51 protein-coding genes, 1 tRNA gene and 1 pseudogene are annotated in these 56,516 nt (G+C 62.2%); 23 read left to right on the top strand and 30 right to left on the bottom strand.

Going from position 1 to position 56,516, the window contains the following annotated elements:
* Positions 1 to 17: 17 nt before the first annotated feature.
* From AC3WWH_RS03825 to AC3WWH_RS03805, 5 genes are all read right to left on the bottom strand, one after another.
* Complete coding sequence (locus tag AC3WWH_RS03825) at positions 18 to 497, bottom strand: GNAT family N-acetyltransferase (protein ID WP_058320441.1); 480 nt, start codon at positions 495 to 497, stop codon at positions 18 to 20.
* A gap of 14 nt (positions 498 to 511) precedes the next feature.
* On the bottom strand, positions 512 to 1,132 hold the full coding sequence (locus tag AC3WWH_RS03820; protein WP_058320442.1) for a hypothetical protein: 621 nt from the start codon (positions 1,130 to 1,132) through the stop codon (positions 512 to 514).
* A gap of 127 nt (positions 1,133 to 1,259) precedes the next feature.
* Positions 1,260 to 4,169, bottom strand: coding sequence for an isoleucine--tRNA ligase (gene ileS / locus AC3WWH_RS03815; RefSeq protein ID WP_058320537.1), 2,910 nt, complete (start codon positions 4,167 to 4,169; stop codon positions 1,260 to 1,262).
* Positions 4,170 to 4,413: 244 nt separating this feature from the next.
* Complete coding sequence (locus AC3WWH_RS03810; protein WP_058325440.1) at positions 4,414 to 5,400, bottom strand: bifunctional riboflavin kinase/FAD synthetase; 987 nt, start codon at positions 5,398 to 5,400, stop codon at positions 4,414 to 4,416.
* 13 nt (positions 5,401 to 5,413) lie between these two features.
* A complete protein-coding gene (locus AC3WWH_RS03805; RefSeq protein WP_057250874.1) occupies positions 5,414 to 6,262 on the bottom strand; it encodes a TIGR01459 family HAD-type hydrolase in 849 nt (282 codons plus the stop codon).
* 434 nt (positions 6,263 to 6,696) lie between these two features.
* Between AC3WWH_RS03805 and groES the strand changes: the two genes are divergently transcribed.
* The 3 genes from groES (at position 6,697) to AC3WWH_RS03790 (ending at position 9,674) form a co-directional block, all read left to right on the top strand.
* A complete protein-coding gene (groES, locus tag AC3WWH_RS03800) occupies positions 6,697 to 6,993 on the top strand; it encodes a co-chaperone GroES (RefSeq protein WP_004675403.1) in 297 nt (98 codons plus the stop codon).
* A gap of 62 nt (positions 6,994 to 7,055) precedes the next feature.
* The gene (groL, locus tag AC3WWH_RS03795; protein WP_057250876.1) at positions 7,056 to 8,696 is read left to right on the top strand and encodes a chaperonin GroEL; all 1,641 of its coding nucleotides are present in this window, start codon (positions 7,056 to 7,058) and stop codon (positions 8,694 to 8,696) included.
* A 528-nt stretch (positions 8,697 to 9,224) separates the two neighbouring features.
* Positions 9,225 to 9,674, top strand: a complete 450-nt coding sequence (locus AC3WWH_RS03790; protein ID WP_057250878.1) for a hypothetical protein — start codon at positions 9,225 to 9,227, stop codon at positions 9,672 to 9,674.
* Positions 9,675 to 9,755: 81 nt separating this feature from the next.
* On the opposite strand, the gene AC3WWH_RS03785 is transcribed toward AC3WWH_RS03790, so the two are convergent.
* From AC3WWH_RS03785 to hisS, 6 genes are all read right to left on the bottom strand, one after another.
* A complete protein-coding gene (locus tag AC3WWH_RS03785; RefSeq protein ID WP_058320443.1) occupies positions 9,756 to 12,554 on the bottom strand; it encodes a bifunctional diguanylate cyclase/phosphodiesterase in 2,799 nt (932 codons plus the stop codon).
* A gap of 212 nt (positions 12,555 to 12,766) precedes the next feature.
* Complete coding sequence (locus tag AC3WWH_RS03780; protein ID WP_058320444.1) at positions 12,767 to 13,990, bottom strand: NAD(P)/FAD-dependent oxidoreductase; 1,224 nt, start codon at positions 13,988 to 13,990, stop codon at positions 12,767 to 12,769.
* A gap of 89 nt (positions 13,991 to 14,079) precedes the next feature.
* Positions 14,080 to 14,787 carry a glutathione binding-like protein gene (locus AC3WWH_RS03775; protein ID WP_057250883.1) on the bottom strand — a complete coding sequence of 236 codons (708 nt, stop codon included), beginning with the start codon at positions 14,785 to 14,787 and terminating at the stop codon, positions 14,080 to 14,082.
* Positions 14,788 to 14,937: 150 nt separating this feature from the next.
* The gene (gene hisG, locus AC3WWH_RS03770) at positions 14,938 to 15,633 is read right to left on the bottom strand and encodes an ATP phosphoribosyltransferase (protein WP_057250885.1); all 696 of its coding nucleotides are present in this window, start codon (positions 15,631 to 15,633) and stop codon (positions 14,938 to 14,940) included.
* Positions 15,630 to 16,772 (bottom strand): ATP phosphoribosyltransferase regulatory subunit, encoded by a 1,143-nt coding sequence (locus AC3WWH_RS03765; RefSeq protein WP_492376893.1) that lies wholly within the window; start codon positions 16,770 to 16,772, stop codon positions 15,630 to 15,632. Before AC3WWH_RS03765 ends, hisG begins: the two co-directional genes overlap by 4 nt.
* Before the next feature lie 5 nt (positions 16,773 to 16,777).
* Positions 16,778 to 18,289, bottom strand: a complete 1,512-nt coding sequence (hisS, locus tag AC3WWH_RS03760; protein ID WP_058320446.1) for a histidine--tRNA ligase — start codon at positions 18,287 to 18,289, stop codon at positions 16,778 to 16,780.
* Positions 18,290 to 18,543: 254 nt separating this feature from the next.
* On the opposite strand from hisS, the gene AC3WWH_RS03755 reads away from it, so the two are divergent.
* Positions 18,544 to 19,146 carry a hypothetical protein gene (locus tag AC3WWH_RS03755; RefSeq protein WP_245299028.1) on the top strand — a complete coding sequence of 201 codons (603 nt, stop codon included), beginning with the start codon at positions 18,544 to 18,546 and terminating at the stop codon, positions 19,144 to 19,146.
* 118 nt (positions 19,147 to 19,264) lie between these two features.
* Here the strand turns inward: AC3WWH_RS03755 and AC3WWH_RS03750 are convergent, their stop codons facing one another.
* Positions 19,265 to 19,909 (bottom strand): DNA-3-methyladenine glycosylase I, encoded by a 645-nt coding sequence (locus tag AC3WWH_RS03750; protein ID WP_057250891.1) that lies wholly within the window; start codon positions 19,907 to 19,909, stop codon positions 19,265 to 19,267.
* 253 nt (positions 19,910 to 20,162) lie between these two features.
* On the opposite strand from AC3WWH_RS03750, the gene AC3WWH_RS03745 reads away from it, so the two are divergent.
* Together AC3WWH_RS03745 and AC3WWH_RS03740 are read left to right on the top strand one after the other, a co-directional pair.
* Positions 20,163 to 20,933 carry a L,D-transpeptidase gene (locus AC3WWH_RS03745; RefSeq protein ID WP_058320447.1) on the top strand — a complete coding sequence of 257 codons (771 nt, stop codon included), beginning with the start codon at positions 20,163 to 20,165 and terminating at the stop codon, positions 20,931 to 20,933.
* Between the two features lie 180 nt (positions 20,934 to 21,113).
* Positions 21,114 to 21,809: a L,D-transpeptidase gene (locus AC3WWH_RS03740; protein ID WP_057250895.1), complete on the top strand. Its 696-nt coding sequence runs from the start codon at positions 21,114 to 21,116 to the stop codon at positions 21,807 to 21,809.
* 63 nt (positions 21,810 to 21,872) lie between these two features.
* Here the strand turns inward: AC3WWH_RS03740 and glcF are convergent, their stop codons facing one another.
* The 4 genes from glcF to AC3WWH_RS03720 form a co-directional block, all read right to left on the bottom strand.
* Positions 21,873 to 23,168, bottom strand: coding sequence for a glycolate oxidase subunit GlcF (glcF, locus tag AC3WWH_RS03735; RefSeq protein WP_058320448.1), 1,296 nt, complete (start codon positions 23,166 to 23,168; stop codon positions 21,873 to 21,875).
* Between the two features lie 118 nt (positions 23,169 to 23,286).
* Positions 23,287 to 23,667 (bottom strand): DUF4870 family protein, encoded by a 381-nt coding sequence (locus AC3WWH_RS03730; protein ID WP_058320449.1) that lies wholly within the window; start codon positions 23,665 to 23,667, stop codon positions 23,287 to 23,289.
* 30 nt (positions 23,668 to 23,697) lie between these two features.
* Positions 23,698 to 24,909 (bottom strand): glycolate oxidase subunit GlcE, encoded by a 1,212-nt coding sequence (glcE, locus tag AC3WWH_RS03725; protein ID WP_058320450.1) that lies wholly within the window; start codon positions 24,907 to 24,909, stop codon positions 23,698 to 23,700.
* On the bottom strand, positions 24,906 to 26,345 hold the full coding sequence (locus tag AC3WWH_RS03720; protein WP_058320451.1) for an FAD-linked oxidase C-terminal domain-containing protein: 1,440 nt from the start codon (positions 26,343 to 26,345) through the stop codon (positions 24,906 to 24,908). Before AC3WWH_RS03720 ends, glcE begins: the two co-directional genes overlap by 4 nt.
* A 106-nt stretch (positions 26,346 to 26,451) precedes the next feature.
* Between AC3WWH_RS03720 and AC3WWH_RS03715 the strand changes: the two genes are divergently transcribed.
* The gene (locus AC3WWH_RS03715) at positions 26,452 to 27,348 is read left to right on the top strand and encodes a LysR family transcriptional regulator (protein WP_058320452.1); all 897 of its coding nucleotides are present in this window, start codon (positions 26,452 to 26,454) and stop codon (positions 27,346 to 27,348) included.
* Positions 27,349 to 27,471: 123 nt separating this feature from the next.
* On the opposite strand, the gene AC3WWH_RS03710 is transcribed toward AC3WWH_RS03715, so the two are convergent.
* Positions 27,472 to 28,746: a DUF3422 family protein gene (locus AC3WWH_RS03710; protein WP_057250905.1), complete on the bottom strand. Its 1,275-nt coding sequence runs from the start codon at positions 28,744 to 28,746 to the stop codon at positions 27,472 to 27,474.
* Positions 28,747 to 29,019: 273 nt separating this feature from the next.
* Here AC3WWH_RS03710 and AC3WWH_RS03705 point away from each other — a divergent pair, with 273 nt between their 5' ends.
* The 6 genes from AC3WWH_RS03705 to AC3WWH_RS03680 all read left to right on the top strand — a co-directional run bounded on the left by AC3WWH_RS03705 (position 29,020) and on the right by AC3WWH_RS03680 (position 35,485).
* On the top strand, positions 29,020 to 29,808 hold the full coding sequence (locus AC3WWH_RS03705; protein WP_082615829.1) for a FadR/GntR family transcriptional regulator: 789 nt from the start codon (positions 29,020 to 29,022) through the stop codon (positions 29,806 to 29,808).
* A 206-nt stretch (positions 29,809 to 30,014) separates the two neighbouring features.
* Positions 30,015 to 30,521, top strand: a complete 507-nt coding sequence (locus tag AC3WWH_RS03700) for an NUDIX hydrolase (RefSeq protein ID WP_057251102.1) — start codon at positions 30,015 to 30,017, stop codon at positions 30,519 to 30,521.
* A gap of 137 nt (positions 30,522 to 30,658) precedes the next feature.
* Positions 30,659 to 32,164 (top strand): inorganic phosphate transporter, encoded by a 1,506-nt coding sequence (locus tag AC3WWH_RS03695; RefSeq protein ID WP_057251103.1) that lies wholly within the window; start codon positions 30,659 to 30,661, stop codon positions 32,162 to 32,164.
* A gap of 10 nt (positions 32,165 to 32,174) precedes the next feature.
* Positions 32,175 to 32,912, top strand: a complete 738-nt coding sequence (locus AC3WWH_RS03690) for a 16S rRNA (uracil(1498)-N(3))-methyltransferase (RefSeq protein ID WP_057250909.1) — start codon at positions 32,175 to 32,177, stop codon at positions 32,910 to 32,912.
* Positions 32,913 to 33,170: 258 nt separating this feature from the next.
* Positions 33,171 to 34,544, top strand: a complete 1,374-nt coding sequence (locus AC3WWH_RS03685; RefSeq protein ID WP_058320453.1) for a glutamate--cysteine ligase — start codon at positions 33,171 to 33,173, stop codon at positions 34,542 to 34,544.
* Between the two features lie 113 nt (positions 34,545 to 34,657).
* Positions 34,658 to 35,485, top strand: a complete 828-nt coding sequence (locus tag AC3WWH_RS03680) for a DUF937 domain-containing protein (protein ID WP_058320454.1) — start codon at positions 34,658 to 34,660, stop codon at positions 35,483 to 35,485.
* 343 nt (positions 35,486 to 35,828) lie between these two features.
* Here the strand turns inward: AC3WWH_RS03680 and AC3WWH_RS03675 are convergent, their stop codons facing one another.
* Positions 35,829 to 36,116 carry a YjiS-like domain-containing protein gene (locus AC3WWH_RS03675; protein ID WP_057250915.1) on the bottom strand — a complete coding sequence of 96 codons (288 nt, stop codon included), beginning with the start codon at positions 36,114 to 36,116 and terminating at the stop codon, positions 35,829 to 35,831.
* A 207-nt stretch (positions 36,117 to 36,323) separates the two neighbouring features.
* Between AC3WWH_RS03675 and AC3WWH_RS03670 the strand changes: the two genes are divergently transcribed.
* Complete coding sequence (locus AC3WWH_RS03670) at positions 36,324 to 37,274, top strand: LysR substrate-binding domain-containing protein (protein ID WP_034800917.1); 951 nt, start codon at positions 36,324 to 36,326, stop codon at positions 37,272 to 37,274.
* A 94-nt stretch (positions 37,275 to 37,368) separates the two neighbouring features.
* On the opposite strand, the gene katA is transcribed toward AC3WWH_RS03670, so the two are convergent.
* Entirely contained in the window at positions 37,369 to 38,853 is a 1,485-nt protein-coding gene (gene katA / locus AC3WWH_RS03665; RefSeq protein WP_058325430.1) for a catalase KatA, read from the bottom strand.
* A gap of 188 nt (positions 38,854 to 39,041) precedes the next feature.
* On the opposite strand from katA, the gene AC3WWH_RS03660 reads away from it, so the two are divergent.
* A complete protein-coding gene (locus AC3WWH_RS03660) occupies positions 39,042 to 39,953 on the top strand; it encodes a hydrogen peroxide-inducible genes activator (protein ID WP_057250919.1) in 912 nt (303 codons plus the stop codon).
* A 12-nt stretch (positions 39,954 to 39,965) separates the two neighbouring features.
* On the opposite strand, the gene AC3WWH_RS03655 is transcribed toward AC3WWH_RS03660, so the two are convergent.
* The 5 genes and pseudogenes from AC3WWH_RS03655 to AC3WWH_RS03635 form a co-directional block, all read right to left on the bottom strand.
* Positions 39,966 to 40,841, bottom strand: coding sequence for a dienelactone hydrolase family protein (locus AC3WWH_RS03655; RefSeq protein WP_058320455.1), 876 nt, complete (start codon positions 40,839 to 40,841; stop codon positions 39,966 to 39,968).
* Between the two features lie 121 nt (positions 40,842 to 40,962).
* Complete coding sequence (adhP, locus tag AC3WWH_RS03650; protein WP_058320456.1) at positions 40,963 to 41,991, bottom strand: alcohol dehydrogenase AdhP; 1,029 nt, start codon at positions 41,989 to 41,991, stop codon at positions 40,963 to 40,965.
* Positions 41,992 to 42,134: 143 nt separating this feature from the next.
* Positions 42,135 to 42,551 carry an MAPEG family protein gene (locus tag AC3WWH_RS03645; RefSeq protein ID WP_058320457.1) on the bottom strand — a complete coding sequence of 139 codons (417 nt, stop codon included), beginning with the start codon at positions 42,549 to 42,551 and terminating at the stop codon, positions 42,135 to 42,137.
* 98 nt (positions 42,552 to 42,649) lie between these two features.
* Positions 42,650 to 44,152 carry an IMP dehydrogenase gene (gene guaB, locus AC3WWH_RS03640; RefSeq protein ID WP_057250925.1) on the bottom strand — a complete coding sequence of 501 codons (1,503 nt, stop codon included), beginning with the start codon at positions 44,150 to 44,152 and terminating at the stop codon, positions 42,650 to 42,652.
* Positions 44,153 to 44,367: 215 nt separating this feature from the next.
* Positions 44,368 to 45,355 (bottom strand): annotated as a pseudogene (locus tag AC3WWH_RS03635) (MBL fold metallo-hydrolase).
* Between the two features lie 189 nt (positions 45,356 to 45,544).
* Here AC3WWH_RS03635 and AC3WWH_RS03630 point away from each other — a divergent pair.
* Positions 45,545 to 46,954, top strand: a complete 1,410-nt coding sequence (locus AC3WWH_RS03630; protein ID WP_058320458.1) for a DHA2 family efflux MFS transporter permease subunit — start codon at positions 45,545 to 45,547, stop codon at positions 46,952 to 46,954.
* 59 nt (positions 46,955 to 47,013) lie between these two features.
* On the opposite strand, the gene AC3WWH_RS03625 is transcribed toward AC3WWH_RS03630, so the two are convergent.
* From AC3WWH_RS03625 to AC3WWH_RS03615, 3 genes are read right to left on the bottom strand one after another with little or no spacing between them, the layout of a single operon-like run.
* Complete coding sequence (locus tag AC3WWH_RS03625) at positions 47,014 to 47,394, bottom strand: VOC family protein (protein WP_057250929.1); 381 nt, start codon at positions 47,392 to 47,394, stop codon at positions 47,014 to 47,016.
* A 1-nt stretch (position 47,395) separates the two neighbouring features.
* Positions 47,396 to 48,133 carry an RlmE family RNA methyltransferase gene (locus AC3WWH_RS03620; protein WP_057250931.1) on the bottom strand — a complete coding sequence of 246 codons (738 nt, stop codon included), beginning with the start codon at positions 48,131 to 48,133 and terminating at the stop codon, positions 47,396 to 47,398.
* Positions 48,130 to 49,713, bottom strand: a complete 1,584-nt coding sequence (locus tag AC3WWH_RS03615) for a Ppx/GppA phosphatase family protein (protein WP_058320459.1) — start codon at positions 49,711 to 49,713, stop codon at positions 48,130 to 48,132. Before AC3WWH_RS03615 ends, AC3WWH_RS03620 begins: the two co-directional genes overlap by 4 nt.
* 374 nt (positions 49,714 to 50,087) lie before the next feature.
* Here AC3WWH_RS03615 and AC3WWH_RS03610 point away from each other — a divergent pair.
* Positions 50,088 to 50,161, top strand: a tRNA-Gln gene (locus AC3WWH_RS03610).
* Between the two features lie 255 nt (positions 50,162 to 50,416).
* Here the strand turns inward: AC3WWH_RS03610 and AC3WWH_RS03605 are convergent.
* Positions 50,417 to 50,668, bottom strand: coding sequence for a hypothetical protein (locus AC3WWH_RS03605; RefSeq protein ID WP_492376892.1), 252 nt, complete (start codon positions 50,666 to 50,668; stop codon positions 50,417 to 50,419).
* Entirely contained in the window at positions 50,665 to 51,075 is a 411-nt protein-coding gene (locus AC3WWH_RS03600) for a hypothetical protein (RefSeq protein ID WP_492376891.1), read from the bottom strand. Before AC3WWH_RS03600 ends, AC3WWH_RS03605 begins: the two co-directional genes overlap by 4 nt.
* Positions 51,076 to 51,166: 91 nt before the next feature.
* Between AC3WWH_RS03600 and AC3WWH_RS03595 the strand changes: the two genes are divergently transcribed.
* The 5 genes from AC3WWH_RS03595 to AC3WWH_RS03575 all read left to right on the top strand — a co-directional run bounded on the left by AC3WWH_RS03595 (position 51,167) and on the right by AC3WWH_RS03575 (position 53,979).
* Entirely contained in the window at positions 51,167 to 51,406 is a 240-nt protein-coding gene (locus AC3WWH_RS03595; protein ID WP_291149059.1) for a helix-turn-helix domain-containing protein, read from the top strand.
* 18 nt (positions 51,407 to 51,424) lie between these two features.
* Entirely contained in the window at positions 51,425 to 51,967 is a 543-nt protein-coding gene (locus AC3WWH_RS03590; protein ID WP_492376890.1) for a helix-turn-helix domain-containing protein, read from the top strand.
* 25 nt (positions 51,968 to 51,992) lie between these two features.
* Entirely contained in the window at positions 51,993 to 52,316 is a 324-nt protein-coding gene (locus tag AC3WWH_RS03585) for a hypothetical protein (RefSeq protein ID WP_058325748.1), read from the top strand.
* 220 nt (positions 52,317 to 52,536) lie between these two features.
* Entirely contained in the window at positions 52,537 to 53,487 is a 951-nt protein-coding gene (locus tag AC3WWH_RS03580; protein WP_492376889.1) for a tyrosine-type recombinase/integrase, read from the top strand.
* 36 nt (positions 53,488 to 53,523) lie between these two features.
* The gene (locus AC3WWH_RS03575; RefSeq protein WP_492376888.1) at positions 53,524 to 53,979 is read left to right on the top strand and encodes a hypothetical protein; all 456 of its coding nucleotides are present in this window, start codon (positions 53,524 to 53,526) and stop codon (positions 53,977 to 53,979) included.
* 59 nt (positions 53,980 to 54,038) lie between these two features.
* Here AC3WWH_RS03575 and ligD read toward each other — a convergent pair whose 3' ends face one another.
* Positions 54,039 to 54,962: a non-homologous end-joining DNA ligase gene (ligD, locus tag AC3WWH_RS03570; protein WP_492376887.1), complete on the bottom strand. Its 924-nt coding sequence runs from the start codon at positions 54,960 to 54,962 to the stop codon at positions 54,039 to 54,041.
* Positions 54,963 to 55,925: 963 nt separating this feature from the next.
* On the opposite strand from ligD, the gene AC3WWH_RS03565 reads away from it, so the two are divergent.
* Positions 55,926 to 56,249, top strand: coding sequence for a hypothetical protein (locus tag AC3WWH_RS03565; RefSeq protein ID WP_291149038.1), 324 nt, complete (start codon positions 55,926 to 55,928; stop codon positions 56,247 to 56,249).
* The last annotated feature ends 267 nt before the right edge of the window (positions 56,250 to 56,516 follow it).

Genomic DNA, 56,516 nt, shown 5'->3' with positions numbered 1-56,516 from the left:
GATTTCTTGAGATCGCCTCAGTCGGCCGCGAAGCTTTCGAGGGCCTCGCCGGAGAGACGGTAGCGCGTCCATTCGGACATCGGCTCGGCACCGACCGCCTCGTAGACCCGGATGGCCGGCTCGTTCCAGTCGAGCACGCTCCATTCGAAGCGGCCACAGCCTTCCTCGACGGCAATTTTCGCCAGATGCTTCAGCAGCATCTTGCCAGCGCCGGAGCCACGGCAATCCGGCGTGACGTAAAGGTCCTCAAGGTAGAGACCCTTGCGTGCCTGCCAGGTCGAATAGTTGTAGAACCACATGGCGAAGCCTGCGGGCTTGCCGTCCTTCTCGCAGATCACGGCGCGGGTAATGGCGCCCGGACCAAAGAGCGAGGCCTGCAACATCTCGACCGTCGCCTCGACTGCGTCGGGCTCCTTCTCGTAGATGGCAAGTTCGGTGATGAAGCGCAGAATGGTCTGCGCGTCTTCCGGGCGAGCGTCGCGAATGCTGATCGTCATGGCTTATGCGCTGCTTAGAAGGGCCAATACCACTTGGAGCCGGAATTCTTGATCTGCGCCTCCTTCTTGCGGCGGCGCTCCTTGTCCTTCTCCGGCTCGCCGAGTTCGGTCTCGGTACCCTCCGGCAGGCGGCGGTAGTCAAGCGGCGGATCGCTGAGGAAGCGGCGCTTGTCGGAATAGGCACCCATCTCGATCTTGCGGGCCGCGCGATAAGCTTCCTGCTGCTCCTTGGCCGAGAGCCGGCGGCCGTTGGCGCTAGCCTTGGCGAGCGGGGAAACGTAGTTCGGGTTGTTCTTGTTGGCGTCGGCCTCTTCGCGCAGACGGTTGCGAACCTCTTCCGGAGACTCGACCCATTCCGGGTTCGCCTCACGGCTGGCAAGCGACTTCTGCGGCTCGACGAGAGCAGTCTGCTGCGCCGACGGCGGCAGAACGAGGCCGGGGCGCGGCTGATACTTGACCGGATCACGCTTCGGCGGACCGAAGCTGGCGACGCTGCCGAGGTCGTCCATGAGCTGTTCGCCGGCGGTCTTGTCCGTGCCATAGGTCGGGCCGCCGATGCAGCCCGAAAGCACCAGGCCGCTCGTCAAAATGGCGGCCACGCTGGCAAACACTCGCAACTCTCGCGTCATTTCCATGAGATTCCTTCCAGCCGGCCACCGGTCAGCGCGGCCACTCAAGCGCCCATGGCGGAGAAATCCGCCAAATTTCGGGCAGGTTTTACCGGATGAACGCAACGAGTGCAATTCATCCGGTAACAATGCGTTAAGCCTTGAAACCAAGTTCGCGCAAGGCAGCGGCGTCACGGGCCGACACGTCGGGGTAGGTCGGGTCGGAACCGACATCGGTCGTGATCCGCCAGGAGCGGGCGCATTTCTGGCCCTCGGCAAGCTTCGGCTCCACGCTCACCTTGGCCACGTCGGCAAGGCGGAACGCCTCCGCAGGGCCTTCCGCAGCTTCGATCACGATGCCCGAAGTGATGCAGATCTCCGCGAAGTCCTGGCCTTCCAGCGCCTTCAAAAGTTCCGGATCGGCGACGTAGACGACCGGAGCCGCTTCCAGCGACGAGCCGATGCGCTTGTCCTTGCGCTCGATCTCGAGCGCGCCGGTGACAACGGTGCGGACCGTACGGATCTTGTCCCACTTGGCTTCGAGCGCATCGTTCTTCCACTCCGCCGGGATCGCCGGGAACTGTTCGAGATGCACCGAAACCGCATCGGGCTTCCTCGACAGCCAGGCTTCTTCCGTGGTGAACGGCAGCATCGGCGCCAGCCACAGGACGAGGCAATCGAAGAGCTTGCGGATGACGGCGAGCGCCGAACGGCGGCGCAGGCTCGACGGCGCATCGCAGTAGAGCGCGTCCTTGCGCACGTCGAAATAGAAAGCCGAGAGCTCGACGTTCGAGAAATCGATCAGCGCACGGGCGATCTTCTTGAAGTCGAAGGCATCGTAGCCTTCGCGCACAAGCTGATCGAGTTCCGCCAGCCGATGCAGCATCAGCTTTTCGAGTTCCGGCATGTCGGCATAGGCGATCTCTTCACCCTTGTCGTGGGCGAGCGTGCCGAGCATCCAGCGGACCGTGTTGCGCAGCTTGCGATAGGCGTCGATGTTGGTCTGGATGATCGTCTTGCCGAGACGCTGATCTTCCCAATAGTCCGTCGTCATCACCCACAGGCGCAGGATGTCGGCGCCGGCATCCTTCATCACCTCCTGCGGCGTGACGGTATTGCCCTTGGACTTGGACATCTTCTCGCCCTTCTCATCCATGGTGAAGCCATGGGTGACAACGGCGTTGTAGGGCGCGCGGCCGCGCGTCGCGCAGGCCTCGAGCAGCGAGGAATGGAACCAGCCGCGATGCTGGTCCGAACCTTCGAGATAGACGTCGGCCGGCCACTTCAGGTCCGGACGGTCTTCGAGCGTGAAGGTGTGGGTCGAACCGGAATCGAACCACACGTCGAGGATGTCCATCACCTGGTGCCACTTTTCGTGGTCGTGGTCGTTGCCGAGGAAGCGATCCTTGGCACCTTCGGCAAACCAGGCATCGGCGCCCTCCTGCTCGAACGCGTCGAGGATGCGGGCGTTGACGGCCTCGTCGATCAGGATCTCGCCCTGGTCGTCGGCAAAGATCGCGATCGGCACGCCCCAGGCGCGCTGACGCGAGAGCACCCAGTCCGGGCGTCCCTCGATCATCGCGCGCAGGCGGTTCTGGCCGGCGCCGGGAACGAAGCGGGTGTCGTCGATGGCCGAAAGCGCACGCGAACGCAGCGTTGTGCCGTCGCCGAACGCCTTGTCCATATAGACGAACCATTGCGGCGTGTTGCGGAAGATGACCGGCTTCTTGGAACGCCAGGAATGCGGATAGGAGTGTTTCAGGCGGCCGCGGGCAAAGAGCGCATGACGGGCGATCAGCGCCTTGATGACGCGATCGTTGGCGTCGCCCTTCTTGCCCTTGTCGTCGATGACGCGGCCGGCGCCACCTTCGGCATCGGGACCGAAGCCATGGGCGTCGGCAGTGAAGTAGCCGGCATCGTCGACCGTGAACGGGATCGCCGAGGAGATACCGCGGGCTTCGAGCGCGCGGGCACTGTCCATCCAGGCATCAAAGTCCTCGCGGCCGTGACCGGGGGCGGTGTGCACGAAGCCGGTGCCGGCATCGTCGGTGACATGATCGCCATCGAGCAGCGGCACCTTGAAAGCGTAACCGCCACCGAGACCATGCAGCGGATGGGCGCAGGTGACGGCAGAAAGCTCGTTGGCCTCAAGGTCGCGAACGAAATTGAAGGTGAGCTTGGCCTTGGCTGCGGATTCGTCGGCCAGGCGCTTGGCGAAGATCAACTTCTCGCCCGGCTGCGGGCCGAAGTCGTTCTCGGCGGTCGCCACTTCATAGAGGCCATAGGCATAACGCGACGAGAAGGCGATGGCGCGGTTGCCCGGGATGGTCCAGGGCGTTGTCGTCCAGATCACGACGAAGGCGCCGGAAAGCGCGTCCGGACCTTCGGTGACCGGGAACTTCACCCAGATCATGTCGCTCTCGACATCGGCATATTCGACTTCGGCTTCGGCAAGCGCGGTGCGCTCGACGACCGACCACATGACCGGCTTGGAGCCGCGGTAGAGCTGGCCGAGCTTGGCGATCTTCATCAATTCGCCGGCGATGCGGGCTTCCGCATGGAAGTTCATCGTCGTGTAGGGATTGTCGAAGTCGCCCTCGATGCCGAGGCGCTTGAACTCCTCGGCCTGGACCTGGATCCAGCCGGAGGCGAAATCACGGCATTCCTTGCGGAATTCGTTGACAGGGACCTCGTCCTTGTTCTGGCCCTTCTCGCGGTACTTCTCCTCGATCTTCCACTCGATCGGCAGACCGTGGCAGTCCCAGCCGGGCACATAGTTGGCGTCAAAGCCGCGCATCTGGAACGAGCGGTTGATGACGTCCTTGAGGATCTTGTTCAGCGCGTGGCCGATGTGGATGTTGCCGTTGGCATAGGGCGGGCCGTCATGCAGCACGAACTTGTCGCGGCCGGCGGCCGATGCGCGCAGCTTCTTGTAGAGGCCCATCTGCTGCCAGCGGGCCACCGTTTCCGGCTCCTTCTGCGGCAGGCCGGCGCGCATCGGGAATTCCGTCTGCGGCAGATAGAGGGTCGAGGAGTAGTCGATCTTTTCAGCGGTGTCGGTCATGGTCTTTGCAATCGCTTCTTCGCGCGAGGGGCCGCGCATACGAAATGGGCTCGGTATCGAGAGATGACTGGGGCGTCGGAAACGCCGAAATCCCGGACCTTCCGGCTGACTAAAGCGCGCGGAAGGCCGGGCCAATAATTCGCTGATCGATGATCAATCGACGGTGCCGGGTCATGGTGGCCGGTTGTTTAAGGCGTTTTCGGGCTTTTGAAAAGGTCCGCCGCCACAGCAACGCCGAAATCTTTTATCGGGCGAAGTTGAGCTTGCGGTCGATGTCGCCGAGCGGCTGCACACCGGAGAGCAACGCCCGCGCCTCTGCCTCGTCCTGGCGGATCTGCGCCACCAGCGGATCGAGCCCGTCGAATTTCAGCTCGTCGCGCAGGTGGCCGAAGAAGGTGACCGCACAGATCTCGCCGTAGAGATTGCCCGAAAAGTCGAAGACGAAGGTTTCGAGCAAGGGCTCACCGTCGCTATCGACTGTCGGGCGGCGCCCGAAGCTCGCGACGCCGTCGTAGAGCGAGCCGTCGGCCCGACGGAAACGCACGGCGTATATGCCAGGCCTCAGTTCCACCTCGGGCGCAAGCCGCATATTGGCGGTGGGAAAGCCGAGTTCGCGGCCGAGCTTCTTGCCGCCGATCACTTCCGCCTCGACCAGATAGCGATAGCCGAGCATGCCGGCAGCTTGCGAGACATCACCTTCGCCAAGCAGCGAGCGCACGTAACTGGACGAGATGACCGATGCGTTTTCGTCGCGGAAGGCATCGACGAGCGTCACGCCAAATCCGTTATCGCCGCCGGCCGCCATCAGGAAGGCGGGGCCGCCCTCGCGCCCCTTGCCGAAGTGAAAATCGAAACCGGTGACGACATGCGAGGCGTGCAGCCATTCGAGCAGGATACGGTGGATAAAATCCGATGCGGAAAGCTGCGAGAAGGTGCGGTCGAACGGATACTCGATGACGGCGCCGAAACCCATGCCTTCGAGAATGCGCGCCTTCAGCGGTGCCGGCGTCAGTCGGAAGACCGGGGTTTCCGGACGGAACACGGTTCTCGGATGCGGCTCGAAGGTCAGCACGAGCGCCGGCACACCGCGCGCATTGGCCTCCTCCAGCGCCCGATTGAGCACCGACTGGTGACCACGGTGCACGCCGTCGAAGTTACCGATCGCGACGACGCCGCCGCGCAGATGCTGCGGAAGCGGATCACGGGTCTCGTTGCGATGAAAAACCGTCATCTCCGTCTTCCCGTCAGGCGAGCCGCGGCATCCAATATTTCGGCGACGCGCCTTCCTTCTTCAGGAAGGCGGCGAGCTTCGCCTCGTCGGTGCGGCTTTCGTTCATGTATTCCTGGGCGTGGATACCGGCACTGATATAGAGCAGATCGAAGCCGGCATCCTGGGCACCCTTGACGTCCGTCGGCATGCCGTCGCCAACGGCGATGACACGCGACAGGTCAAGCGCGCCGCGAACGGCCTTCGCCTCGGTCAGCGCCGCACGGTAGATGGCGATATAGGGCTTGCCGGCAATGCGCGCCTCGCCACCGAGCTCTTCATAGAGCTTGGCGATTGCGCCGGCACAGGGGATCAGCCTGTGGCCGCGCTCGACCACCAGATCCGGATTGGCACAGATGAACGGGATCTTGCGCTTGGCAAGCCCCGTCAGTGTCGCGCGGTAATGCTCCGGCGTTTCGGTTTCGTCGTCATAGAAGCCGGCACAAACGACCGTCTCAGCATCTTCCGACGAAACGATCTGCGTTCCCAGGCCTTCGAGCAGCGGCAGGTCGCGCTCGGCACCGATGAAGAAGATCTTTTTGGCGGCGGCGGCGATCAGCGCGCGGGTCACATCGCCCGAGGTCACGATCCGGTCGTAGGCTTCGTCCGGCACGCCGAGACCGCGGATCTGGATCTTCACACCCGGATGCGGACGCGGCGAGTTGGTGATCAGCACCACAGTCAGGCCGGCGGCACGCGCCTCGGCCAACGCCTCGCAAGCGGAGGCAAAGGCCTGCACGCCGTTATGAAGAACGCCCCAGACATCGCACAGCACCACGTCGTAGCGCGCAGCGATTTCCCGAAAACTGTTGATCCTTGCGGCCATTCTGGCTTCCTGCAAACACGGTTTCCGGCTTGCATGGCAAGGAAGGCAGGAGATTACAAGTCTCGGCGCCCGAAAAAGGCGCCCCCTCCCAAGGATTCCGGCGGTGTCGGGCGTCAAAGAAAAGTGCATTGCCGATGCCGCCCGCTTCGCCAAAGCACTTTGTAGCGGTTATCAACCGTCAAAATCCCGCCAATGCCATTCGTCGACGCGATCGCCTACATTTCGCCAAGAATGGGGCTAGGCTGCCTACGCCCTCGCCTGCTGCGCTCGCCCAAGGCTACTGCCGCCGGCAAAAAATCTAGGCGCCGATCCTTGACTCACCCCATACCCAGGCTTATCTCGGCATCGCTAGCACTCGATAAATGAGAGTGCTAACACCCATCCATCGGGTCGATCAGCGATCCGTAATGTCATTTGATCGAGGGATTAGACTAATGGCAAGCACCAACTTCCGCCCGCTGCACGACCGCGTCGTCGTTCGCCGCGTCGAGTCTGAAGAGAAGACCAAGGGCGGTATCATCATTCCGGACACCGCCAAGGAAAAGCCGCAGGAAGGCGAAATCGTCGCCGTCGGTTCGGGCGCCCGTGACGAAAGCGGCAAGGTTGTTGCTCTCGACGTCAAGGCTGGCGACCGCGTTCTGTTCGGCAAGTGGTCGGGCACCGAAGTCAAGATCAACGGCGAAGACCTTCTGATCATGAAGGAAGCCGACATCATGGGCATCATCGGCTGATCAGCCGTCGTCCACCCCTTTTTATGACAACCAATGGGCAATGAGCCCGGGAGTTTTCTCTAATGGCTGCAAAAGAAATCAAGTTCGGCCGCACCGCGCGCGAAAAGATGCTGCGTGGCGTCGACATCCTCGCTGACGCGGTAAAGGTCACGCTCGGCCCGAAGGGTCGTAACGTCATCATCGACAAGTCCTTCGGCGCTCCGCGCATCACCAAGGACGGCGTATCGGTCGCCAAGGAAATCGAACTCGAAGACAAGTTCGAAAACATGGGCGCCCAGATGGTCCGCGAAGTTGCTTCGAAGACCAACGACATCGCCGGCGACGGCACCACGACTGCAACCGTTCTTGCCCAGGCGATCGTTCGCGAAGGCGCCAAGGCCGTTGCTGCCGGCATGAACCCGATGGACCTGAAGCGCGGTATCGACCTCGCCGTCACCGAAGTCGTCAAGGATCTCCAGGCCAAGGCCAAGAAGATCAACACTTCGGAAGAAGTCGCACAGGTCGGCACGATCTCGGCAAACGGCGAGCGTCAGATCGGCCTCGACATTGCTGAAGCGATGCAGAAGGTCGGCAACGAAGGCGTCATCACGGTTGAAGAAGCCAAGACCGCCGAAACCGAACTCGAAGTCGTCGAAGGCATGCAGTTCGACCGCGGCTACCTCAGCCCCTACTTCGTCACCAACCCGGAAAAGATGGTCGCTGACCTCGACGACGTCTTCGTTCTCCTCCACGAGAAGAAGCTCTCGAACCTCCAGGCCATGCTCCCGGTTCTCGAAGCTGTCGTTCAGACCGGCAAGCCGCTCCTCATCATCGCTGAAGACGTCGAAGGCGAAGCTCTTGCAACGCTCGTCGTCAACAAGCTGCGTGGCGGCCTGAAGATCGCTGCCGTCAAGGCTCCGGGCTTCGGCGATCGCCGCAAGGCCATGCTCGAAGACATCGCCATCCTGACCGGCGGTACCGTGATCTCCGAAGACCTCGGCATCAAGCTCGAAAACGTCACGCTCGACATGCTCGGCCGTGCGAAGAAGGTTTCGATCTCCAAGGAAAACACGACGATCGTCGACGGCGCCGGCCAGAAGGCCGACATCGAAGGCCGCGTTGCCCAGATCAAGGCCCAGATCGAAGAAACCACCTCCGACTACGACCGCGAAAAGCTGCAGGAACGTCTTGCCAAGCTCGCTGGCGGCGTTGCCGTGATCCGCGTTGGCGGCTCGACGGAAGTCGAAGTGAAGGAAAAGAAGGACCGCATCGACGACGCTCTCAACGCGACGCGCGCTGCTGTTCAGGAAGGCATCGTACCGGGCGGCGGCGTTGCCCTGCTGCGTTCTTCCGTCAAGATCACCGTCAAGGGTGCCAACGACGACCAGGAAGCCGGCATCAACATCGTTCGTCGCGCTCTGCAGGCTCCGGCCCGCCAGATCGCAGAGAACGCTGGTGACGAAGCTTCGATCGTTGTCGGCAAGATCCTCGACAAGGACCAGGACAACTTCGGCTACAACGCCCAGACCGGCGAATATGGCGACATGATCGCCATGGGCATCATCGACCCGGTCAAGGTCGTTCGCACCGCCCTTCAGGACGCAGCTTCGGTTGCCGGCCTCCTCGTCACGACGGAAGCCATGATCGCCGAACTGCCGAAGAAGGATGCACCTGCTGGCATGCCGGGCGGCATGGGCGGCATGGGTGGAATGGACATGATGTGATAAGGCGATAGCCTTTTCGCATTAGCGATCCATCCGGATCGGAAGGGCGGCCCTCGGGTCGCCCTTTCTCGTTTTTTATCAATGCCGTTCGCGGCTGGGCGAGCCCCCGCCAATCTCTCCGCAGAAAAAAGCCGCCGGTTGTAGTCCGGTTTCAAAAAACCGTTGAAGTCGAAAAAAAACGAACTATAACAGCGCCCCAAGTGGGCGGAGATTCATGGGAGATCGGGTAGCGAACTCAAGCGGGCGAACAATCGCCGAAGCTTTTTCGCACCAACCGAACATCCGAGACCTCTTCGAGAATATCACGAAAAGCATATAAGTATTTAATCGCAAATTGAGCCGACCTCCCCGACGAAATTACTTCGTAGGCGAGCTTCATTACTATCTCGCGACCTTTCGAGTTGAACAAACGCCCGCAATAGGTGGCGTGTACTCTTGCATTGGTTGATGGTTGGGCGGAATTTGCACAATAGGACGTGTTTCCTGGGGCGTCGAAGACGATGTCCAGGAATGCTGCTGGGGTAGACCGTGTTCAAGATCACGAGAGCAAATTCCGTTCCCCTCGGCTCTCCGGGACAGCCGCACCTTGACCTGCCACATCATGAGTTCCTGCAACAGTTCTGTGCGGCGGAAGGCTGGTCGGGCGACTTGTCCACGGGGCTGTTCCGGCTTGGCGAGAAAGCTGCCGCCATCCATGGCCTGCGCGACGGCGAATGCGGCCTGCTCAACTTCGTGCGCTGCTACGACCCAGCCGACCGCAACCACGTGCTCGAGCTTTTCGAGCAGGCGGCGACAAGCTGCTCATCCTTCTGCTTTTCGACGACGATCGCACTCGAAGAGCACGGCCAGAAACAGCCGCTGTTCTGCATCGGCGAATCCTCAGGCCTCGAACAGCGCTATTCCGGCACGATAACGGGTGTCTTCTTCTTCCCGCGCTTCCTGGTGGAAGGCGCCGGCCGGACGTTGCTGCGGCAATAGCGCAAGCCTGACCCGGCCGACAGTTCGCGCAGACAAGGCGCTCGCCATGGACGCGACCCTCGCGATGATGACGTCCGCCGATCAGGCGGCGGCCGCCTCTTCGTCGCCGCTGAACAGGAGCGTTATCGGGGCCGGCCGGCCGAGCAGATAGCCCTGTGCCTCGTCGCAGCCTTCCGCCTGCAGGATATCGAGCTGCGTCTGCGTCTCGACGCCCTCGGCAAGGACCGGCACCGACAGGCTCTGTCCGAGCGCCAGGATGGCGCGGACGATCGCCTTGGCCTGCGGGCTGCCCTCCACTTCCCACATGAAGCTCTTGTCGAGCTTGATCTTGTCGAAGGGGAAGGAGCGGAGCGTTTCAAGCGACGAGTACCCGGTGCCGAAATCGTCGATCGCGATCGTCACGCCGAGCTCCTTGATCTGACGCAGGGTCAGCAGCGCGCGCTCCTTGTCGTCGATGATCGTCGACTCCGTGATCTCAAGCTCCAACCGGTTCGGATTGAGCCCGGTCTCGGCAAGCACGTCCTGCACCAGGCTGACGATATCGCCATTGGCGAGTTGGACCGGCGACAGGTTGACGGCGATCTTGTGGTTGCTCTCCCAGCCAGCCGCCTCGCGGCAGGCTTCGCGCAGCACCCACTCGCCGATCGGCAGGATTGCACCGCACTCTTCGGCGAGTGGAATGAATTCGCTGGGCGGCACCATGCCGCGTTCGGGATGATGCCAGCGCAGGAGCACCTCGTAGCCGATGACGACGCCGGTCATCACCGACTTCTGCACCTGGTAGTGCAGAGCAAGCTGCTTCTTGTCGACGGAATCCCAGAGATCGTTGGCAAGTGCGCGCCGCTGGCGGGCAGCCTCGTCCATCGAAACCTCGTAGAAGCAGACGGTCTGGTTGAGCGCGGCCTTCGCCCGGTACATCGCAAGGTCGGCATTGTTGATCAGCGTATCGGCCGTTTCCGCATCCTGCGGGTAGATGGCGACGCCCATGCTGCCGCCGGACTTCAGCTCGAAATCGCCGAAGCGCATTTCCTCGTGCAAGCTCTTCTCGATCCGCCGCAGGAAGTCGTTGAGTTCGGCCAGTTCCTCGAAGCGTTTGACCGCGGCGAACTCGTCGCCGCCGAGGCGCGCCACGAACTCGCCTTCCTGCAACAGGCCCTTCACGCGCTGGGCAATCGTCACCAGCACGAAATCGCCGGCGGCATGACCGTGCAGGTCGTTGACTTCCTTGAATTTGTTGAGGTCGATGCCGATGACGGCAACCTTGCGGTTGAACCAGGCGGCCGCATCCAGTTCCTCTTCGAGGTAGCTGCTGAACTGCAACCGGTTCGGCAGGCCCGTCAGGCTGTCGTGACGCGCAAGGAAGGTGATCTGTTCCTCGGTATCCAGGCGCTCGGTAATGTCTTCATAGGTGCTGACCCAGCCACCATCGGGCAGCGTGCGGTGCTTGGTCAGGATCGAGCGGCCGTTGGCGAGCTTCTCGACGATATCGCCACCGCCCTTGCCGACCATTTCGATCCGGTGTTTCTGATAGAGTTCCTCGGCCTTGGCTCGCGCAATTTCGGGCTCGGCGTAAATGCGGGCGAAGACGATATCGACGATCTCGCGGAAGGTCAGGCCTTTGCCGGCAAGTGTCTCGGAGAAGCCGAAGATCTCGCGGCAGCGCCGGTTCGACAGGAGCAGCCGGTCATCGCTATCGAACAGGCAGATACCCTGCGACATGTTCTCGAGCGCGACATCGAGGTTGTTGCTGACCTCGGCGATGCGATCGGCATCGGCCTTCGCCTTGGTGGTGTCCTTGACGATCTTGATGAAGCCGGCGTGCTTGCCCTCCTCGTCCAAGAACGGATCGATCACCACATGCGCCCAGAAGCGAGAGCCGTCCTTGCGATAGCGCCAACCCTCGTTCTCAAACTTGCCCTGGGCCACGGCAACCTCAAGCGCGCGGCGCGGCAGGCCATCGCGCTGATCGTCGTCCGAATAGAAGCAGGCGAAATTCTTGCCGATGATTTCCTCGGCGGCATAACCCTTGTTGGCCTCGGCGCCGGCATTCCAGCTCGCCACGCGGCCATCGACGTCGAGCATGTAGATCGCGTAGTCCTTCACGCTGCGGACGAAGCGCGTGAACTCCCGTTCGGTCGCGGCGGCGGAGAGCTCGGCATGATGGGCAAAGCCGGCGGCAACCAGCACCAAGGACAGAAGGAAGAAGGCGGTTCCGGCAATGACGAAGGCAAGCAGATGCGGCTGGATCATGCCTTCATAGGTCGGGGTGATGAGACCGACTTCGATCGTCACGGCGCCCATGGCGGTGAAATGCAGTGCGACGATGCCGAGCGTCATCAGGAGCGTCGCGATGATCTTCGCCTTCAGCGGCTTGCCCATACGGGCAATCGTGCCGAGTGCGCCGATGTCGAACAGCGAGCCGAGCACGATCGACGCGACAACGAGCGTGGCGTCCCAGCGCAGGTTGCCGGGAACATCGAGGGCGGCCATGCCGAGGAAATGCATGCAGGCAACACCGGCGCCGAGCACTAGGCCGCCGGCAATCCAGGCCAGCCGATCCTGCACGCAGGTCGCGATCAGCAGCGCTGTCGTGGTCAGCACGATCGCAACGGCCAACGACAGGGCCGTCAGATCCATCTGGTAGCCAAGGACGACCCCGGGGTCGTAGGCAAGCATGGCGATGAAGTGGGTGGCCCAGATGCCGAAGCCGCTGGCAATGCCTGCAGCCACCGCCCAGATCGTCCGCGCCTTGCCGGAAGATCCACGAGCGCGCTGCAACAGCGCCACCGCGCCGTAGCTGGACAGGAAGCATATGAGCGCCGCCAACGCGACCAGCTTCGGATTATGCTCCACCACCAGGCATGTAAGAACCTTGAACATCGCAATCGCCTAAATCAACAACCGCCGGGAAACGAGACCTTTCGCCTCCAGTTAAGCGGCCTGTGTTGACGGCAGGTGATTTAAGGAAATGATAAATCGTCGCTCCAGCGCACAATTGCGTGGCCAAACAGTCGTTTCGTCGTTAACGAAATTTGAAATTGGACCGCCTGCAAGTTGCAGCAGGTGGAAAGCGCGGCCAGGCGTGGTCCCGCTCAGGGCTGCGATAGCAGCGCCTTGAGGTCCGATTGCGGATCGGCAATGACGGCCCGGTCGGGATTGATGCCGGTCTCGAGGAGCTTCTTGCCCGTCACATAGGCCTTGGCGTCATTGATCGCATCGACCGCCACGAAGCGTCCCTGCTTAAAGTACCAGACGGACACACTGCCCTCGCGCTGACCGGGCCTGACGATGGTTTCGTCATGACCGAGTCCAAAGCCGGCGATCTGCAGCTTGACGTCGTACTGGTCGGACCAGAACCAGGGCTTGGGTTCGTAGGGGTGTTCGCTACCGGCGAGGATTGCCGCAACGGCCTCGGCCTGCTCGACGGCGTTCTGCACCGATTCCAGCCGGATGCGCAGGTCCTCCCAGGGAAGCACGGCACAATCGCCCATAGCGAAAATCGCCGGGTCGGCAGTTCGCCCGAAGGCATCGACGACAATGCCGTTTGCCGTTTCGAGGCCGGCGTCATGCGCCAGGCGGTCATTGGCGGTGACACCGATCCCGACGATGACGACATCGACCGGCAAGACCGAACCGTCGGAGAGTTCAGCGGCGGTGACGCGGCCGTTTTCGCCGACGAGACGATTGAGGCCGGTCCCCTCGCGGATATCGACGCCGCGGGCGTGGTGAATATCGCGCACCAGGCCGGATGTCGCCGATGAGGCAACGCGCTGCAGGATGCGATCGGCCATCTCGATGACCGTGACCTCGAGCCCGCAGGTCCGGGCGACCGCCGCCGCTTCAAGGCCGATATAACCGCCGCCGACGACCAGGGCGCGACGGCCGGGCTTCATTTCCTCGGCAAGGCGATCCGCGTCCTGGAAGTCGCGCACGACGAACACGCCGTCGAGATCACCGCCGACGGAAGCCGGCAACCGGCGCGGCGTGGCGCCGGTCGCAAAGGCGAGCACCTCGTATTCGAGCGAGGTCCCGTCGCTGAGCGTCACGCGCTTGCCGGTGCGATCAAGGCCGGTCACGGTCGTCTCGAGCCGTATGTCGACATTGTGCTCGCCGTACCAGGCCTCCGGCCGATAGAGCAGTCGATCGAGGCTCATCTCGCGCAGCAGGTATTTCTTGGAAAGCGGTGGGCGTTGATAGGGCAGGCTCGCTTCGGAGGCGACGATGGCGATCGGCCGCTCGTCCTTGAGGGCACGCAGCTTGGCAACCAGGGCAAAGGCGGCCTGACCGCCACCGACAACTACAAGCCTTCCCGACACGCTTCTCACCTGCTTCTTATTCGTCTGTACAGCAAGGCCTAGCCTTGCGCCCGAGCTTCGTCAACTCAGGCACAGAGCCGTCGTGATTGCTATTCCTTGCGCGGCACTTCCATGCCCTTTAGAGCCGCCGGGCGCGACAGACCGCGCTCGACCCAGGCCATCACGTTCGGGAAGCTCTTGTAATCCAGGACTTCGGCGCCGCCATAGAACCTGCGAGCGCCTTCGACCCAGGGGTAAGTGGCGATGTCGGCGATCGTGTAATCGTCACCCATCAGCCATTGCCGCCCCTCAAGGCGCGCTTCCAGCACACCGAGAAGGCGCTTCGCTTCGTCACGGTAACGCTCGACGGGATAGGAATTGTTGGCGACCTTATCGGCAGCGAACTTGAAGAAATGACCGAACTGACCGAGCATCGGGCCAATGCCACCCATCTGGAACATCACCCAGCAGATGGTCTCGTAGCGACCGGCCGCATCGGCCGGCAGCAGTTTTCCGGTCTTTTCCGCCAGATAGATCAGGATCGCGCCGGATTCGAACAGGCCGATCGGCTTGCCGTCCGGGCCATTGGGATCGATGATCGCCGGAATGCGGCCATTCGGATTGAGCGAGACGAACTCCGGCGATTTCTGCTCGTTGGCATCGAAGGCAACCCGGTGAGGCTCGTAGGCGAGACCCAGCTCTTCGAGCGCGATCGAGACCTTCACGCCATTCGGCGTCGGCAGCGAATAGAGTTGGATAATATCGGGGTTTTTCGCCGGCCAGCGCTTGGTGATCGGAAAGGCGGAAAGATCGGCCATGAAGGTCTCCTGGAAACGAAGCGGCAAGGGCGCCGTCTGCACGCCTTACATAGGAGCGGAGGGCGCGCTTTGTGAGGGCCCTACTTTAATTTTTGCAGTCCACGGGGCCAGCGAGATAGCCGTAGGCTCCGCCCTGCCCCGTTCGCAGCGTCAAAGCACGCCGCGAACCGCCGCAATAACCCGTGCCACGACCGGATCGCCGGCATGCGCCGATTTACGCGCCCGCACCAGGCAGGCCTCGGAACGCAGGATCACGCCGTCCGTCAGGATCTTCAGATGGTTCGCCTTCAGCGTCGAGCCGGTCGAGGTGATATCGACGATGATGTCGGCCGAGCCGGACGCCGGCGCGCCTTCGGTCGCACCGAGGCTTTCGACGATGCGATAGAGCTGGATGCCGTGGCTTCCCGAGAAATGGTTCTGCGTCAGTCGCCAGTACTTGGTCGCGATCGCCAGGCGGCGGCCATGGCGGGCACGGAAGTCGGCGGCAACGTCGCCGAGATCGGCCATGGTGTCGACGTCGTACCAAATCTCCGGCACTGCGACGACGACATCGGCATGACCGAAGCCGAGACGGGCGCAGAACTCGACGCGGGCATCGGCATTGGCGAGCCCCTCGCGCACCAGGTCTTCGCCGGTGACGCCGAAATCGATCGAGCCATTGCCAAGTTCGCGGGAAATCTCGGAGGCCGACAGGAACGCGATCTCCACATCATCAGAACCTTCGACCCGGCCGCGATAGGAGCGATCGTTGCCGACGGCGACGATCTTCATTCCGGCCCGCTCAAAGATCGCCGAGGCGTCATCCTTCATCCGCCCCTTGGACGGCAGCGCGATGGTGATGGTCATTGAACGCCTCCCTGGGAGGTAATCGCCTTTTCGATGCGGTCGAGCCAGAGCGAGAAACCGACAGCGGGAATGTGTTCGCGGGCGCCGAGCAGCGTCAGCAGCCGGTCAAAGCGACCTCCGCCGGCCAGAACTGCCTGAATGCCGGCGACTTCGACCTCGAAGACGAGGCCTGTGTAATAGTCGAGCGGACGACCGAAGGCCGCGCGGTAGCGGATCGCGCCGATGTCGGCACCGGCCGCGGAAAGTGCTGCGACACGGGCATCGAAGCGGGCGAGCGCCTCATCGAGCTTGAGGCCGGACTTCTGCGCGAAGGCGAAGAGTGCGGCCGGAGCATCGGCGAGCGGAACGTCGAGCGCCAGGAACGCGCCAACCTGGTCCAGCGTCTTGCGATCGAGCTGCGTGTTCGCCAGCTCCATCTTTTCCTTCAGCCGCCGGGCGATGTCCTGCGGCGAGCGGCTGGCATTGGTGGAGTAGCCGGTCGATTCCATCGTTTCGGCGATATAGGCGATGAGGCGGGCTTCATCCTCAAGCAATCCGTCCATCGACAGGCGCACGACCTCGGGACCGAAGACACCGACCGTCCGCGGATGAGCGAGTTCGGTGAGCAGCTTCTGCAGGTGCTTCTGGTCGCCAAAGGCATGGATCAGCCGCTTCTGCCAGCCGGCCGGCAGGCCGCAGGCGCCGACGACGGCTTCGAACACCGCCTGGTCACCGAGCGTCACGTTGAGACCCCGGCCCGGCAAGCGGTTGGCAACGACACGCATCGCGTTACCGACAATGCGTGCATCGGCTGTGGCGATATCCGTATCGCCGAGATCCTCGATGCCGGCCTGGTAAAATTCGTTGCCGCCCTCGCGGCGCTGGCGGAAGACCTCGCCGAGATAGGCGTAGCGCTTCGGCGTGCCGGTCACCGTCTCGATGTGGCGGAGGCAGACCGGAATGGTGAATTCCGGGCGCAGGCAGAGGCTCTCGCCGGTCTCGCTCTCGGTCATGAAGATACGGCGGCGCAGATCCTCGCCAGCCATGGCGAGGAAGGGTTCGGCCGGCTGGATCACCGGTGTGTCGACACGCTGCGTGCCAAGGCTTTCAAAGTCGGCAAGCAGATCGTCGGCGAAGGCAGGCAGATTGATGAGGGCCATGACCGTCAGCCCCTTGCCCGATCCTCGGCCTGCGCCGCCAGCATCTCGCGTACCTTTTCCACCAGCTCGGCCACAGGCACGGAAACCTGGGCCACGCGCGCCTCGCGCCAGGCCGCATTGTCCTCGATCTCGCCCGACAGGCGCTTGCCCTCGATCAGATCCTTGATCTGCACGAGACCGGCGGCGCGTTCGTCGCCACCCTGGATGATCGCCAGCGGCGAGCCGCGGCGGTCGGCATATTTCAGCTGATCGCCAAAATTCTTCTTGTTGCCCTGGTACATCTCAGCGCGGATGCCGGCGTGGCGCAGCTGCTGCACGAAACGCTGGTAGTGTCCCATGCTTTCGATGTCGCGGTCCATGACACAGACGACGACCGGGGCGAGCACTTCCGACGCGCCGAGCTTGCCGAGGTTCTTCAGCGCCGTCATCAGACGGGAAACGCCGATCGAGAAACCGGTGGCCGGCACCGGCTGGCCCATGAAGCGCGACACGAGGCCATCATAGCGGCCGCCGCCGCCAACCGAACCGAAGACGACCTTCTCGCCCTTCTCGTTGGTGACGGCAAACTGCAGCTCGGCCTCGAAGACTGGGCCGGTGTAGTATTCAAGACCGCGCACGACCGAGGGGTCGATCTTGATACGATCGGCCTCGTAGCCGACGCTCAGAACCAGACTGCGGATCGTGTTCAGTTCCTCGACGCCTTCCCCACCCTTGGCCGTACCGGCAACCAGGGCAGCGAGATCGGCGGCGCTTTCGGCATAGTCCTTGATGCCGACGAAGAAGAGCACCTTGTCGATCTGCTCGGCACTCAGGCCGGCGCCCTTGGTGAAGTCGCCGCTCTCATCCTTGCGGCCTTCGCCGAGCAGGAGCCGCACGCCTTCGGTGCCGAACTTGTCAAGCTTGTCGATGGCGCGCAGCACCGTCAGGCGCGCGTTCGCCTTGTCGTCACCGCCGAGACCGATCGCCTCCATGACGCCGTCGAGCACCTTGCGGTTATTGACGCGGATCACGTAGTCGCCGCGCGCGATGCCGAGGGCTTCCATGGTGTCGGCCATCATCATGCACATTTCGGCATCCGCCTGGACGCCGGCGGCACCGACCGTATCGGCGTCGAACTGCATGAACTGGCGGAAGCGGCCCGGACCCGGCTTTTCGTTGCGGAAGACGTAACCGGCACGGTAGGTGCGGAACGGCAGCTGGATCTCGTTGAAATTCTCGGCAACGTGGCGGGCGAGCGGCGCCGTCAGGTCGTAGCGCAGCGACATCCACTGGTCGTCATCGTCCGTCAGCGAGAAGACGCCTTCGTTGGGCCGGTCGCTATCCGGCAGGAACTTGCCGAGCGCGTCGGTATATTCGAACAGCGGCGTTTCGACCGGATCGAAACCATAATGCTCGTAGACCGCCCGGATCTTGCCGATCATTTCGTCGGTCGCACGGATATCGGCGGCGGAGCGATCGACAAAGCCGCGCGGCAGGCGCGCCTTGAGCTTCTGCGGTTTCTTCTGTTTCTCGGTCATGGGAGCATTCCGGACTGTCAGCGTGTTGGCTGCTTTCCCTATCGGATCAAGTGGGGGGCGGCAAGGGTTTGCACCGCGCAAAGCGCGCGTCGCGCTGGTCGTAGCAAGCGATGCGGGGTACTCGGCGCGAGCCGAAGCTGGACCCGGTCGTCTCGACCTATCGATCGGAACGGGTTGACTTCAACCATAAGGCGCAATAAATCGCCAACAATCACTAAAAGTTTATCGCTCGATCGATCGCCGACGTTTCGATCATGGAGATCATCGGCTATTTTCGGTCCGGCATTTACCCGCAGGTCACTCCGGATGCAATGCGAGCATCGGACCTAATACCCCAACGGCAAAATGGAACGGCGAACCATTTCATCGGGAATGGCGGATTTCTGCGGAGACGTCTCGCCGTCGGCGCGAAGAGAGGGATGGGCATCATGTTGAGATTCATGACACCGGGCTGCGGGGCGATCCGGCCCGGACATCTGGGCGCACATGACAATTGGATGCGGGGCCTCGACGAGGGGACCTACCTCATCGAAGCCTGGCGCTGCGATCTCGCGACCGGCATTTTCCAGCTCGGCCAAAATACCGCCGCCTTGCTCGGCATCTCCGCTCCTTCCTGCGGTGTCATCGATCTGGTGCGCGCTTATGACCGCAAGGATCGCCCAACCGTGCTCAACATACTCGAACAGGCGACCGCCTCGTCATCCTCGTTCTGCTTTACCGCCATGGTGCGCGCGCCGACATCGCAAGCGGCGCAGCTTATCTGCGTCGGGCGGTCCGTGCTCGATACCCCAACCGGCGAGGATCTGCTGCAAGGCGTCTTTGCCTTTCCGCGCGAGCGCGTGATACTCTGCGCTTGAGCGCAAAACTTGAAACCGCAGACCCTTTTCCCTTGGACTGAAGCAGCTCTATGAGGCGCCTCGATGGCGCTCCCTCACCGGGAAACGCCCATCGCCAAGCTGACGACGGGCGCTTCACTCAGGCCACGCGAGCCCTGGGTCTTGCGAGCTTGCCACGCAATTCCTCGACAACCACACGGCAATGGCAGCCTTCGATGTGATCGTTGACGAGGCCCATGGCCTGCATGAAGGCGTAGATCGTCGTCGGGCCGACGAAAGTCCAGCCGCGCTTCTTCAGGTCCTTGGAAATCCGCGTCGAGGTCGGGGTCGTCGGGTTGGCGACGATCGCCTCGTAGGTTACCAGTTTCGGGCGCTCGGCTGCCTGCGGCTCGTAGGACCAGAAATAGCCCGCGAGCGAACCGAATTCCTGCCTGAGTTCCTGGGCGCGACGGGCATTGTTGATGGTCGAGACGATCTTGCCGCGATGGCGCACGATGCCGGTATCGGCAAGGCAGCGCTCGATATCGGTCTCATCGAACATCGCGACCTTGTCGAAATCGAAGCCGGCAAAGGCGGCACGGAATGCCTCGCGCTTGCGCAGGATCGTCAGCCATGACAGGCCGGACTGGAACCCTTCGAGGCAGATCTTCTCGAACAGGCGGCGATCGTCGGTGACCGGACGGCCCCATTCGTCGTCATGATAGCGACGGTAGTCGTCGAGATTGCCCTGCCAGGCGCAGCGCTGAAGTCCGTCCTCGCCGATCACTATGCCCTTGACCGTCATCGCTTTCCTCGCTCCATCCTGTTCATTTCCTTGCCTTTACCATTTGCAAACCAGATTCCTAAAGCGGCGGATAACCCTACCCAAAGCTTTATCGGCGCCTTCGCCTTTTAATGAAGCGCCGTTTACCATTCGGTGGCCCCCCGGTGACACGATCGCGCCATTGCCAAGGCGCATACCCCCCGCTCGAGCGTCCGGTTCTTCGGCTGTCTGCGCCCCCTTGATGAATTTCGGCGAAAGGTAGCGAGTCCGTCCGATGTTGAAAAAATCCCTTCTTTTAGCAGTCTCCCTGCTGACCCTCGTCGCCGCTCCCGCCGTGGCGCAGGATCGGTATCAGAACCGGCCTCCGGTGGTCGTCAGCCCCGACCTCACCGCCCCCTGGGTAATGCAGCTCGGCGTGCAGCAGGCCCGCACGCGGCAGGTCATCTACCGGCAGCAGATTCCGGCAGCCACCCGAAAACAGTATTATCAGGGACAGGTCGCGCAGCCGCAGGTCAAACGCCGCGCCATCAACCCGCTGATCCAGCCGGCCAACGCCATGCGCGCCCAGCGGCCGGTCAAGTCGAAATTCGACCCGCAGTACCTGCCGCAGACGGTCGCCTATGAGAGCAAGGAAAAGCCGGGCACGATCGTCATCGATACGAACAACCGCTTTCTCTATCTGGTGACCGGCAACGGCGAGGCACGGCGCTATGGCGTCGGCGTCGGCAAGCCGGGCTTCGAATGGGCAGGCGCCCACAAGGTCACCCGCAAGGCGGAGTGGCCGAGCTGGACGCCGCCGCAGGAGATGATCAGCCGCGAAGCCGCCAAGGGCCACTACCTGCCGGCGCGCATGGACGGCGGCCCGGAAAACCCGCTTGGCGCGCGCGCCATGTATCTCGGCTCGACGCTCTATCGAATCCACGGCACCAATGCGCCCTGGACGATCGGCTATGCCGTTTCCTCCGGCTGCATCCGCATGCGCAATGAAGACGTCGTCGACCTTTACGAGCACGTGAAGGTGGGCACGAAGGTTATCGTCATATAATTGGAGCATAGCATAGAATATTCCCTCCCCCTCGCACGTTTTGCTATTGCCTATGCGTGATTTTCAGGCAACAGCAGCATGAACAGATATAAGTTCGGCGGTCCGCCGGCTGTATGGCAGGCTTGAACTTCGGCGCATTTTGCTTAGCCTGCCTGCAACGAGGGTTAGAGGGAATCGTATATGAAGCGTCATGCCAGCAAAGTGGTCGCGATCGCCATCGCGACCAGCACTATTCTTGTCGCCGCCAGCGCCTCGGCTTTCACGCCGACGCCGGCGACAGGCTCCAAGGTCAAATCATCAGACGTTGTACTCGTGGCCACGCCGAAGAAGCCGGCAAAACAATACTGGCGCACCAAGGTTCGCTTCCGCACCGACGAAGCCCCCGGCACGATCATCGTCGATACCAACAACAAGTACCTTTACTACATCGACGGCCCGAACCGCGCGACGCGCTACGGCATCGGTGTCGGCCGCGACGGCTTCGGCTGGTCGGGTGTCGTGAAGGTTGGCCGCAAGGCCGAATGGCCGACCTGGACACCGCCGGCGGAGATGCGCCAGCGCGAGGCTGCCAAGGGCCGCATCCTGCCGGTCACCCAGGAAGGCGGCATCGACAACCCGCTCGGCGCCCGCGCCATGTATCTCTACAAGGGAGGCCGCGACACCATCTTCCGGATCCATGGCACCAACCAGCCCTGGACCATCGGCCAGAACATGTCATCCGGCTGCATCCGCATGATGAACGACGACGTGGAACACCTCTACGATCGCGCCGACATCGGCACCAAGGTCATCGTCATCGGCCCCGGCAGCAAAGCCGGCGACACCTATTTCGACGATCGCGGCGTCGACATCTTCCGCCAGATCTTCGGCGGCTGACGGTCATCGACCATACACAGTTTGAAAGGCCGGTTCCTCACGGAGCCGGCTTTTGCCTGTCCATCAGAGCCCCTTGGGCTTTGCTCCACCATAGGCCCAGTCGAGCAGTTCGACCGTGTGCAGGATGGGGATCGCAGTACCGCTGGCGATCTGGGTGATGCAGCCGATGTTGCCGGTCGCGATCGCATCCGGCTTCGTCGCCTCGATGTTCTTGACCTTGCGCGCCTTCAGCTTCGCCGAGATTTCCGGCTGCAGGATGTTGTAGGTGCCGGCCGAACCGCAGCAGAGGTGGCCTTCGGCCGGATCGCGGACGACGAAGCCAGCACGCTTCAAAAGCTGCTTCGGCGCCATTGTGATCTTCTGGCCGTGCTGCATCGAACAGGCGGAATGATAGGCAAGCGTCATGCCCCTCGCATCCTGTTCCGGCAGGTCTAGCGTAGACAGGTACTCGGTGATGTCTTTTGTCAGCGCCGAGACACGTGCCGCCTTTTCCGCATACTCAGGATCGAGCCGCAGCATGTGGCCGTAGTCCTTGATCGTCGTTCCGCAGCCCGAAGCGGTGATGACGATGGCATCGAGCCCGCCCTCGTCTGCGATCTTCAGCCAGGCGTCGACGTTGCGGCGCGCCGCCTCAAGCGCCTGATTCTCGCGCCCCATGTGGTGCACCAGGGCGCCACAACAGCCTTCGCCGGCCGAGACAACCACTTCGACGCCAAAGCGCGTCAGCAGTCTTATCGTCGCCTCGTTGATTTCGGGCTTCAGCACCGGCTGGGCACATCCGTTCAGGAGCGCGACACGACCAACACGTTTTCCCTGCGCCGTGTGGACGCCGGGCATGGCGGAAGTAGAGGGCTGCGGCACAGCGCTTGGCGCGAGATCGAGCATGACGCCGAAGGTCTTCAGCAACGGCATGCGCTTCATCATCCCTGCGAAGGGCCGGGCAAGGCCGGCCGCCTTCAGCGACAGGCGGAAGCGCGCGGGATAGGGCAGCACCGCCGCCAGCACGGAACGCGCCAGTCTGTCCTTAAACGGGCGCCGATAGGTGTTTTCGATGTGGACGCGCGCATGGTCGACCAGATGCATGTAGTCGACGCCGGAGGGACAGGTGGTTGTGCAGGCGAGACAAGAGAGACAGCGGTCGATGTGGGTGACCGTTTCCTTGTCGGCCGCCCTGCCGTTTTCCAGCATGTCCTTGATGAGATAGATGCGCCCGCGCGGACTATCGAGTTCGTCGCCGAGCGTCACATAGGTCGGACAGGTGGCGGTGCAGAAGCCGCAGTGCACGCATTTGCGCAGGATGGCCTCGGATTCGGCCACATGCGGGTCGGCAAGCTGCGCGGGGGTAAAATTGGTCTGCAAACGCGAACTCCACTTTCCGGTTCCGCGGTAACGGGCACTTGCGACGTGCTTCGGTCACCGCGGCATTCTCATTTCAGCATCCTTCGACCGGACCCGGTTTCAGGGTTTGCGCCGTGGTCTACACCATCCAGCTTTCGGGATTGGTGATCGGCTCCTGGCGCGCGGCCCGTTGCAGGCCGACGACGCAGCGCACGACGATCCAGACGGCGGAGGCGATGAAACCGAGAACGCCGATCAACAGCACCGTCAGCAGCAACGATATTACGCCGAACAACAGGGCGATCCAAAAGGTCCGGATCGCCCATTCATAGTGCGTCTGGACCCACGGCGCACCCTTGCCGCGATTGAGATAGGCCATCACCACGCCGATGATCGGAGTGATCCCCACCGCAAAGCCCACGAGATAAAGGACATAGATCACCTGGACATTGATCTTGCCCGGCTCCAGCCAGCGATCAGTCTCGCGGGAAAACGGTGTCTGCGGACCATTATCGCTCATCAACTCCTCCCATGTTCCACCGCCGTCGCCTCAGGAGACCGCAGCCATGCGGCCCGGATTGAAGATCCGGTGCGGATCGAACTTCGCGCGGACGCGCTCGCTCAATTGTGCCACGGCCAAGGGTTGTGGTTCAAACGATGGAATGGCGGCACGATAGCCTTCTTCGGCCCTGACGAGGGTCGCGTGGCCGCCACCGAGAACCTTGATATAGCGGCGCACGAGTTCCGCTTCGGGGTCGGCCTCCATGCGCAGCCAGACGAGACCGCCCTGCCAGTCATAGAAGGCATCGACGCCGGTCTGCAGCCTGAGCGCCGCCACCAATTGATGGCCGAGCGACGGGGCGATGGAGATGCGCCAGAGCGGCTTCCTGGTGCCGTCGGCAAAGGGTTTGACGTCGCGGATCTCGGCCCAGAGCCTCGATGTCCTGATTGCATCGAGCCGGGTCACCGCGCCGAAGCGGCCGACCGCGTTCGTCAGCTTTTCAGCCCGGAGCGCAACCGATGCCTCCAGTCCTTCGAGCCGCAGTACCGTCGCGGCGCCGTCCGGAAGCCCGCCATCCAGGAACCGCCCGCGCACGCTTTCCGGCAGATGTGCGGCACCCGAAACTTCCACCGTCTGCGCCATCGCCTCGGCCATGACCGCCGCGGCTTCGGCATCGTTGAGCCCGGAAACCACAATGGTATCAGACGCCGGCGGCAGCGGCAGGACGCGGAAGGTGACTTCGGTGAGGATGCCGAGCGTGCCGTGCGAGCCGGCCAAAAGCTTGACCAGATCCAGGCCGGTGACGTTCTTCATCACCCGTCCGCCGGCCTTGATTGCCTCCCCCTCACCGTTGACGAAGCGCACCCCGAGCAGGCTGTCGCGGGCGGCCCCTGAAACGTAGCGCCTGGGGCCGGACACGTTGGCGGCGAAGACCCCGCCGATCGTCGGCTCGCCCGAGGACGCGAAAATCGGCCGATGGTCCATCGGTTCGAAGGCAAGCATCTGCCGGTTGTCCGCCAGTACCTCTTCGATCGCGCGCAGCGGCGTTCCCGAAAGCGCAGTGATCGTCATCTCGGCCGGATTGTAGCTGACGATGCCGGACAAGCGGCGCGTCGACAGCACCCGGTCGGCGCGCACGGGATTGCCGAGACCCAAGCGCGTGTTGCCGCCGATCAGCGCGAGCGAAGCCCGATCGGCCGCCATCGCGCGAACGACGGTCGCAATCCCCTCTTCGCTTGCCGGTTCGAAATGCACGATCATGCGGCGGGACGCCCTTCGAGCGGGAAGACCTTGGACGGGTTCAGTATCCATTGCGGATCGAAGGCGGCCCGTGCCGCCATCTGCTGGTCGAGGTCGATCCGGTTGTACTGGTGTAGCATGAGGTCCCGCTTTTCGATGCCCACGCCGTGCTCGCCCGTCAGGCAACCGCCGGCGTCAACACAGAGCTTGAGGATATCGTTGCCGGCGGCTTCGGCGCGCGCCGCATCCTCCGGGTCGTTGATGTTGTAGAGGATCAGCGGATGCATGTTGCCGTCGCCGGCGTGGAAGACATTGGCGACGCGCAGGCCGTAGCTCGCAACGATCTCACCGGTGCGACGCAGCACATGCGAGAGCTGGCTGAGCGGCACCGTACCGTCCATGCAGATATAGTCGGCGATGCGGCCGGTGGCACCGAAGGCGGATTTCCGTCCTTTCCAGATCGCAGCCGCTTCCATGGCCGACTGGCACTCCCTGATCGTCGCCACCCCATGACGGCGCGCGACAGCGACGATGCCGGCGAGCGTCGCATCCATTTCCGGCTCGGAGCCTTCGACTTCGACGATCAGCAGCGCTTCGACATCGAGCGGATAGCCGGCATGGGCGAAGGCTTCGCAGATCTCGATCGCCGGCTTGTCCATGAACTCGATCGCGACGGGGATGATGCCGGAGCCGATGACATCGGCGACGCAAGCGCCGGCCGCTTCCGAAGAGGCGAAGCCGAAGAGCACGGGGCGAGCTCCCTCCGGCTTGGCGATCAGCCGCACCGTCGCCTCGGTGACGATGCCGAGCTGCCCCTCGGAACCGCAGACGAGGCCGAGCAGATCGTAGCCCGCCGAATCCAGCCCCTTGCCGCCGAGCTCAATAACCGTGCCGTCGAACAGCACCATCTTCACGCCGAGCAGATTGTTGGTGGTGACGCCGTATTTCAGGCAATGGGCGCCGCCGGAATTCATGCCGATGTTGCCGCCGATTGTGCAGGCAAGCTGCGAACTCGGGTCCGGCGCGTAGAAGAAGCCGTCAGCTGAAACCGCCTCGGAAATATTGAGATTGGTGACGCCTGCCTGGACGGTGGCAGTGCGATTGAAGAGGTCGATATCGAGAATGCGCGACATCTTCGAAAGGCCGATGACGACTGCATCCTCCTGCGGGATGGCACCGCCCGAAAGCGAGGTTCCGGCGCCGCGCGGCACGACCGGGATGCCATAGCGGCTGCAATATTTGAGAAGGGCTGCGACCTGCTCGGTCGTCTCCGGCAGCGCGACGGCAAGCGGCATGCGACGATAGGCGATAAAGGCATCTGTCTCGAAGGGCTTCAGCCCGCGCTCGTCGCTGATCAGGCAGCCCTCGGGCAACAGGTCGGCGAGGTCGGCGACGATCTCGCGGCGCCGGGCGATAACAGCCTGTTTCGGTTGCAGAAAACCGATCGTCTCCGCCATCAGTTTCTCCCGCCGCATGTAAATTGGTCTATTTTCTTTACCACTAGGCTAGAGTCCCTGCAAATGCTATTGAGCTTTTCCGTTTTGGAAACAATGGCAACGATTGATGACGAATTTAGGCGATCTTGAGATTTTTGCACGGGTCGTTTCCACCGGCAGTATGTCGGCAGCGGGGCGGGCGCTGGGGTTTTCCCCAGCTGTGATCTCCAAGCGCATCAAGAGGCTCGAAGATCGCCTCGGAACGCGGCTTCTGCAGCGCACGACACGCCAGATCTCTCTGACCGAAGCCGGCCAGGGGTTCTACGATCGCGTACTCGGCATTCTCTCGGGCATCGAGGAGGCCGAGGCCTATGCCTCCGGACGCTCGTCGCATGCGCTCGGCGTGCTCAGAATCTCAGCGCCCACCTCCTTCGGCCGGATGCACATCGCGCCGCACCTGACGAAGTTCATGAAGGACCATCCGGACCTGAAACTGCACATCGTGCTGACGGACGAATTCACGGATATCGTCGCGGACGGCTTCGACATGGCGGTCAGGATCGGCGAATTGGTGGATTCGTCCCTGGTCGCACGGAAACTTGCGCCCGTCCGCCGGCTGCTCTGCGCCTCGCCGGAATACATTGCCCGCAATGGTGCGCCGACGGAAATTGGCGACCTCGCAGACCATCTCTGCCTGCCGGCGCACAACAACGACAACTGGAAGCTTGAAGGGCCGGAAGGCGCGCTGGTCTGGCACCCGGAGGGGCCGCTCGTGACCAATTCCTCCGAGATCGTGCGCGCCGCCGTCATCGCCGGCGCGGGGATTGCGCTGCGCTCCACCTGGGATATCGGCCCGGAATTGCGCAGCGGCCAGCTGGTACAGGTGCTGCCGCAATGGGAAGGCTCCAAGCAACTGACCCTCTCGGCCGTCTATCCGAGCCGCCAGTTCCTGCCGGCCAAGGTGCGCCTTTTCATCGACTACCTGGCCGGGCTTTACGGGCCGATCCCCTATTGGGAACAGTAGTTTCCAAGACGGGCTATTTGTTTTTCGCAATTCCGAACGCAAAACCGCTGCACACTTTTGCTGGAATTGCTTGTTTCTCGCAATTCCCGACGCAAAACCGCTGCACACTTTTGTTGGAATTGCTTACTTGTGCTCACCTTCCTCGTGATGGCGGCGGATGCGGCGCACGATCAGCCAGACGCCGGCAACGGCGAAGGGAACGGCAAGGCCAGTCAAGAGGCCCGGATCGATCGGCAGCTCGTGGCTGACGGCCTTGGCGAGATAGCCGAACAGGCCAACGACGTAGTAGGAAATGGCGGCGACCGACAGGCCTTCGACGGTCTGCTGCAGGCGTAGCTGCAGCTTGGCGCGCCGGTCCATCGAGTTCAAAAGCGCGCTGTTCTGCCGTTCGAGCTCGACATCGACCCAGCTTCTGAGAAGAGCGGTGGCGCGGGCGAGCTTCCGCGACAGGTTGGCCTGGCGCTCCTCGACCGACTGGCAGGTGCGCATCGCCGGCGCGAGGCGTCGTTCGAGGAAGGTGCCGATGGTCTCGTAGCCCGGAAGCGGCGTCTCGGAGAGCGTGCGAATGCGCTCCTGCACGATGCCGTAATAGGCGCGGCTGGCGCCGAAGCGATAGAGGCTGAGCGCGGCACCCGCCTCGAGGTCGGCGGCAAGCCGGGTGATCTCGGCCAGCATGTCGTCGGCCTCCTCGCGCACATTTTCCTTCATGCGCTGGGTGATTCCGGTCAAGCCATCCTCGGTCCGGCGGATCTCCGGCGACAGCGACTGGGCGAGCGGCAGGCCCATCATCGCCAGTGTCCGGTAGGTCTCGATATCGAGCAGGCGCTGAATGAGCGCGCCGGTGCCTGCCTCGGTCATGCCACGGTCGATAACCAGTATCTGCGTCAGGCCGTCGCCGTTCTGGCGGAAGTCGGTGACGATTACCGCCTGGCCGTTCTTGGTTTCGCTGTAGCAGAGGCTCGTCGGATCGAAGAGCCCGATCGCGTCACGGGTTTCGGGCGTGTCCGGCCGGATCTCCAGGCGGATGCCCGAGATCAGCGAGCCCGGCGGCGAAAAGCCGTCGCCGAAGGGATGGATCGGCACCTCGCCGCCGAACTGCTCCGGCGGCGGCGCATCCCAGAAGTAGGTGGAGAACTCGGTGTGACGCTCCCAACGCAACGTGCCCTGCCCCCAGGGCATTGCATGATGGTTCGCGTCCCGCCCCGGCGGTGCGATGCCGCGTGCGCGCGACAGCTCCGACAACACGGCATGATCGACGATCGAGCCGCCATCCGTCAGGAAGGCGAGCTGAAAGATCACCCGCGGCGTGGTGACCAGCGCATAGGGGCGCGAATGAACCTCGCCCAAGGCCAAGGCGCGCATCGGCGCCACCGGAAATGCAAAACTACCCTTTGCCATGAAGCGCTCTTGTCCCCCTCACGCGTTCATCACGACTCTCTTATCAATCGAACGAGCAAAAGAAAAAGGACGCATTGCCGCAGTTTGACTTTTGTCAGCCGCACAAAGTGGACAAGCAAATTGACCACTTGCCGCCGGCTGCCTAGATTGCGGCGCAGAGCGGTGCGAGCAACCTAGGCCGGATTTCCGTCCCCTCCCGCTCTAACCTATGAGAATCATGATCAATTTTGGGCCGAAAAGACCGAAATTCATCGTGATCCGGGAGACCAAGACGTGACCGACGACCAGATCGACCTCTTCGCCCGCATCAGCCACAGCCGCACGGCGGACGAAGTCGTGCATCAGATCGAGCTCCTGATCCTCGAAGGCGTGCTGCGCGACGGCGATCGTTTACCGGGCGAAAGGGAGCTTTCCAAACGCTTCGACGTATCGAGGCCGATCCTGCGCGAGGCGCTCAAGGAACTCGAAGGACGCGGCCTGGTCGAAAGCCACCATGGCGGCGGCACCTTCGTCGCCGATGTCGTAGGGAAGATTTTCTCCAGGCCGCTGATCGACCTGATTGCCCGTCATCACAAGGCGACCCAGGATTATCTCGAATACCGGCGCGAGCTGGAGGGCCTGACCGCAGAACTGGCCGCCACCCGCGCCACGGATTTCGACCGGGACATCCTGACCAGGATCATCGAGCGCATGCGTACAGCGCACGCCGCCGGCGACTTCGAGGCGGAGCTCGAGGCCGATATCGAGCTGCACCAGGCAATCGGTGAGAGCGCCCACAACATCATCCTGATGCATACGCTGCGCGCCTGTTATCGGCTGCTTCAGCAGGGCATCTTCTTTCACCGCAACTCGGTTTTCGATGCACCGGGCGCGCGCGATCGGCTGCTTGGCCAGCACGAGGCGATCTACGACGCGATCATGGCGAGGGATCCGGCGAAAGCAAAGGCCGCGTCGCAGAACCATATCGACTTCGTTGCCGCCGCAACCCGCGAGGCGGAGCGCACCGGCGAATGGAACCGTATCGCCCGCCTGCGCTTGCAGCAGCGCGACCGCGCGAACTGACGGAGCAGGCCTACGCCCACTTGCCCGCGATTGGCAAACCGACGCGGAAACACCATATTCTGTCGTATCTGAACCACAGTTCAGCGGAAAGCTGACTGCATATCCGGCTGCCCAATTGCCGTAACATTTACACGCAACAGGACGCTGCCATACTCGCTTTGACAGAAAACAAGAACACTGATTCGCTGAGAGGAGCGCTGACGACCTTGAACTTCTTGAACAGACTCACATCCGATGTCCAATTGATGCTGCGCCGCCCGGCGCGCATGCAATATGCCGCGCTCTGCTATCGGATCCGCAAGAAGACCAAGGCCCTCGAAATCCTCATGATCACCAGCCGTGACACCGGCCGCTGGGTCATTCCCAAGGGATGGCCGATGCAGGGCAAGCGCGCCCACGAGGTGGCCGAGCGGGAGGCCTATGAAGAGGCCGGCGTCAAAGGGCATGTGCAGAAGTCGACGATCGGATACTATCTTTACCAGAAGCGCATGGACCATGGCCTGAAGATCTCGGTCAAGGTGCAGGTTCATGCCCTCGAAGTCGACGACCTCTGCAAGCACTTCCCCGAGGAAGGCCGCAGGCAGCTCGAATGGGTCGACTACAAGGAGGCTGCTTCACGGGTGGCAGAGCCGTCGCTGAAGGACCTCATTCTCGCCTTCGGCGAACGCATGGCAGCACCGTCTGCGCCGATGCCGAAGGCTGCGATCGGCTAGCCTTCGAGATGATCCTCAGGGGCATCCAATGCCCTGAATACGGGTTCCCGGCGCGCGCAACGCCAATGTCCATCAAATCCACTTGAAAGCGTGTTGCAGTGGCCTTAGTGGCCATTGTGACAATGGAGTTCCAGGCAGTGGCACAGCCGCGCTTACGCCTCGCAAAACAGACGCTCGACAAAGACCTCGACAAGCTCAGTCTTGCCGAAGAGGCGTCGCAGCATGTCCGCCGCAGCCTGGCGGCGCCGGCGCTCGCCGGCCTATTTCTGCTGCTCAGCATGGCCTTTGCCGCGAGTTTCGTGACCCATTCCGCGAGCGCGCCGATCATCATCGCCGCGGCAGCGATCGCCGGCTACATGGCCATGAACATCGGCGCCAACGACGTGACCAACAACGTTGGTGCGGCCGTCGGCGCCAAAGCGATGTCGATGGCGACGGCGCTCATCATCGCTGCCATCTTCGAGATCGCCGGCGCGATGCTTGCCGGGCGCGAGGTCGCGCTGACGATCGAAGCAGGCATCGTCTACGGCGAAGATGTGCTCGGCCCGCAAGCGATCATCTGGATCATGATGTCGGCACTCGCTTCGGCTGCGGCCTGGATCAATATCGCCACCTATTCAGGGGCGCCTGTATCCACCACACACTCGATCATCGGCGGCATCGTCGGCGCCGGCATTGCCGCGGCCGGTTTTTCCAGCGTCCAATGGTGGTCGCTTGCCGGCATCACTTTGAGCTGGTCGGTCTCGCCGCTTCTCGGCGGCGCAATTGCCGCCGCATTCCTCGCCTTCCTCAAGGAATTCATCATCTACCGCGAGGACAAGATCGCTGCCGCAAGGCGATGGATGCCGGTCATTCTCAGTGTCACCGCGGGCTGCTTCACCGCATACCTCGCGGAGATTGCCCTAGTTCAGGTTGCGGCAATCTCTTTGCCAACAGGACTCAGCCTGGGCGTCATCATCGGTACTGCCGTCTATTTCCTGACCAAGCCGTGGATCTACAAACAGTCAGAGGGGCTGGACAACCGCAACCAGTCACTTCGCAAACTATTTCGCGCGCCGCTCATTCTGGCTGCAGCACTTCTCTCCTTCGCGCATGGCGCCAACGACGTCTCCAACGCAATCGGCCCGTTATCCGCGATCGTTTCGGCCCTGGACGGCGTCATCACCACGGAGAAATCGCCGGCTCCCTTGTGGGAACTGGCGATCGGCGCGCTCGGCATTTCGATCGGTCTTCTGCTCTATGGCCCGAAGCTTATCCGCGTCGTCGGTCAGGAAATCACCAAGCTCAATCCGATGCGCGCCTTCTGCGTCGCGCTCGCCACCGCGGTCACGGTGCTTTTGGCATCGGCGCTCGGACTGCCGATCAGTTCGACCCACACGGCCGTTGGTGCCGTCTTCGGCGTCGGCTTCTTCCGTGAATGGTACATCCGCAATTCCAAGCGTCGCCTACAATATGTCCGACAGCGCACAGGGCAGGCCGACTTCATGGAAACGGAAGAAACCAACTTCGCCGAAGTCCGGCGCCGGCGCCTTGTACGCCGTTCGCATTTCCTGACGATCGTCGGCGCCTGGGTCATCACCGTTCCCGCCTCGGCCGCGCTATCGGCCGTCCTCTACCTCATCCTCTCCAGCATTTTCATGTGAAGGCCCCGATATGCGCGCCAATTTTCGCATGCAGCGACTGTTCGTCGAACATACCCTCAATGCGGGCTCCGCCCACGAGGCGACCAAGGAGCAGTTCAACTACCTGGTCAACGTTCTTCGCTATGAGGAAGGCTCCTCGATCCTCGTCTTCAACGGACGTGACGGCGAGTGGCGTGCGGAACTCTCCTTCGCCAGCAAGAAGAAGCTGGTGCTGACCGCAGTCGAGCAGACGCGCCCGCAGCCCGAACCTTGCGATCTTGTCTATCTTTTCGCGCCGCTGAAGGTCGGCAGGCTCGACTATCTCGTGCAGAAGGCCGTCGAAATGGGCGCAGGCGTGCTGCAGCCGGTCATGACGCAGCATGTGCAGGGCAAGCTCGGCAGCATCGAGCGCGTGCGCGCCAACGTCATCGAGGCGGCCGAACAATGCGGCGTGCTCGGCATTCCCGATGTCGAGGAGCCGCGACGACTGGAGGACGTGCTGGCCACCTGGCCCACCGACCGGCGCATCATCTTCTGCGACGAAGGCAGCGACAGCCAGAACCCGTTGCCAATTCTCGCCGCCGTCAAGGAGAAGAAACTCGCCTTGCTGATCGGTCCGGAAGGCGGTTTCTCCGAGACAGAGCGAACGTTGCTGCGCAGCCTCGATTTCGTCAGCAGCATTCCGCTCGGACCGCGGATCCTCAGGGCCGACACCGCCGCTGTCGCAGCCATGGCGGTCATCCAGGCGACTGTCGGCGACTGGCGATAGCCGGTCGCTCCGCAGCAAACGGGATGCCGCTCTTTCTCCTAGAAGGTGGCTCTTAGAAGAAGGGGACCTCTCAACACAAGGCATGGTTGGGTCGACGATACCCAGTTCCACGGAGCTTGCTCCAGCGCAAGCAATCGTCCTACTTTTTTTGATGAGATCTTGAAAGAAATTGACTTGCACCGCACCTGAATACGGTTCAAGCAGCCTTCATCAACTCCCGCTATCCAGTGGGAGCCGCCCAAACAAAAGAAGACGCTCATGGCCCGAGATACCACCGACCAGACGCCGGTAACCTCTGTCGCTGACCTGACCGCCTATCTGGCAGAAGGTTCGAAACCGGAGGAGCGGTTCCGGATCGGCACGGAGCACGAAAAGTTCGCCTTCTTTAAGGCGGACAACAGCCCCGTCCCCTATTTCGGCGAGGCCAGCATCCAGGCGCTTCTGAATGGAATGGCCGCAAAGAGCGGCTGGGAACCGATCGTCGACCAAGGCAACATCATCGGCCTTGCCGAGCAGTCGGGCAATGGCGCGATCTCGCTGGAGCCGGGCGGCCAGTTCGAGCTTTCCGGAGCGCCGCTCGAAAACCTGCACCAGACCTGCAAGGAATCGAACCAGCATTTGGCGGTTCTGCGCGAAGTCGCCGAACCGCTCGGCATCCGTTTCCTCGGCATCGGCGGCAGCCCGAAGTGGACCTTCGCCGAGACACCGCGCATGCCGAAATCGCGTTACGGCATCATGAGCCGCTACATGCCCAAGGTCGGCACCAGGGGCCTCGACATGATGTACCGCACCTGCACGATCCAGGTGAATCTCGACTTTTCCTCCGAAGAGGACATGCGCCGCAAGATGCAGGTGTCCTTGAAGCTGCAGCCGCTTTCGACGGCGCTGTTTGCGAGCTCGCCCTTTACCGACGGCAAACCGAACGGGCTGCTCTCCTGGCGCGGCGATATCTGGCGCGACACCGACAACCAGCGCGCCGGCCTGCTGCCCTCCGCCTTCCGTCCGGATTTCGGCTTTGCCGACTATGTCGAATGGGCGCTCGACGTGCCGATGTATTTCGTCGTGCGCGACGGCCACTACCATGACTGTACCCACGTCACCTTCCGCCAGTTCATGGGCGGCGCGCTGAAGGGCGAGATCGCCGACTGGCAGCCGAACATGGGCGACTGGACCAACCATCTTTCGACGCTGTTCCCCGACGTTCGGCTGAAGCGCTTCCTCGAAATGCGCGGCGCCGACGGCGGCCCGTGGCGGCGGATCTGTGCGCTGCCGGCCTTCTGGGTCGGCCTGCTCTATGATCGCGAAGCGCTCGATGCCGCCGAGACCCTGACCCGCGACTGGACCCTCGAAGAGGTGAGCGCGATGCGCGACGCCGTGCCCGTACAGGCGCTCGCGACAAAATTCCGCACAGGCAACCTCTACGACATTGCCCGTGAGGTCATCGCCATTTCGCGCGGCGGCCTGAAGCGCCGCAACCGGCTGAACGGCGACGGCGTCGACGAAAGCCAGTTCCTCGCGCCGCTCGACGAGGTGCTCGCCAAGAAGGCGACGCTCGCCGAAGATCTGCTGGCACTCTACAATGGTCGCTGGAACGGCTCGGTCGATCCGGTTTTCGCCGAATACCAATATTGAGGCGCCCGCCAGGCGCCCTTAAAAAGCGGTTTCCAGCCCCCGATTTCCCGTTATAGTGCAAGGATATGCGTCGCTTACAGCGCCGCGCGTCGAGATGCCGAAGGGGAACTGGGATGGCACCGCTTTTTGACATGTTCGCACAGGCCCAGAATGGTAAGGCCATCGAACTGATGGCTCAACAATTCGGCCTCGCCCAGGAGCAAATGACGAAGGCGACGGCAGCGTTGCTGCCCGCCTTCTCGGCCGCCTTCAAGCGCAACACCGCCAATCCATATGATTTCGGCGCGTTGCTCACGGCGCTCGGCAGCGGCAACTACGCCAAATACTTCGAAGACATGAGCCAGGCCTTCACGCCACAGGGCATGGTCGACGGCAACGGTGTTCTCGGACAGCTGTTCGGATCGAAGGAAATGTCGCGCGCGATCGCCGCGCAGGCCGCGCAGGTCACCGGCATCAGCCAGGAGATCTACAAGCAGATGCTGCCGGTCATGGCAGATACGCTGATGGGCGGGCTGTTCAAGCAGACGACCGGGCAATTCGCCGCCGCAAGCGACGCCTTCGCCAACAACCCAATGGCAGCGGCGATGCGCCAATGGATGGAAGCGGCCGGCTTTGCCAAGAAGCCGGAGCCGCAGCCGAACCCCTTCGACAACCCCTTCACGCAGGCGATGCAGGGCTTCTTCGGCATGGCCAAGAAAGAGGAGAAGGCCAAGACCTCAGACGTCTTTGCCGACAACCCCTTCGTCAAGGCATTTCAGGACATGATGCAGGCGGGCGCCGCCGGCGCGCAGAAGCCCGCACCGGACAATCCGGCCCTTGCCCAGTTCTCCCAGGTGATGAACAGCATGTTCGACACCGGGCTGGAAATGCAGAAGGAATATCAGAAGAACGTCGAGTCGCTGTTCGACATCTACAAGACCGGGCCTGGCACAAAGAGCTGAAACGCCCCTTCCCTATCCATACCCCGTTGGTCGGCGCAACCTTCTGCGCCTGCCAGAGTGTGCGCTTGCCTGAGCAAATCTCAAAAGAAAAAGGCCCGGTACATGTCTTGGTCATGTACCGGGCCAAGCGGCAGGGTCTATTGGCTCTACCCTGCGGGGAACGTTTGGGCGCGCGACCTCTAACGATCAGCAGCGCCGAACTCTGAAATTCGCAGCATGATCCGCGGCGGCGGCTGGCTTTCGCGGATCATGCTCGACTGGCACACCCTAAGCGGCGGGATGCGCCGTGAAGCGGGCCGAGGATGCGGTTTCCCGCTTTCATCCCGCTCCAACTCGTCAACGGTCAGTCGTGGCGGGTCCCCTTGTAGAAGAGGCTCGCCCGGTTTCGCGAAGCGCGCGTCAGGTAACTCGCCGGATTGTCGAAGAAGGGCGAGGTGATCGCCTCGCGCACATCTTCTCGCTTTAGCCCCATATCGAGGAGCTGGCGGTCATCCATGTCATTCAGACGGCCGATCGCATATCGGTTTCGGAGCTGGTGCCACGCGGACGTGAGCATGCCTGTCACGCCGACGGCGCGGGACTGCTTTCCTGCAACGAAGTCGAGATCGAGGACGTGCTGTGTCGTGCGCATGACAATTCTCCTTTTCAGGCACGAAGAGGCCCATCCCCTGCGGGGAGGTCAAACGCAGGGGCGGGCCAAAGGGTTTGGGAATCGCCGGCGAAATTGCCGGCCGGGGATCGATGAATTTGCCCCTAATTGATCGCAAATCCTTATTGATCAGTCCAACGAATGTTTTTAATGATATTCATCAAACAATTTTATGGATGCATCACGGCCATGTCCGCACCGCTCGATATCGACCAGCTCCAGACCTTTGTCGCGATCGCCGACACGGGCAGTTTCACCAAGGCGGCCGACCGGGTCTTCAAGACTCAATCCGCCGTGTCGATGCAGATGCGCCGCCTGGAAGAGCGCATCGGCAAGGCGCTGTTCATGAAGGATGGCCGCGGCAACCGGCTGACGGTCGAAGGCGACCGTCTGCTCAATTTCGCCCGCCGGATGATCCGCCTCAACAATGAAGCGATCGCCTCCTTTGACGACAACCGTCTTGAAGGAACGCTCCGCATCGGCACGCCCGACGACTACGCCGACCGCTACATGCCCGAGATCATCATGCGGTTTGCCAAGACGCATCCGAATGTCGAGCTCTATATCATCTGCGAACCTTCGGTGGATCTCGCCGAGAAGATGGCGAAGGGCGACCTCGACATCGCGCTCGTCACGCACAATCCGCGTGCACGCGCCTCGGATGTCGTGCGGACCGAACCGCTCTGCTGGGTGAGCTCGATCAACCATCCGCTGCCGGAAAACGCGCCGATCCCGCTCGCCGTCGGCCGGCGCGACTGCCTCTGGCGGCAGGCTGCCTGCGCGGCACTCGACGCGACCGGCCGCGAATACCAGATCCTGTTCACAAGCTGGTCGTCGACGGTCGTCGCCGCGGCCGTGCTTGCCGGCATGGCCGTCTCGGTCCTGCCGGAATCGGCGCTCCGCCCCGGCATGAAGGTGCTGACGCTCGCCGACGGCTTCCCGGCGCTGGCACCGGTGCAGATCGGCATCATGAAGCGGCCGGGCCTTTCGCCCTCGCTCTCCAACGCGATCAGCAACCACATCACCGCCTGCCTCGACAACATCACGCCGATCAGCGCCAATGACGACCTCGAAGCCGACATTAAGGGCTTCCCGCGCTATCCGCGCCTGCGGCAGAGCCACATGCTGCCGGGCTGGTAAGAGCCGGTAGAAACCAAAAAAGGGCCACGCACCGACAGGTACGTGGCCTTTTTCTTTTCCGAAGACTGGCGCCCGCTTCGAGCGCCCGTCCAGCTCACTCCGCAGCCGTGCCGATCGCCTCGGCCTCATAACGATGCGCTGCACGAAGAGCCACACGTACGCCGGCCTCATAGTCCGGATGGACAAGCTTGAAATGGGCAAGCTGACGCTCGACGATCATCCCCGGCACCCCGCCCATGGCGGCCGCGATATTGGAGAACAGCCGCGCCTTCTGTCCCGCATCGAACAGGTTGAAGAGCGCCCGCGGCTGGCTGTAGTCGTCGTTGCCTTCACGGTGGTCGTAGCGGGCCATATCGCCGCTGATGCGCAGCGGAGGCTCCATTGCGGACGGCTGCTCGACCGGGCCGTTGAACGAGTTCGGCTCGTAATAGGCATCCGGATTGCCGGTCTGGATGCCGCCGAACGTGTTCATCTGGCCATCACGGTGATAGTGATGCACCGGGCATTTCGGTCGGTTGACCGGGATGTGCTCGTAGTGTGTGCCGAGCCGATAGCGGTGGGCATCGGCATAGGAGAAGAGCCGCGCCTGCAGCATCTTGTCCGGCGAGAAGCCGATGCCGGGCACGATGTTCGACGGCGAGAAGGCGGCGTTCTCGACCTCGGCGAAATAGTTCTCCGGGTTGCGGTTGAGCTCCAGAACGCCGACCTCGATCGGCGGATAGTCCGCATGCGTCCAGACCTTGGTGACGTCGAAGGGATTGTAGGGTGTCTTCTCCGCGTCGAGTTCCGGCATGATCTGCACCTGCAGCGTCCAGCGGGGATAGTTGCCCTCCTCGATCGCGCCATAGAGCGCTTCCTGATAGCTTTCGCGCGTCCGGCCGATCACCTCGGCGGCTTCCGCATTGGTGTAGAACTTGTGGCCGTGCTGGGTCTTGAAGTGGAACTTCACCCAATAGCGCTCGCCGGCGTCGTTCCAGAAGGAGAAGGTGTGGGAGCCGTAGCCGTTCATGTGCAACGGCGATACCGGACATCCGCGGTCCGACATCAGGATCGTCACCTGGTGCAGGCTTTCCGGCGAAAGCGACCAAAAATCCCACATGGCGGTCGCCGAACGCAGGTTGGTCTTCGGGTGGCGCTTCTGTGTGTGGATGAAATCCGGGAACTTGTAGGCATCGCGGACGAAGAAGATCGGCGTGTTGTTGCCGACGAGATCCCAATTGCCCTCGGGCGTATAGAATTTCAGCGCGAAGCCGCGCACGTCGCGTTCGGCGTCGGCAGCACCCAGTTCACCGGCAACAGTCGAGAAGCGCGCCAGCATCGGGGTCTCAGCGCCCGGCTGCAGAACCTTGGCCTTGGTGTATCTGGAGATATCGCCTGTGATCTTCAGCGTCCCATAGGCGCCCCAGCCCTTGGCGTGCACCGCGCGCTCGGGAATGCGCTCGCGGTTTTGATGCGACAGCTTTTCGATAAGCTGGTAGTCCTGCATCATGACGCCGCCACGCGGACCGGCCGTCAGCGAATTCTGGTTGTCGGGCACCGGCGCTCCGGCACTCGTCGTCAATATGGGTCGATCTGACATCGCGTCCTCCTGTCATAGGGTTCGCGCCCGGGAGATCGGACAAGATCTGCCCGACAGCAGCCTGAGGGGCTGCCAGCCGCAATTCGCGCGGCGCTCAAAGCCCGGACGCCTTGGCCAGACGGTTTTCCCACAGGGCTTCGATAATCTCCAATTGCATAAAAATTAAAAATTGATAGGATTTTCTTATCATGCTTACACTTCGACAGATGCGCTATTTCGAGGCTCTTGCCTCCGCTCGCCACTTCGGCAAGGCCGCCGAACTGGTCCATGTCAGCCAGCCGGCGCTCTCCGCCCAGATCATGGAAATGGAAAACCACCTGGGGGTGAAGCTGGTGGAGCGCAGCCGCAGCGGCGTTTTCCTCACTCGCAAGGGTGAAGAGGTGCTGGCCCGCACCCGCACCATCCTCGCCGACGTGGACATGCTGGAACAGAGCGCACGCGCCAGCTCCGGCACGCTCGAAGGGCGGATCCGCATCGGCGTCATCCCGACGCTTGCGCCCTATCTCGTGCCGCGGCTGGTGCCGCATCTGCGCCGCGTCTATCCGGCGATCGAGATCGAGTTGAAGGAATCGGTGACATCGAGGCTGGTCGCCGATCTCGGCGAGGGTCTGCTCGACGCCGTCGTCGCGGCCCTGCCGATCGAAACCGACGGGCTGTCGACGAAACCGCTCTTTTCCGACCGCTTCTACATGGCGATGGCGGACGACGAGCGAAACATCCTGATGTCGCCGCTGACCGAAGATCAGGTGGATGTCGAACAGTTGCTCCTGCTCGAAGAAGGCCATTGCCTGCGCGACCAGGCGCTCGCCGTCTGCAGCACCGCCGGCAAGCGCCGCCTTGTCTCGTTCGGCGCGACCTCGATGACGACGCTCCTGCAGATGGTTGCCAATGGCATGGGCATGACGCTGATCCCTGAAATCGCCATTGCGACCGAGGCCGCACGCAATTCGATCCGCATCGTGCCCTTCGCCGCACCCGAGCCGGCCCGCGAGATCGGCCTCGTCTGGCGGCGCAGCAGTCCGCGCGAGCGCGACATGGAAGCGCTCGCAACGGCAATCAGCGACTGCGCCGACGATATTATCCGGGCGGCGGCCGCCTGAGTTAAGACGCGCTCAGGCGAGCTTGGCCTTCAGGAATTCCACCGTCCGGCCCCAGGCGAGATCGGCGGCAGCCTTGTCATAGCGCGCGGCCGAGGTGTCGTTGTTGAAGGCATGGTTGACGCCGTCATAGACATAGATCGTCGCGTCCTTGCCGTCGTCTTTCAGCGCCTTTTGATAGGCGTCGATGCCGGCATTGATGCGTTCGTCGAGCCCGGCATAGTGCAGCAGCAGGGCGGCTTTGATCTTCGGCACATCCTCCGCCTTGGGCTGCGCGCCGTAATAGGCGACGCCGGCCCTGAGATCGGGCGAGCCGACAGCAAGCCGGTTGACGAGGCCACCTCCCCAGCAGAAGCCGATGGCACCAACCTTCCCCGTCGATTGCTGGTGCCCTTCCAGGAAGGCCACGGTCGCAACTGCATTCGCCGTCGTTGCTGCCGCATCCAGCGCGCCGATCATCTCGCGTGCCTTGTCCTCGTCCGTCGGCGTTCCACCCGACGGCGACAGGAAGTCCGGTGCAAGCGCCAGGAAGCCTTCGAGCGCCATCCGTCGAGCAACGTCGCGGATATGCGGATTGAGCCCGCGGTTCTCGTGAATGACGATCACCGCCGGCAGTTTTCCGCTCACCTCCGCTGGGCGAACGAGGTAACCCTTCATGTCGCCGCCAGCCCCGGGGTAAGAGATATCCTCGCCGGTGATACGGGTATCGGTCGCCGCAACGATTTCCGCCTTGGCGCCGTTGGCAGCAAGCAGTGGTGCGATCGCCGCGGCCGCAGCCGCGGAACCGGCCAGTCCGGTGAGCTTTTCCATAAAACGGCGGCGATCGAGGGTCAGATGCGTGTATTCGTCATAGGCGTCAATCATCGCCTGTGTGATTGTCGGTTCCTGCATATCAGCCTCCTTCGGTTCGTTCTCCCGCGGCGGCAGACAGAACCGCCCGCGACAGAATAAGTCGGCGGGCGGTTGCGAACATACAAACTTGCGTTACTGCTGCGTGTTTCGTTTTGGCCGATCAGCCGTTGAGATCGAGCACGATCCGACCGTCGATCTTGCCTTCCTCCATGCGTTTGAAGATCGCGTTGATGTTCTCGATCTTGTCCCAGGTGAAGTGCGAGGCGACCTTGCCCTCGCCGGCGAACTCCAGCGACTCCTCGAGATCCTGCCGCGTGCCGACGATCGAACCGCGGATGGTGATGCGCTTCAGCACCGTATCGAAGATCGGCAGGCACATCTGGCCGGGTGGCAGGCCGACGAGCGCCATGGTCCCCTTGGAGCGCAGCATGTTGAACGCCTGCTCCATCGCCTTGGGTGCCACCGCCGTCACCAGTGCGCCGTGCACGCCGCCGGTCGCCTTCTGAACCTGCTCGACCGCGTCCTTGTCACGCGCATCGACGACGAGGTCAGCACCGAGTTTTCGCGCAAGCGCCAACTTGTCCGGGAAGATATCGACGGCGGCGACATGCATGCCCATTGCCTTGGCATATTGCACCGCCATGTGGCCGAGCCCGCCGATGCCGGAAATCAGCGCCCATTCGCCAGGACGCACTTCGGTTTCCTTCAGGCCCTTATAGACGGTGACGCCGGCGCAGAGGATCGGTGCGGCCGGTCCGAATTCAAGCTTTGCCGGCAGGCGCCCGACAAAATCCGGATCGGCAAGGCCGTATTGGGCAAAGGTGCCGTTGACGGAGTAGCCGGTATTCTGCTGGCTGCCGCAGAGCGTTTCCCAGCCGGTACGGCAGGGCGTGCAACCGCCGCAGGCCGTGTGCAGCCACGGCACGCCGACGCGGTCGCCTTCCTTCAGGTGTGTGACGCCGCTGCCAAGCTTGGCGACATAACCGACGCCTTCGTGTCCGGGGATAAAAGGCGGCTTCGGCTTTACCGGCCAATCGCCGTTGGCGGCGTGCAGGTCCGTATGGCAGACACCGGTCGCTTCGTATTTGATCAGCACCTGGCCGGGGCCCGGCTCCGGTATCGGCACATCCTCGATTACCAGCGGCTTGCCGAATTCGCGTACCACGGCGGCTTTCATCGTTGCGGTCATCTCGTCCTCCGATGCGTTGTCGTCCAACTCGGAAAGACTACCCGCAAAGGCGGCATCGGGTATTTGATACGCATCAAGGCGCGAGGATTGTTCGCGCAGACTGTCTCAGATTTGCGCCAATTCGCTTGGGGTGCGAACCGGGATCAGCTCATCGCCATCCAGACGGCAAGCCACACCCACATGGCGAAAAGCGTCGCGACGCCGCCCATGAACAGCGGGCGGCGATAGCGGATGCGGTTGTTCGTGACATGTACGAAGGCGTGCACGTAGCGCAGGACGACGAAAAGCCAGGCAAGCGCGAGGGAGACGATGTTGTCGGCCTCGGTGATGTAGAGCAGCACGCAGCAGACGTAGAAGAGAACGGGCAGCTCGAACTGGTTGGCGATGCTGTTCTTCACCACCAGGCTTTCGCCCGGCTCGTCACGGTTCTCGCGAAACTGGGCCGCATGCACCTTACCGGCGCGCACCAGCCGCCTGCGGCGGAAGGATAGGAGAGCGTAGAGGCAGAAGACGAGAAAGACATGGACCACGATCGGCCAGAAGATCTCGAAACCCGTCATGCGCTGCTCCCTGAAAAAAGCTTATTCTGAAAAACACTTAATCTGAAAAGGCGAAGGGCGCCGCGAGATGACGCGGCGCCCTTCGAATGCAATCGCGATCAGTGCGCGCCCGGATAGTTCGGGCTTTCGCGGGTGATCGTCACGTCATGGGCGTGGCTTTCGCGAAGGCCGGCGCCGGAGATACGTACGAACTGCGCGCGCTCCTGGTATTCCTTGATGGTCGGGCCACCGACATAGCCCATGGAGGCCTTGAGGCCGCCGGCGAGCTGGTGGAGCACGCCTGCAACCGGGCCCTTGTAGGGAACCTGGCCTTCGATGCCTTCCGGAACGAGCTTCAGCGTGTCGCGTACTTCCGCCTGGAAGTAGCGGTCCGCCGAGCCACGGGCCATGGCGCCGACGGAACCCATGCCGCGATAGGCCTTGAAGGAACGGCCCTGGTAGAGGAACACTTCGCCCGGGCTTTCATCGGTACCGGCAAGCAGCGAGCCGATCATGACGGCCGAAGCGCCGGCAGCGATCGCCTTGGCAAGGTCGCCGGAGAACTTGATGCCGCCGTCGGCGATGACGGGAATGCCGGCCGCCTGGGCAGCTTCGACGGCGCTCATGATCGCGGCCAGCTGCGGAACGCCGACACCGGCGACGATGCGGGTGGTGCAGATCGAGCCCGGGCCGATGCCGACCTTGACCGCATCCGCACCGGCATCGATCAGCGCCTTGGTGCCGGCGGCAGTGGCGACGTTGCCCGCCATGATGCGAACGGAGTTGGAGAGCTTCTTGACGCGGGCGACGGCGTCGAGCACGCGCTGCGAGTGGCCGTGGGCGGTGTCGACGACGATCAGGTCGACGCCGGCATCGATCAGACGCTCCGCACGCTCAAAACCATCGTCACCGACGGAGATGGCGGCGGCGGCACGAAGGCGCCCTTGTGCATCCTTCGAGGCGTTCGGGTTGAGCTGCGCCTTCTCGATGTCCTTGACGGTTATGAGACCGACGCAGCGACCGTCGGCGTCGACGACCAAAAGCTTCTCGATGCGGTGCGCGTGCAGGAGGCGCTTGGCTTCCTGCTGGTCGACGCTTTCCTTGACCGTGACCAGGTTCTCATGGGTCATCAGCTCATGGATCTTCTGGTTCGGATCGGAAGCGAAGCGGACGTCACGGTTGGTGAGGATGCCGACGAGACGACCCTGTTTCTGGCCACCGGCGCCGCCGTTCTCGACGACCGGGATACCGGAAATGCCGTGCTGCTTCATGAGGCCCAGCGCATCGGCGAGCTTGGCGTCGGGGCCGATCGTCACCGGGTTGACGACCATGCCGCTTTCGAACTTCTTGACCTGGCGAACCTCTTCGGCCTGCTCGGCCGGCGTCAGGTTGCGGTGGATGACACCAATGCCGCCGGCCTGTGCCATGGCGATCGCGAGGCGCCCTTCGGTCACCGTGTCCATCGCCGAAGACAGGATCGGCAGGTTGAGGTCAATGTCCTGGGCAATGGTGGTTGCGATATTGGTCTGACCCGGCATGACTTCGGAATGTCCGGGCAGGAGCAGAACGTCGTCGAAGGTCAAAGCCTCCAGACCAGTTGCCGTTTCGATGATGCGCGCCATGGCCAATTCCCTTCAATAAACGAAAACCCCCGGGGACGGGCTGCGATTTGTCCACCGGGCGACTTCAAAGCGTGTCTTGGAAGTTGGCGAGGGCTCGTAACACGGATATGTCAGGATGAAAATAGCCAAAGCCGGGAAATGTCCCGCCTTCGGCCGATATTTGTTGCAGAGCAGCAATTTCGCGAGATGCAGCCCCTCACCCGGCTCGATACCGATCAGATATCGAGCTGATAGCTGACGGGAACGAAGCGGTAGCCTTCGCCCTGTTTCTCGACGAAGCCGACGGCCGGGAACGGCATGTGGTAGCCGATGAAGGGCAGCCGGTCGCTGGCGATCATGTCGAAAACCCTGCGGCGCGTTTCGGCCGCCTTCGCCTTGTCCATGTCGAAGCGCACTTCCCAATCGGGGCGCTGCAACGACAGCACATAGTGGTTGGCGGTATCGGCCGTCAGCATCATGCCCTTGCCGTCGGAATCGAGACGGAACACCATGTGACCCGGCGAATGACCGAAGGCGGCGACGGCCGAGATACCGGGCACGATCTCGGCGCCGTCGCCGATGAAAGTCGTCTTCTCCGCCAGCGGCACTATCTTCTCCAGCACCGCCTTGTGCCCATTTTCCGCCGGCGTGCCTGCCCGTGCCGGGTCCTTCCAGAAGGCATATTCGGCTTCACCCATCACGTAGCGGGCATTGGCGAATGCCGGCTTGCCGGCCTCCATGAGGCCGCCGATGTGATCGCCGTGCATATGAGTCACCACCACGACCGAAATCTGCTCCGGCGCATAGCCGGCGGCACGGATGCCTTCGGCCAGGCGGCCCATACCGGCCTGGCGGCCGCCCTCGCCCCTGCCGGTATCGAAGAGCACGACATCCGTTCCGGTATCGACGAGAACCGGCGAGAAACTGTTGACCAGCGCTTCGGTCGGCAGAAAGTTCTGTTGCAGCAGTTCCGCAACCGCCTGCTGTGGCTGGTTGGTGCCATAGATCTCATGCGGTTTCTCGGTGACGCGCGTGCCGTCATTGACGACGACGAGCTTGAAACGCCAAGCTTGAGAGATCGGATCGGGGGATGGCTAGCGTTCATGTCGGTCTTTTCCGCCTTTTCCTCAGCCACCGCAACGCCCGTCATCAACGATGGCGCAGCCAGCACCCCAGCGTTCCCGCCCCCATCAAGGTCCGGCGCTTCATCGACATCTCACTCATGGTCCATCCCACTTCGTTGCCCTGTTGGATCCCGTTGCCCCATGGACAACTGGGCCAGAACTAGCGTCTTGACAGCGAGGGCCAGCCGGGATCACAGGCTTTTGATCCGCAATCACCGGTTTCGCCCCGACAAAAGCCATCACCGGCATTAGCTTCTCACTATCGCTGGCCGTCTTCGAAGCACATTCCATGAACCGTATCGTCCCGATGATCCTTGCCGTCGCTCTCTTCATGGAGCAGATGGACTCGACCGTGATTTCCACGTCGCTGCCGGCCATCGCCCGCGACATCGGCGTCGGGCCGATCACGCTCAAGCTGGCGCTGACCGCCTATATGGTGTCGCTTGCGATCTTCATTCCGCTTAGCGGCTGGATGGCGGACCGCTTCGGCGCCAAGAAGATTTTCCGCGCGGCGATCCTCGTCTTCATCGCCGGTTCCATTTTCTGCGCCATCTCCAACAGCCTTGTCGCCTTCGTTTTCTCGCGCTTCCTGCAGGGCATGGGCGGGGCGATGATGACGCCGGTCGCCCGCCTCGTGCTGGTGCGCGGCACGCCGCGCAGCGAACTCGTCTCGGCCATGGCGCTTTTGACGATCCCGGCTCTGGTCGGGCCGCTCGCCGGACCGCCGCTCGGCGGCTTCATCACCACCTATTTCTCCTGGCACTGGATCTTCCTGATCAACGTGCCTGTCGGCATCGCCGGCTACATCCTCTCGGGCATCTATCTGCCCAAAATGGAGCCGCGCGATCCTCCACCGGTCGACGCTGTCGGTTTCCTGCTCGGCGGCATCGCCGCCTCCGGCATCGTCTTCGGCCTGTCGGTGATCAGCCTGCCGGCCCTACCGCCGATCGTCGGTATCGCTTCGGTGGTCGTCGGCGCGGTCGCGACCCTGCTCTACATCCGTCACGCCCGGCGCCATCCGGCACCGGTTCTCGACCTCAACCTCTTCAAGGACAGCGCCTTTCGCGCCGCCTCGATCGGCGGCACGATCTTTCGCATCTCGGTCGGCGCGGTGCCTTTCCTGATGCCCTTGATGCTGCAGGTGGGCTTCGGGCTCAACCCGTTCCAGTCCGGCCTCATCACCTTCATCGGCGCAGTCGGAGCCATTACCACCAAGTTCTACGCGCGGCGCGTGCTTGCCTTCGCCGGCTTCCGTACGACCCTGATCCTCGCCGCAATCCTCGCCGCGATTACCACCTTCGCCAATGGCTTCTTCACGCCGGCGACGCCCTATCTGGTGATGATCACCATCCTGCTGATTGCAGGCTTCGCCCGTTCCTTCTTCTTTACCAGCGTCAACGCGCTTTCCTTCGCCGATATCGACGATGCGGACGCCAGCAAGGCGACCTCGATGAGCGCGGTGCTGCAGCAGATCAGCCTGGCGCTCGGCGTCGCCGTTGCCGGCGCGATCCTGGAAATCGAGACCAAACTCAGCGGCGGCCCGCTGCAGCTCGACGATTTCCACACCGCCTTCATGATCATCGCCGGCGCCAACCTGATCGCGGCGATCCCGTTCCTGACCATGGCGAAGAACGCCGGCGCCTCGGTTTCCGGGCACCGGCTACCAGTGCGCGAAGTCGAGTCGGCCGCGGGGAAGTAAGGATATTTCAGGGAAACGCGCGGCGATTTTCCGTCCGAAAGGACGGCGCCATAGCGAGTTTATTCAGGGCGCTCGCACACGGCGGCGATCTTGTTGCCGTCGAGATCGCGAACCCACGTGCCGTAGAAGTTCGCGTGGAACGGGCGCAGCCCCGGCGCACCCTCGTCCGTGCCGCCATTGGCAAGGGCTGCCGCGTGGAAGGCATCGACGGCTGAGCGCGTCTCGGCGTCAAACGCGATGCTCACGCCGTTGCCGTAGGTGGCGGGCGCGCGGTTGAAGGGCGTCACCACCCAGAAGCGGATGCGGTCGCCCGCAGCACCATAGCCGATTTCGGTTTCGTCCTGCCGCTGACGGTGATAGCCGAGCGCTGGCAGCACCGCGTCATAGAACGCGCCGGCGCGTTCGAGATCGTTGGTGCCAACGGTCACGTAGAGCAGCATGCTATTCCGCCGCCTCGTCTTCGGCTTCCGTCTCGCTGGCGGCCTTCTGGCGCCCCTTGAAGCCCTTGGCGAGCAGGAACATTTCGACCGATTCGGACCGCGACGATGCCGGCTTCACATGGATGACCTGACGGAAATTCTGCTTGAGCATATTGAGCAGTTCGCGCTCCGTGCCGCCCTGGAAGGTCTTCGCCAGGAAATGCCCGCCCTCGGCAAGCACGTCGACGGCGAAATAGGCGGCGACCTCGCAGAGATGCATGGTGCGCAGGTGGTCGGTCTGGCGGTGTCCGGTCGTCGGTGCCGCCATGTCCGAAATCACCAGATCCGGCGTACCGCCGATCGCTTCCTTGAGCTTTTCCGGCGCTTCAGGGTCGAGGAAGTCCATCTGCAGAATACGCACGCCCGGGATCGGGTCCACTTCGAGGAAGTCGATCGCCGCAACGCGGGGATCGGCATCGGTCGAATTGGTGACCTTGGCGGCGATCTGCGTCCAGCTTCCGGGGGCGGCACCGAGGTCGATGATGCGGCGAGCGCCGTTCAGGATCTTGTGCTTCTCGTCGATCTCCAAAAGCTTGAACGCCGCACGGGCGCGATAGCCCTCGAGCTGGGCGCGCTGCACATAGGGATCGTTGATGTGGCGCTCCAGCCAGCGGCGGGAGGATGCCTTGAGCTTGCCCTTCTTGACCTTCTGGCCAAGCTTGCGGCCGCTGCGGTTGCCGCCAACAGGGGGTTTCGTCATGCCTTGTTTCCTTCCTGGCTGCCGGCGTTGGCGCCGCGCTGGTGACGGCGCGGCCGCGAGCGGCGCCAGGCTCCGTCGTCCGCCATCATATCGGTGAGCAGCCCTTCGCGCAGGCCGCGATCGGCGACACGCATGCGCGTCGACGGCCAGCGGCGGCGGATCGCTTCGAGGATCGCACAGCCGGCCAGCACCAGGTCGGCACGATCCGGACCGATGCAGGGATTGGCGGCACGCGCATTGAAATCCCAGGAGAGCAGGCGCGCCTGCATGGCGGAGACTTCGTCATCGGTGAGCCACAGGCCATCGACGCGGCGGCGATCGTAGCGCGGCAGGTCGAGATGCACGCCGGCAAGTGTCGTGACCGTGCCGGATGTGCCGATCAGGTGGAAGCCGCTGCCGGAGGCGCCGTTTGCCAGCGCCTCGACCGGTGGGCTGTCGAAGCGGGAGAGCATGCCCTCCACCTCCTGCACCATCGCCTCGAAGCTTGCCGGCGTCACGTGCTGGCCGCCATGGCGCTCGGAGAGCGTGACGACGCCGACCGGCAGCGAGGTCCAGTGGGTGATGTGATTGGCAAGCCGGTTCGACCTGGAATCGCCGATGCGGATGACGGCGATCTCGGACGAGCCGCCGCCGATATCGAAGAGCACGACCGAACGGGTCTCGCGATCGACGAGCGACGAGCAGCCGGAGACGGCAAGCCGCGCTTCGGTTTCGCGGTTGATGATCTCGAGATCAAGGCCGGTCTCCCGCGCCACCCGCTCAAGGAAGCTTTCGCCGTTTTCGGCGGCGCGCGCGGCCTCCGTCGCGATCAGGCGGCTGCGGCGAATCGTGCGGGCACCGAGCTTCGAGGCGCAGATCTTCAACGCTTCGACCGCGCGCTCCATCGCCTCGTCTGACAACCGGCCGCTGGCACCGAGCCCCTCGCCCAGGCGAACGATGCGCGAAAAGGCGTCGACCACCCGGAACTGGCCGGGGCGCGTCGGCTGAGCGATCAAAAGCCGGCAATTGTTGGTGCCGAGGTCAAGCGCGGCATAAAGCGGCGCCGGCGGTTCGCTGGCGGCAACATAGGGCGCGCGCGGTTGATCGGCGCGCTGGCCCGGCCGCTGCTGTGACGCCGTCTGCCCGTTGGAGGCGGAGGGCCCCGATCGCCCATTGCCGCCATCGGCAGCCCTTTGCTGGGCCGGCTGGCGCTCGCCGCTCGTGAGCGGACGCCCCTGGAGCCCACGGCGATGCCGCGCCTTCTTGCTGCGCTTGTGGCCCTTGCGCTCGCCGAGCGACGACTCAACGAGTTGCGCGCTGCCGCCCTGCGGCGCGGACGCGACTGCGGCCTGTTGTTTTGCGGATTTCGAACGACGACGCCGTTTGCGCTTGCGCGCCGGTTCCGCCTCGTTCTCTCCTGCGGGACGCCCTGCCATGCCGGCAGTGCCGGGCTGGCTGGCAATTGCAGACGGCGAAGCAGACGACTTGCGTCGTTTCCGCTTGCCCTTGCCGTTGCGCGGACCGAGCTTCGATCCATCACTGCGGCCTGCTGCCGACGCCCCGGATTCGGACGGCTTTTCGCCGTGATCGGGGTCTTTCACTTGTCTCAACCATGGCGCCGCGCAAGCCCTAGGGCCGCTCAAGGCGCTCTCTCGATTTTTCGTTGGCGCGACTGTACCAGCGCAAGCCCCGTTCGCCAAACTGTTTTTGACTGTGCTGCCAAGGGGTAAGGCCGGATACGGTCAACACTGCGGACGGCGATGGCGATCTACACCCCCTCGCAATCGTGTCCAGCGCCGCCGCCCGGCCGCAAATGGGCGGCACTACGACGTACCGTCGGTACCGGCAAATCGGTGCAAAAATCCCGCCGCCACATCGAGTTCGCATTTTTTTTGCCAAAAGGTATTTGCATTGGTCGCGCTTTTGTTTATAAGCCCGCCACACCGACGCGACGGGCAGCGCCCGCCAGCGACCTTGGGGAATAGGTTAACGGTAGACCAGCGGACTCTGACTCCGTTAGTCCTGGTTCGAATCCAGGTTCCCCAGCCAACCACTTTCCATAATAGAATCAATAGCTTAAGACGAATAGCCGCATCCATTTCCGACGTATTTCATGTCGCACGTGTTGCAACAGGATTCCCTTGATTTCCAACGGTTTCAATGAGGACTCGGCAACTCCACGCGACATGAAACGCAACATGTCGCGTGGCCTAAACGCACCAATCCAGCCCTGCCTGGATGAGTCGTAATCCATAAAAAACCCGCCACATTGAAGCGGCGGGTCGTTCGGTGATAGCAATTTCTTCAAACAGGGTCTCCGCAGATCAGCACGAAACTATGCTCGTGTTCGATGACCGATCGCCAGCTTCGACCAGGATTGGCCCTGCGCATGGTGGCTGCAAGCTGCTCCGCGAGATAGCTCGCGACCTCCTGCGCGTCGGCTGTTTCGATCCAACCTTTTAAATCGAATGCGACCTCTTTCGACTGCGCAGCCACCGGGGGCGCGACGAGAGCGACCATCCCGCCAAGTACGTATCTCCTATTGACCAAAGTCATTGAACGCCCTCCTTTTGGCTCACACCCACGCTCCCGAACTGCTTCAAGGCATTTGCTTTCGCCTCAGCCAGCCACCAATGCGCAATGACTTCATCGCGTGTCTCATCTCGAAATTCAGCCGGCGCGTTGTCGTATGACCGGAGAATTTCCTCCAAAGTGGTTTCCTGAAGTCTCCGATAGCTGCCCCTGCCAGTGGGGACGACCGGGTTCTGCACCCGCCCGAGACCATCCAGAATTATCCCACACGAGTATTCCATCTTCTTCGATGGATAGATCACAGCATGGCAATCAAGTCCGTAGTCGTTGAGCGCATGAGATAGTTCGGCCGCGAGGCGGTTTATGCGCGCCAGCGGCAAATCGTCTTTAGGCAAGCCTTCGGCGGCTGCCTGAACTGTTGTGTTCGGCATAGCGAAATCCTTTCTTGCGTTAACCTTATGTAAATTCTATAACCTTATTAAACGCATCAGGTCAACATAATTCATTCAAGGTTGGTGTATTTTGTTAATATCTCCCGCACAGTGCAGAGCGGCCCGGGCCCTGATCGGTTGGTCTCAAGGCCAATTGGCCGAAGCAGCGAAAGTAGCCCCAGCGACAATCGCGACCTGGGAAAGAGGAAAGAGGACACCCTACGATCGGACGCTTCTAGACATCCAGGCAGCGCTGCAGGCTGCGGGAGTAGTGTTCGTTGCAGATGGGGAGACATCCACTGGCGGCGAAGGCGTTCGCATCGTCAAGTAATTGCGAGGAGAGGAAAATATGTCCGACAGCCCTTTGATCAAATTCGTAAGGGCACTCGCACGCCACAAGGCTAGGCAAGATGCGGCGGCCGGGATCATCGACGAATCGATCGAACGATATGCCACTGATCCGTCGGAGCAGAATGCAGCGGCGGTCTTGGCCTCGATGGGCCAGGCTTTGGAGAATTTATTCCAGCGTGGAACAACATCCGCGGCGGGACTACAACCACCTCTCGGTTCAACCATCTCACCAGAGAAGGAGCTGCCTCGCGTACTCACCCCTTCAATGCTCGCTGAAGAGTGGGCGTGCTCTGAACGACATGTGCGAAACCTAATTGCCAATGGAAAGCTGCCCCATTTCAAACTCGGTGGTAAGCTGGTCCGTATCCGCCGCGAAGATGTTGAAGCATTCGAACGAAATGTTTCGACGGCCGCGGACCAAGAGGCCGGTGCAGAAAAAGGGAAAGTTCCAGAACGTCCGGTTGCCGTACCGAAGCGAGAGAGGGCCGCACGACTGGACAGGCCTGGCTTGGCTCCGGTGCGAGGTCCTCGAAAACGGTAGTTATCGAACCGATGAGGTTTCGGCGATGGACAGTAACGACATTGGCGACGATGAACTGATTTCGCTCTCTCGGGCGGCGAAGCTCTTCTTTCGTGGTGAACTCACCAAATCATCGCTGCGCACCGAAGCTCGCAAGGGCAACCTCGAAATCATCAGGATCGCTAACAAGGATTTCGTGACTCGCAATGGCATTCGGAGAATGATCGAAAAATGCCGGCTGCCCGCGCCCAACGTGGGTAAGATTGAAGCGCCAGCGCCGATGAAAGGTATGACTGCCCAAGAGGCTCTCCGCTTAAAGCTTACTGCCCAACTGAGAGGCACACCGGCAAAGCGGCCGTCTAAAACCTAGATTGCTTCACTGGGCCAATACGGACCCGAATAATGTCGAGCGATTTGAAAAGTGCGATTACACCCGCCGCCGCGATTGCGCAGCTTCAGGCTGCCGGGGTGCATGTGTCGGAGCGAACTCTGCGGGCAAGAGCGAGAGCACTGGGTGCTTGCCGGATTATAGGGAACGTCATGTTCCTGCTTCCTGAAGATATTGAGGCAATCTTGGAGGCTAGTCGACCATGTCCCTCGTCATCTATCGTCGCGGCAAGATCTGGCACTATCGGGGCACGATTGCCCACAGAAGGCTACGAGGCTCTACTTTCACGGCTGACAAAGAAACAGCAGAAAGGATCGTCGCCCAAAGGGAGTCGACCGAGTGGAAAAGCGAACTCTACGGTCCCGAGGCAGTCCTGACATTTTCACAAGCCGTCTCGCTCTACCTAGATGCCCAAAAGTCCGATCGCTTCCTCGTTAAGCTAGTGAGCTACTGGAAGGATACCCTTGTCCGTTCAATCAACTCCGGAAAGGTAAGGCAGGCAGCAGTCGCTCTTTATCCGAACGGCTCAGCGGCCACGAGGAACAGACAAGTCATCGTGCCGATGCAGGCGGTCATCAACCATGCAGCGGACATGGATCTGTGCCGGCATCTCAAGGTGAAGCGCTTCCCGGTCGAGACGAAAGCCAAGGAACCGGCAACTTGGGAATGGGTGCAGAAGTTCATGGCGCAGGCGAACCCGCATCTTGGGGCGCTGTGCTGCTTCATGTTTCTGACTGGAGCCCGGATATCGGAAGCCGTGAACGTTCGTTGGAAAGACTTGGACTTGTCTTCGGGTACGGCGCTTATCCGACAGAGCAAGGTCAGAACAGAGCGGAAGGCTCACATGCCGTCGGTCCTCGTCGAGGCGATAGGCGGCATTCAGAGCAATAGAGAACCGAGTTCGAAGGTGTTCAAGTATTCATCGCTCTACAGCGCCAAGTGGCCATGGCGCGCGGCCGTCCAACGAGCCGGGATCAAGCCACTGACATTTCATTCTTGCCGCCACGGCTTCGCAACGGCGATGCTGCACAAAGGGGTTGACCCGATCACAGTCGCCAAGCTGGGAGGCTGGAAATCAGCCCACCACGTCTTTGCCACCTATGGGCACGCAATGAACGATGAGACGCTGGCAGATCGGATTGTCGACGCTTAAAGTTGATGTCGTACTCAGAGACTTGGAAAGCCGGACGTGACCACGAAGGCCCTCATCAAGCAGGCTGAACTAAACCGACTGGCGGCGGTGGCAAAACGCCATGGCATCACTATAGAGATCGAAACGGAGCACTATAAGCTCCGATTGTACTCGACCGACCCGACGGACGAAGAGGCGACAACTCCGGAACCGAACCCGTGGGACATCCCCTATAGCCAACATCCGCCCGAACCGATCCAGCCGCCTTTCGACCACCGTGAAGCGAAAGCGATGAAATATCTGATGGCATTCGGAGCCGAAACGCCGATCGACTGGTATAAGCTGAAGAACTTCGGACGGCACACTCAGGAGAAGCTTCAATCACGCGGATACATCGACGTGAGCGCGGAGTCGGATCGCCAAGGGAACCCGGATCAAATCTGGCTCACCAAGGCCGGCCAGAGAGCTATGCGTGCGCTCGATGCCCACCGGTCAAAGTACCCGGTACTTTGAAACGGCCCGAGGATCGCCAGACCCGAAACTGCGCGGTCGGGCGGATCCGAAGTGACGGCTCAGGCCTCGATCTCGTAGACGGTTTGCTCGTCGAGAGCATGCACCCCCTTGAACGAAGGGTGCCGCAGTTTGCCTTCCTGTGTCCATGCTCGATATTCGACCAAAGCGACGAACAGCGGTTCCGCGAAGACCGCGCCCTTTCTCTTCAGTGGGACCGGGGGACGTTTCGTCGGGATCGCGTCGAGCAGCTGCCGCAGGTCGGTCGATTCCTTGATGCTCCATCCAGTGCCGCACCCTCCGACGTAGACGAGATCATCACCCTTCCTCGCGGCCAGGAGCAGCCGGCCAATTGCGCCTGGCATGGTCGACGGCTCATAGCCGACGATCACGAACCAGTCGCGGCGAGCGCATTTGATCTTGAGCCATTCCGGTCGACGGCCAGAGTGATAGGGCTTATCTCGCCGCTTCGCGATGATGCCTTCTAGTCCAAGTTCGCAGGCGGCACGGAAGAATTCCGCCCCATCCGCATCGACCTCTTCGGAAAGAAGGATCGCGCCGTCGCGGCCGGCTAGAAGCTGCTTGAGAAACTGCCGGCGCTCGGCCTGCGGTTGCCGCCGCAGGTCGCGACCGTCGAGGTAAAGAAGATCGAAAGCCATAAGGAGGATTTCGCCGGGGCCATGTAAGCCCGGCCGGCGCCCGAGGGCGCGCTGCAGCAAGCCGAAGTCCGATCGGCCCTTATCGTCGAGCACGACAGCCTCGCCGTCGAGGATCGCGGTATTGACGCCGAGCTGCGGCGCCTCTGCTGCAATGGAGGGGAACCGATTGGTCCAGTCGTGACCATTGCGCGTCAGGATCCGCACCCGGCCGGGCTCAATATGCAATTCAGCCCTATAGCCGTCCCACTTCACTTCGTATGACCAAGCCGGCCCAGGTGGTGGCTTGTCGACAAGGGTCGCAACGCACGGACCGACCCAGCTCGGCATCGGATCTGCCGGCGGCGCGGGAGGCTGTAATTTCTTCGCTGTTTTAGCCATGGCGCATTAACGCATGGAACGCAGAAAACGTCTAAACTGGCTGCATCGTTAGCGCCGGCGGCACTGCTGGATCTCATCCTTTACGCTAGGGAATTCGCTCTCTAGCAGTTTGCACATGTCGTAGAGTGCCGAGTTATAGCCGTCCACGTATCCGTCGTCGTACGAATTTGAAGATGACTCGCTGCAGCCAGCAAGCAGCAGGGTCGCCACGATGATCAACTTTCGCAATGTTCCCCTCCCCACGTGTCAACCGCTCTTCATCCTAGCAACGCATAAGCCCAATAGGTCTCAACCATCTCAGTAGCTTTGCGTGCGGTGCCACCGGTATTTCGGCTGACAGGGCTCGGTCATGGGTCATACAGCTCCCGTCCGGCCGCTTTGCAGATCTTTCGCCAAACTCTTCCGCCAAGTAGGGGTATCCGGAGCAGTTCGGCCGATGGCACATTCTTCAAATCTTCAGCCGTCTCATATCCGAAGATTTTGAGCTCCTGAAGGAGCCATGGGTGCAAGTTCAAGTCTTCGAGCTTCGTCATGCCCGCATAAGAACAGACCCTGTCACAGGGCGCAATTGTCGGATTCGACATGGTGCGACCCGCATTCACAGACCGTTTCCCTTGGCCCCAGGTGCCGGCGGGGCCTGGACCCGGACCTAAGTCCGGCATGCTCAGGCAAAGGTCTTAGCCGCGTTGCTGGATCCGAATTCACCCGCCATGGTAGTTGCGCACCAATGAACACCGGACAGCCCTCCGTCATTGGCGCCAAGTGACCCCAGAGCGCGACCCCAGCCCCAAGCGACCCAGCGCTCTGGGGCCTGCCCTCAAGGGCGAGGTTCCACAAACAGCCGAGCGCGCGGCAGTTCATCTGAGGTTCAGGCTTGAGGGACCAAGCTGAGAACGAGAGAGGATGCGTCAAATGAATAAACTATTCCCCACCCTCGGAGCCGTAGTCCTAGCGGCATCCTTCGCACTACCGCTAAACGCCGCTCCGATCTTCGTGCCGAAACCCGAACAAGTGCAGGCCGGCGATGTCGAGCAGGTAAAAAACCGGAAACATCGTCATGAGCACGCGGATCGCCACTGGAAACGGCGATACGCCCACCGTCCCTGCGATTACTACGGCCGGTGCTACCCCCGCTATTCCCGGTATTACGGCTATCGTGATCATTACCGATACGGCTATCGAGACTATTACCGCTACGAACGGCGGCAAGGCGTGACAGTATACTTCGGTTACTAGCCGGCAGCACCCTGTTTGAGCAGCGCACTTTCCTTGGCTCCGCGAGACAGCGGGGCCATTTCTTTATCCGGCCCTGTCCCGAAATCTATCTAGGTGTCTCCGACAGTAGCGGCTTCTCGGCGTGGTGCTTCCGAAAGCACGCGGCACTAGTTCGTCGCATTCGAAAATGGCAGCAACGCTAATTTAGCATTTCAGACTCGACTCTTCATTAAGTTGTGCCATGATCCCCGAGGGAATTGGGGGTAATACAATTGAAATCTGTTATAT

The sequence above is a fragment of the Ensifer sp. EB106-03-01-XG145 genome (assembly GCF_058792075.1).
The sequence above is the reverse complement of the archived record's forward strand: the minus strand, read 5'-3'. Positions and strand labels throughout refer to the sequence as shown.

Bases quoted from the DNA above. Each gene is read 5' to 3' on its own strand.
- AC3WWH_RS03825 (WP_058320441.1), bottom strand. From the start codon at position 497: ATGACGATCAGCATTCGCGACGCTCGCCCGGAAGACGCGCAGACCATT.
- AC3WWH_RS03820 (WP_058320442.1), bottom strand. From the start codon at position 1,132: ATGGAAATGACGCGAGAGTTGCGAGTGTTTGCCAGCGTGGCCGCCATT.
- ileS (WP_058320537.1), bottom strand. From the start codon at position 4,169: ATGACCGACACCGCTGAAAAGATCGACTACTCCTCGACCCTCTATCTG.
- AC3WWH_RS03810 (WP_058325440.1), bottom strand. From the start codon at position 5,400: ATGACGGTTTTTCATCGCAACGAGACCCGTGATCCGCTTCCGCAGCAT.
- AC3WWH_RS03805 (WP_057250874.1), bottom strand. From the start codon at position 6,262: ATGGCCGCAAGGATCAACAGTTTTCGGGAAATCGCTGCGCGCTACGAC.
- groES (WP_004675403.1), top strand. From the start codon at position 6,697: ATGGCAAGCACCAACTTCCGCCCGCTGCACGACCGCGTCGTCGTTCGC.
- groL (WP_057250876.1), top strand. From the start codon at position 7,056: ATGGCTGCAAAAGAAATCAAGTTCGGCCGCACCGCGCGCGAAAAGATG.
- AC3WWH_RS03785 (WP_058320443.1), bottom strand. From the start codon at position 12,554: ATGTTCAAGGTTCTTACATGCCTGGTGGTGGAGCATAATCCGAAGCTG.
- AC3WWH_RS03775 (WP_057250883.1), bottom strand. From the start codon at position 14,787: ATGGCCGATCTTTCCGCCTTTCCGATCACCAAGCGCTGGCCGGCGAAA.
- hisG (WP_057250885.1), bottom strand. From the start codon at position 15,633: ATGACCATCACCATCGCGCTGCCGTCCAAGGGGCGGATGAAGGATGAC.
- AC3WWH_RS03765 (WP_492376893.1), bottom strand. From the start codon at position 16,772: ATGGCCCTCATCAATCTGCCTGCCTTCGCCGACGATCTGCTTGCCGAC.
- hisS (WP_058320446.1), bottom strand. From the start codon at position 18,289: ATGACCGAGAAACAGAAGAAACCGCAGAAGCTCAAGGCGCGCCTGCCG.
- AC3WWH_RS03755 (WP_245299028.1), top strand. From the start codon at position 18,544: ATGGAGATCATCGGCTATTTTCGGTCCGGCATTTACCCGCAGGTCACT.
- AC3WWH_RS03750 (WP_057250891.1), bottom strand. From the start codon at position 19,909: ATGACGGTCAAGGGCATAGTGATCGGCGAGGACGGACTTCAGCGCTGC.
- AC3WWH_RS03745 (WP_058320447.1), top strand. From the start codon at position 20,163: ATGTTGAAAAAATCCCTTCTTTTAGCAGTCTCCCTGCTGACCCTCGTC.
- AC3WWH_RS03740 (WP_057250895.1), top strand. From the start codon at position 21,114: ATGAAGCGTCATGCCAGCAAAGTGGTCGCGATCGCCATCGCGACCAGC.
- AC3WWH_RS03730 (WP_058320449.1), bottom strand. From the start codon at position 23,667: ATGAGCGATAATGGTCCGCAGACACCGTTTTCCCGCGAGACTGATCGC.
- glcE (WP_058320450.1), bottom strand. From the start codon at position 24,909: ATGATCGTGCATTTCGAACCGGCAAGCGAAGAGGGGATTGCGACCGTC.
- AC3WWH_RS03720 (WP_058320451.1), bottom strand. From the start codon at position 26,345: ATGGCGGAGACGATCGGTTTTCTGCAACCGAAACAGGCTGTTATCGCC.
- AC3WWH_RS03715 (WP_058320452.1), top strand. From the start codon at position 26,452: ATGACGAATTTAGGCGATCTTGAGATTTTTGCACGGGTCGTTTCCACC.
- AC3WWH_RS03710 (WP_057250905.1), bottom strand. From the start codon at position 28,746: ATGGCAAAGGGTAGTTTTGCATTTCCGGTGGCGCCGATGCGCGCCTTG.
- AC3WWH_RS03690 (WP_057250909.1), top strand. From the start codon at position 32,175: ATGCGCGCCAATTTTCGCATGCAGCGACTGTTCGTCGAACATACCCTC.
- AC3WWH_RS03685 (WP_058320453.1), top strand. From the start codon at position 33,171: ATGGCCCGAGATACCACCGACCAGACGCCGGTAACCTCTGTCGCTGAC.
- AC3WWH_RS03680 (WP_058320454.1), top strand. From the start codon at position 34,658: ATGGCACCGCTTTTTGACATGTTCGCACAGGCCCAGAATGGTAAGGCC.
- AC3WWH_RS03675 (WP_057250915.1), bottom strand. From the start codon at position 36,116: ATGCGCACGACACAGCACGTCCTCGATCTCGACTTCGTTGCAGGAAAG.
- AC3WWH_RS03670 (WP_034800917.1), top strand. From the start codon at position 36,324: ATGTCCGCACCGCTCGATATCGACCAGCTCCAGACCTTTGTCGCGATC.
- katA (WP_058325430.1), bottom strand. From the start codon at position 38,853: ATGTCAGATCGACCCATATTGACGACGAGTGCCGGAGCGCCGGTGCCC.
- AC3WWH_RS03660 (WP_057250919.1), top strand. From the start codon at position 39,042: ATGCTTACACTTCGACAGATGCGCTATTTCGAGGCTCTTGCCTCCGCT.
- AC3WWH_RS03655 (WP_058320455.1), bottom strand. From the start codon at position 40,841: ATGCAGGAACCGACAATCACACAGGCGATGATTGACGCCTATGACGAA.
- adhP (WP_058320456.1), bottom strand. From the start codon at position 41,991: ATGACCGCAACGATGAAAGCCGCCGTGGTACGCGAATTCGGCAAGCCG.
- AC3WWH_RS03645 (WP_058320457.1), bottom strand. From the start codon at position 42,551: ATGACGGGTTTCGAGATCTTCTGGCCGATCGTGGTCCATGTCTTTCTC.
- guaB (WP_057250925.1), bottom strand. From the start codon at position 44,152: ATGGCGCGCATCATCGAAACGGCAACTGGTCTGGAGGCTTTGACCTTC.
- AC3WWH_RS03630 (WP_058320458.1), top strand. From the start codon at position 45,545: ATGAACCGTATCGTCCCGATGATCCTTGCCGTCGCTCTCTTCATGGAG.
- AC3WWH_RS03625 (WP_057250929.1), bottom strand. From the start codon at position 47,394: ATGCTGCTCTACGTGACCGTTGGCACCAACGATCTCGAACGCGCCGGC.
- AC3WWH_RS03620 (WP_057250931.1), bottom strand. From the start codon at position 48,133: ATGACGAAACCCCCTGTTGGCGGCAACCGCAGCGGCCGCAAGCTTGGC.
- AC3WWH_RS03605 (WP_492376892.1), bottom strand. From the start codon at position 50,668: ATGACTTTGGTCAATAGGAGATACGTACTTGGCGGGATGGTCGCTCTC.
- AC3WWH_RS03600 (WP_492376891.1), bottom strand. From the start codon at position 51,075: ATGCCGAACACAACAGTTCAGGCAGCCGCCGAAGGCTTGCCTAAAGAC.
- AC3WWH_RS03590 (WP_492376890.1), top strand. From the start codon at position 51,425: ATGTCCGACAGCCCTTTGATCAAATTCGTAAGGGCACTCGCACGCCAC.
- AC3WWH_RS03585 (WP_058325748.1), top strand. From the start codon at position 51,993: ATGGACAGTAACGACATTGGCGACGATGAACTGATTTCGCTCTCTCGG.
- AC3WWH_RS03580 (WP_492376889.1), top strand. From the start codon at position 52,537: ATGTCCCTCGTCATCTATCGTCGCGGCAAGATCTGGCACTATCGGGGC.
- ligD (WP_492376887.1), bottom strand. From the start codon at position 54,962: ATGCCGAGCTGGGTCGGTCCGTGCGTTGCGACCCTTGTCGACAAGCCA.
- AC3WWH_RS03565 (WP_291149038.1), top strand. From the start codon at position 55,926: ATGAATAAACTATTCCCCACCCTCGGAGCCGTAGTCCTAGCGGCATCC.